Origin of the sequence: Paenibacillus prosopidis, from assembly GCF_003337375.1 — a bacterium.
Lineage (GTDB): Bacteria > Bacillota > Bacilli > Paenibacillales > Paenibacillaceae > Pristimantibacillus > Pristimantibacillus prosopidis.
Genome location: NZ_QPJD01000002.1, coordinates 460288 through 509825 on the forward strand (window position 1 = coordinate 460288; position 49538 = coordinate 509825).

Sequence of the window (49538 nt, forward strand, 5' to 3'; positions counted from 1 at the left end):
CTGGCTGCATCACAATGTTATCCGCATTTAGCGCAATATACGTACCTGCCGATACCGCCTTACCTTCGACAAACGCTGTCGTCGGTATTTTGTTTGAACGAATGAAATGGCCGATGTGCTCTGCATTTATCACCTTGCCCCCAAATGTGTTAACGACAAGGATGACATGCTCTGCCTTTGCTTCTTCAGCCTCTTTGTAGGCTCTTTCCAAAAAGGATTGAAGCCCCGACTCCACCGTCTGCTTCACGGGCACGATGTAGACGGCCGGACCTATATCGTTAGCCGCTTTCGTTTGTTCCGCCGGAATGCCGAACAATCCCGCAACCGTCACCAGCATTAACGCTGCAAGCAGCATAATGGGAGCGGCTGACAATCTTCTGCGCCATCGATTTATGTGCAAGAAGGTTCCCCCTTTTTACATGTATTATTCCCTATTACGAACAAAAGACCTAAATGTTTCAAGTTTTGCTTGCTGTATTATATCATTCGCCAATATTGCACACAAAAAAACACCCCGGTTAAGGGGTGTTTTGTGAGTCCGAATGTTTAGTTACTTAAGAAGCTGCTGTACGAACTGATTTACTAGTTTACCGTCAGCGCGTCCCTTTGTTTTAGGCAAAAGGGCACTCATAACTTTTCCCATATCGGCTTTGGAAGAAGCACCGAGTTCATGGATGGTCTGCGTTACTATCTCTTGAATCTCTTCTTCAGTCAGCTGCTCGGGAAGGTATTGACTAATAATTTCAATTTCCACAACAAGATCCGCAACTAGATCATCACGGCCGGCTTTTTTAAATTCTTGGAGGGAATCTTTACGTTGTTTGACTTCGCGACTCAATATCTCAAGCACTTCATTATCGTCCAAAGGACGCTTCAAATCAATTTCCAAGTTTTTCACTGAAGCGCGCATCATACGAATAACGCTAAGCTTAAACTTGTCCTGATTCTTCATTGCTTGTTTCATATCGTCGGTCAATCTTTCGCTCAGGTTCATTATGGAAGGATCCTCCTAAAACTTTCTCTTGCGCGCAGCCTCAGACTTCTTCTTGCGCTTCACACTTGGCTTTTCATAATGCTTGCGTTTTTTCACCTCAGCAAGAACTCCATCTTTAGCGATGGAACGTTTAAAGCGGCGAAGCGCAGCATCAATAGTTTCGTTTTTGCGAACTTTAGTTTCAGACACCAGTTTTCCCTCCCTCCGAAACAGACCGTCCAGAGCTATAACACGGTTTATCAAATTTCATTATATGTCAAACTAAAACCCAGTGTCAACTTTGGATATCTGACAATAATGGAGAAAGTTTTGTTCCTCCGAGCAAATGAATATGCAGGTGGTAAACAACCTGTCCTCCATCTTTATTTACGTTGTTGACGAGACGGTAGCCGGCCTCGGAAATCCCTTGCTCATTCGCGATTTGACGCGCAACTGCAAACAGTTCAGCAATAAGCGGAGCATCTTCATCCGAGACGTCATTCATCGTAGGGATGTGTTTTTTCGGAATGATCAATATATGTACCGGAGCAGCAGGCTGTATGTCATGAAAAGCAAGAATTCTGTCGTTTTCAAACACTTTTTTTGACGGAATCGAACCTTCGATTATTTTGCAAAAAATACAGTCCATAAAATTCACCCCCTATTCGTTCTTATTCTCTTATCATAGCGAAAATAACGATGCCCGTCCATTCGGAAAACGCCGGCTGGCAGGCATCTCCTGTTATCCAACCGGCGTTTGCGAAATACTAGTAAAAAGGCAGTAACGATAAGGCAAGAAGCGCTGCAAGCGGGAACACCCGACGAATGAACCGTCTCCGCGGAAAATATGGATACGGATAGATCGGATATCCATACGGCGGATATCCAAAAGCCGGATATGGAAGAAATGCTCTGTTATCCCATTCATTTGAGCCGCAAGGTACCGCCAGACATACGACTTCATCGTCCATATGTTCAATAAAGCCGTCACAACACCAGCCGTCATGGGTTTGCGCCAATACATAACGGTGCATGTGCTGCTCACACCATTGTTTCATTTGCTCTTTATCCAATACTGTATTTTCCATTGTTCAGCCTCCTGTCAATTCATCATATTCACAGATAGGCATTTGGCTACTTAACAATCCGAATTAAAGCATTACTAAGCAGCTGGAAGCTTAGTTGTTTGCCCGCTCATCACCTGCTGTAATTTCTCGACAAGCACGATCCATTCCAGTCCGCTGGATAATCGTATAACGGCAACACGGTTTTCTCCAATATTCGTATTGAAGCTGTCCATTATACGGGCCATTTCCTCTAAGGAGCCTTTCAAAGCGACCAAATAAGCCCGTTCCTCCTCTTTCAGAGTACCCGGGTTATTGCCAATCGCTTGTAATGCTTCCTCGACTTCATTTACATACTTTAACGCTTGCTCCGCATCCCGTTTCTCCGATTTTCCGGCAATAAGCTCCGCTTCAGTCATTAAATTAAAGTATGCCTGTCCTTTTTGCGAGGCTTTGCCAGCAAGGAATTTCGTTTCCGCTCGCGTCTCAAGCTGATTGCTTTGCAGCAAGGCGTCTAGCAGCGGGATTAGCTCCTCAAAATATTGTTTGGACTGTACTGCCGCAGCGTAAATCTTTTGCCCTGTCTCGAAATTGTTTTGCTGCTTATTCTGTAAAAATTGCGAGTACAAAAACACGTTGCCGATCAAGCTGAACACGAGCAAGACAAGTGTAATCGGCAGCGCGATGGAGCGTTTGCCCGTTTGTTGTTGCCCCATCTTCTTAGCCCCCTTCTATATGTGGTTAACTTTCTTAAGCAGCACCGATTGTCCGCCGTCAAAGAAAAAGACATGACACTCATTAACTTGGCGCCCGAGAACGGATTCTATTGCTTCCGCATACAGCTCTAACTGAAAGCGGTGCCGCTCAGCCGCTTCTTTCCATTGCTTATTAATAATTCGATCCGTTTTATAATCCAGCAGCACGATGCCTTCCGCATCCTCAAACAAGCAATCGATAACGCCTTGGATTAAAATCGGCTCTGCCGCCAGTGAATCGTCTGCTTCCGGATATACGCGGCTGGCCGGGAACATGCAGCTGAACGGCACCTCGCGCCTAACCCAATTGGAACCAAGCAGACGCTGCCCAAGCTCGCTCTTGAAGAAAGCGGCGACGGCAGGCAGATCGATAGCCTCAGATTGTTTTACTGTCAACAAACGACGTTCAATCATGCTGTCCAATGTATGTTTCAGCTTGGCTTCATCGGCAGCTTCAGTCAATATAACATGCTGCATAAGCAAATGATTGACCGAGCCTTTCTCAGCTGCAGTCAGCGACTTTTCTTCCATGAAAGCGGGACGCCGCAAACGGAATGTATAGCTCACTGAAGACGAAGATGTAGACTGTGCTGCAGCTTCCCTTTGAAACGAATCTTCCATAGGGACCGCGTCCTCAATTACTTCCGCGTGCAGTCTTTTCATTTCGGTTACAGACGTTTTTGCCGCAAGCGCTGATGCAGCCATATGCGGATACTGCCATTCGAGACGGTCACGAAGCTGCTTGTCCTGCTGGACGTCCTCAAGCAGCGAAAGCGTAGTGACCGCCTGCAAACGATCTTCCTTCGCAGCATCCAGCTGTCCCGTTCCTTCTACTGCTGCTGCAGCCTCAGAACCGAGCAGAGTAGCTGCGACAATGCCTGCCTGCCATTGCGGCGTCCTCTCTGCATCATCTGACTGCTGGTTTTTTGCCAACTGCCGCGCTGCGAGTGGTCCAAGCCAATCGAAGAAAGAACGGGCAGATGCTACGCGGAAATCCGGCATCGTCCCATGCGCATCAACTGACGCAAGCCATCGTTTCAGCTTCGCTTCCGCATTCGCTACGGTGCCGACGAGAAACATTTTTTCTTTTGGCCGCGTTAACGCAACATATAGAATGCGCATTTCCTCAGCCAGCATCTCCATGCGCATCGCCCGCCTAATCGCGAGATAAGGCAGAGTCGGATAGCTGATCCGCAATGCCGGATCGACAAAGCGGGGCCCAAAGCCGAGCTGCTTATGCTTCAGGAAGGAGCTGCGCACATCCTGCTGATTAAACAGCTTGCCGAGTCCGGCGACAAACACAACCGGAAATTCCAGCCCCTTGCTTTTGTGAATCGACATAATGCGGACGACGTCTTCCTGCTCGCCCAGCGCTCTTGCCGTTCCCAAATCTCCGCCGCTTTCCCGCATACGTTCGATGAACCTTAGAAAACGGAACAGACCGCGGAATGACGTCGCTTCGTATTGACGCGCACGGTCATGCAGTGCACGCAAATTTGCTTGCCGCTGCGTCCCTCCGGGCAGACCGCCCACGAAATCGTAATATCCGGTCTCGCGATATATTTCCCATAGCAAATTAGCAAGCGAGCCCTGCCTCGCTTCTTCGCGCCAGCGATCCAAGCTATCAAGAAACAGAGAAAGCTTCCTGCGCGAATCTTCTTCCAGAATCAAATCACCGGCCGCTCGAAGCACAGCATCGTAATAGGTTGATTTGGCCGACTGGATCCGAATACGGGCTAATTCCTCGGCGTTAAGCGAAAATAAAGGTGAACGCAAAGCAGCAGCAAGCGGTATATCCTGATACGGGTTATCGATGACACGCAGCAGCGAGAGCATCGTCTCCACTTCTATGGCGTCAAAATAACCGCTGCTCAGCTCCGCATATGCCGGAATTCCGTTCGACTGGAGCTCCTCGATAATGATCGGAGCCCACTGCTGCGTGGCACGCAGCAAAATAACGACATCCCGCCACTGCAGCTTGCGGCTTTCGCGCCGCTTCCCGTCATACACTTGATAGTCGTTATCTATAAGCGACCTCAGCTGCTGCGCAATCCAGCGGGCTTCCAGCTGCGCCGCCTTCAATTCTGACGGTGAATCTGCCGCCGAGCCGTTCTCCGCGTGCTCATCCTCATCGACATTCTCATCAGACTCTAAGGTTTCGCTTCCTTCTTCATCTCCGTCTTTCATGTCCTCTTTGTTAAGGACTGCAAATTCGACTTTACAGCCATCAGCCGGGTTTGGAAGAGGATAGCTGGCTCCGCAGACAAGCTCTGCCCGCTCATCATAGTCCATCTCCGCCACATTCTCACGCATAATAGCGCGAAAAACTGCATTAACCCCATCGACGACCTCGGAACGGCTGCGGAAATTCCTTGCCAGATCAATACGCAAGCCATTAGCCGAGTGACCGACCTGATGTTGGCCCGCATCGTGACGAGAGAGATAAGATTTATATTTTTGTAAAAACAGCTTAGGTTCTGCAAGACGGAAACGGTAAATGCTTTGCTTAACGTCGCCGACCATAAACCGGTTGCCGCTGCCGGGACGCTCGATTAAAGAAACGATCGCCTCCTGTACCATATTCGTATCCTGATATTCATCGAGCAGTATTTCATCGAATTGCTGCTGGAATTCCAGCGCAGCTACCGATGGCTTCATACTGGTCGGCGTAGATGCCGGATCTCGTAATATACGCAAGCAGTAATGCTCCAGATCGCCAAAATCAAGCAGTCCTTTCGCACGCTTGGCCGCCTCGTAGCCTTGTCCGAATTCAATGACAAGCTCTGCCAGTGCACGCATTAGCGGCGCCAGCTCCTGAAGCTCCTCCAGAAACTGCCCGGCCGTCCGGCCAAACAGCTCATCCGCCAACGTACTAATCAGCTTCTTCGCCTGATCCCGCAGCTCCTTAGCCTGCTCTTGCAGCGACTTATCGTATTCATCCCCGCGCATCGCCTTCAGCTTGCCGAATTGAACCGCTTGAAAGGACTCCATCCACATTTCCCAAGGCTGCGTATGAATGATGTCAGTGAGGCCGCTGACCAGAAGCAAGTCATCATCGAACGTTGCCGCATACGGTGCTGGTCCAGAAGGCTGACGCGTTAGCTCCAGCGCTTGGTGAAGCAGCGATACGGCCCCTTCGAGCGCAAGCTGAACGTCACTTTGCAAGCTTTGAACCCATTCGCTGCCCTGCAGCTCCGTTACATCAGTGACATTAAAGGCATCTGCCGTCTGCCGCAGCCAATGATCCGGCCAAGGATGACTTTGTGCGAAATCGTACAGCTGCTGGACCAACCGGTAAAGCGGTTCGTCCCCGCGCTCTCCGCCATATCGGTCAGCTAGACGGAGAAATGCTCCGTCATCGCCGGCACCCTCATACTTTTGTTCAAAAAGCTGATCAAGCACGTCGAGGCGCATAAGCTCGCTTTCCGTCTCATTCGCAATCCGAAAGCCCGGGTCGAGCCCGATTAGCGGATAATACCTTCTAATGACATCCAGGCAAAACGAATGCAGCGTCGTAATGGATGCACGGTTCATTAATGCAAGCTGGCGGCGCAGATGCTCGGAATCCGGCTGCCGTTCGAGCTCCTTCTCCAGTGCCAGCCGAATACGATCCTTCATCTCTGCCGCAGCGGCTTTTGTAAAGGTGGCCACGAGCAAACGGTCGACATCGGTATGCGCCGATATTTTGCGTATAATGCGTTCAACGAGAACGGCTGTTTTGCCAGAGCCTGCGGCAGCAGCTACGAGTATGTTTGAGCCGCTGGTGACGATGGCATCCCATTGATCGTCGGTCCAATTACTATTTTCCGGCTTTGGCGAATCCTTTGCAGTGTGCATCGTCCATTACTCCCTCTCCAGCTGCTGCCAAATATGTTCCTTCGACGGCTTGCTCAGCTTTCTATATTCATTTCCGTCGAACTGCGAATCGAACTGGCATACCGCTTTGTAATCGCAATGCTGACATGGTGATTTTGCGCCAATTCGATAAGGTTCAATCGAAACCTCCCCTGCTTGAACAGCGCTGCCGATGCGGCCGATTGTATTTCTAACGGAATTGCGCAGCACATCCCATTGTTCATTAGTAACGACGGAGGAGCTGCTGTAAAAACTGCCGTCGCGTTTCAACGCTACAGGCAGCAGCTCCGAATATCCCGTTTCTAATTCGTCATCCATAAGCCGCACCGTCTCGGCATCAGCCGTTACGAGACCTCGCATTTTGAACCGTTTGAGCAGCCGGCCGTTCACCTCGGAAGGACTTATTCCGTTCGTCAACGCGAGCAATGGATTATGGACGTGAAAATATAGGACTCCTGCCGGCGATGCCGGCTGCCCAAGCCATGCAGATGCATGCGTAACGAGTACATCGAGATAAGTCAGCATTTGCAAGGACAGCCCATAGGCAACCTCCTCCAGCCGCAGCTGGGTCGAGCTCGATTTGTAATCAAGTACACGCAGCAGCAAGCCTTGCTCCGTCTCCGCCGCATCGACCCGGTCGATTCTTCCGATAATCTCCATTTCCCCACCGCCCTCTAGCGGAATACGAAGGGCTGGAAGCGTACCGTCAGGTCCGAAATCGACTTCCGTGCCGACGGGATGAAATTGCGCTCTTCTGGCATGCTCGCCAAGCATAAGGGCTGCTTGTCCAACAATCTCCTTCAGCTTGCGCGCAATGTATTGGAACCTGCTGCTGCTCAGCAGGATTTGAGACTGCAGCTTCGGTGCAAGCTCATCCACCGTTTGCGCGGCTGCCGCCTTTAATTCCGACTCCGCCATCGATCCCCACCGCTGACCCAGATTGCCCGCCAAACGGCTCAAAGCGGCATGAAACAGCTGACCGACATCCGGCGCATCCAGCCGATACAGCTTGCGCTCACGAAGCTTTAAGCCATGTATCGCAAAATGTTGAAACGGGCACGAAACGAAACGTTCCATACGCGATACGCTTACTTGTAATCGTGCTCCATACAATTGTCTTGCTGTATCCTTCGACAGAAATTGCTCCTGATTCACAAAGGTCAAGGAGCCGGTCAGAAGCTGCAGCTTCGGCTGCCATTCCGGACGGGCAGCAAACCAGTTATACATATCCCACCAAAACGGAGCGATTGCAGTGCCTTGCTGCCATTTCCTAATTGCCGCTATTAAATAAGACAGCGTCCGCTGCGGGTGTGACACGAACATCCTTTGTTCCAATATTGGCAAGCCCGGAGACGGCTCAGCAGCCGCATTGCGCACCGGGATGCCTGGAAACAGCTGACGGACATGACGTATTATCTCAGATGGAAGCAGGCTTTTGCCTTCCTCATCCGCTTGAGCCCAGCTCAGCCACAGATGACGGGATGGAGTCGTTAACGCGTTATAAATCATAAATCGCTCGTCGAGCAAGCGCCGGCGAACGCCTGGAGCCATAACGATACCGTCCTCGGCCAGACGTTCCCGCTCCGGCTCGGTCAGAATGCCGTCTTCCTTGACCCTCATCGGCATGACGCCGTCATTCGCCCCGAGTACATAACAGACCCGTACATGTCCGGATCTCGTCCGATCCATGCTGCCGATCAGTACCTGATCGAGCGCCGGCGGCACTGACGCCAGCTTTAAGCTGTCGAGTCCAGCTTCAACCATTCCGGCGAACAATTCAGGCGATACCGTTTGCTGTCCTGCCAACTCCACCAATTGATCGAGCAGCTGCATTACGCTATCCCACAGCTGACGATGGCTTCTTGCACGCTGCATTTTGCCCGCTTTAATATCGTGCACGCTCCAGCGTTCAAGACGATCCGCCGCATCTGAATTCTCTAGCAAGCGATATAACGCTTCACACATCGCCTGCACATTTTCCGCCTTCTTCAGCGCTTCGCCGAAGCGGCGAAGCGGAGGTACGACCGCCTCTCTGGCCGCAAGGACAATTTCGAATTCCCGCTGCGCTTTATCGCTAATTTTGGCATCCATCTCACTATCATCATCCAGCGATACTGGTACGAGCGGATGCCAACGTTTTTTATCCAACCATTTCCAGCCATCGATGCCGGCTGCAAGGGCATAGTTTTCAAGAAGATCAAACCATTCACGCAATAAGCTGTTATCCATCGGGAAGAGCATCTCTGTTTTGACGCAACGAAATACGGCATCATACCGCCAACCGAACAATACCGTTTCCAATGCGGAACGAATGAATTCGACTAACGGATGATGAACTGCCTTTTCTTTCTGATCGACAAAAAAAGGAATGCCATAATCAGCAAACACGAGTGCAATATAATCGGTGTAATCCTCGGCGTTACGAACCATAACGGCAATATCCCGCCAGCGGAGTTCTTCTATCTGAGCTCTGCGCACGATATCGCGTGCGACGGCTTCAACCTCTGCGCGTCGAGTAGCTGCAGCATGCAGGGATACCCCGCAGCCTTCGTTCTCCAGCTCCAGCATCGACTTGTCCGTAATAAGCATCGGAACCCGCTCACCGTAATGCTTCTCCAAATGAGCAAGCATAGTACTTCCTTTGAATCGAGGGGGCTGTTCATCACCCAGCAGTAGTGGAGGGAGAACCGTTACATCATGCTTGGCTGCTTGCTCCAACAGCTTGTTATATGTCTCTGCGGTCGGATGGAAAAGCTCCAGCTCATGCGGTAATTCGCCTGCATCATATGGTCGGTTTAACGTAAGCGTGACCGTTACCTGTGCGGAGGATGCCATTAAAACGCCAAGTGCTTCATATTCGGTCGGGGTAAACCCGTAGAAGCCGTCAACCCATAGCTGTGCCCCTTGCATAGCACTGGCACCGCCGAAGCCTTTTTGCAAATAACGCAAATAATCCTCAGCGTCAATATATTGGCCCGCAAGCTCCTGTTCCATTTGACTATAAATAAGCTGAAGATCATGAAGCTTACGCTTCAATAGTGTAGAATGATTCGTTCCCGCTTCTGCTGCGCTGCGTTTGTCCTGCAACAGCCCGGCATCGATCCCATATCGTTTCCATTCCGTTAACAGCTCGGCAAGCCGGTCGATAAAACCCGGCTGCTCTGCGCCGCTTTGAAACAGCTCCAGCTGCTGCCCCAGCCGGTGTACGATTTTGTACAACAGCATGTGTTTGCCTGTATCGCCGATCGGGACGAGGGCAATCCCTCCGGTTTCCTGCATAACCCGAAATGCAAGCCTGCGGAAGCTCAGCGCCTGAGCACGGATTGTACCGTTAAGTCCGCTATTTTGGAGCAGCGCATATTCCGTTTGAAAAGTAGCTTGTTCGGGTACAAGCAGAACGAGTGGCGGCCCGTCCGGCTGCTCACGCAGCTGTTCTCTAATTTCGTTCAAGCAATAGGATGTTTTGCCGGTTCCCGAACGGCCGATTACAAAGCGGAGCGACATATGTTCCCCTCCCTACTTTACGATAAAAAACTATACACACTCGTCCATAAGCATAATGAAAAATAACGGTAATAAAGGGCACCTACCTCGCTTAAAATCAAACACTTTAAACGAGATAAGGCCATCATTTACCGCTTTTATATCATCGACATGACTATTTACTTCTTACTTCAAAAATAGCAAATTTCAAGTAATGTCCTTCATTTACACCAAGCAGCTGCGGATGATCCTTGCCTGCCGCCCTCCATTCGATCAAACGGAGCAGTTTGCCGGCATCTGAGGCTGCTTCTTGAATCGTCTCAAGAAACAATTCAGGACGCATATGGTAGGAACAGCTTGCGGTTACCAGATAACCGCCCTCATTAACAAGCTTTAGCCCTTGCAAATTGATATCCTTGTAGCCGCGGCAGGCGCCGGGCACCGCGCTCTTTGTCTTAGCAAATGCAGGAGGATCAAGAATAACAACATCCCAAGTCCGTCCCGCAGCACCTTCTAGCTTCTTCGAGGTATCAACGCCTCCTTGACCGCGCTGCTTCCGATCATCGATTCCCTTCACTTGCGCACGCAAGTAATCGAAAGCGTCGGCAACTACAAATTCAACACGGTCCGTATAACCATTTCGTTCAACGTTTCGTTTTGCCGTTTCAATCGCATGCTCAGAAACGTCCAGGCAAGTAACCTTCTTAGCACCATATTTGCAAGCATGGAGCGTAAAGCTCCCTGTATGAGCGAAGCATTCAAGCACCGTTGCGCCATCCCAATGAGGGAAGGTAACGATTTTACCATTTGGATTGACAGGCACGAGATCAGCTGAACCTATAGCTGACGGGACAGCAGTCTCTGCGGCACCAGCAGCTTCTACTTTAGAACGTTCTATTAAACGAATACCGCTGCGCCCTCCCCAGCCGGTCATTAGCGGTGCTATAGCCGCGCGATTCTCGCGTTGATCGAAGAAATAACCTGTCTTCTGGCCTTGGACGATATCAACCTCCAGCTTAAGCCCGTTTTCTTCGATTTCGATAATAGACGGACAGTCCCCATAAAGAACGCCCGACCTCTCCTCCAAGCCTTCGAGTAATCGGACGCTTACATCGCTGCGTTCATAAATGCCCCGAGGCTGGAACACATCTACCAAAGCTTCAAGCAGTGCTTCCCGATTCACATCCATCCCCAGCGTTAACAGCTGCAGAACAAGCACGTCATTGAAACGATCTACAACAAGTCCAGGCAGGAAGTCGGCCTCGCCATAAACTAATCTGCAATCGGAATCTGCGACGAAGCGGAGGCGGTGCTCCTGGCATTGACGCAATCGAGTACGGAAAAACTCGGCGCCCATGGCTTCGATCGGCTCGTAAGCGATAACGCGCACCGTAATTTGAGATTTCGGATTCCAGTATCCGGTTGCCAAATAACGCCCTTGATGATTAACGACATCGACGAGATCGCCTGGCTGAGCTTCCCCTTCCAATCGTTCAATTTCACTAGCGTAAATCCACGGATGACCTTGCTCCAATCTCTTTTTCCTTGCTTTTTGTAGCCATATTTTCGAATTGCTCATGCTTCGCTCTCTTCCTCTCTGAACTGCTTGTCATGCTTGTCTTAATAGCTGCATATGTATACTTACGTAACGAATCTTTGGCAAACAAAGAAGGAGACCATCCGATGATTCAAACGATTCTCATTCCGATGCTGCTCGGATTCGCTGTCTTTATGTGCGGTATGAAGCTGATGGAGCTTGCTCTGCACCGGCTTGCAGGCCCCCATTTGACTCGAATCTTAGAACGATCGACCGCAACGCCCGTTCATGGTCTGGCTATTGGTACTGTTACGACCGCTTTTCTCCAAAGCAGTACGGCTGTCACCGTCATTGCAATCGGAATGGTCAACGCAGGACTGCTTACTTTCCCTCGAACGTTAGGCATCATACTTGGCACAAATATCGGAACATGTATAACTACTGAGCTAATCGGTCTCAATTTAAATAAATTGGCCGTTCCCTTGCTGGTAACATCGGTCGGGCTATGGCTTATCACAGCGCTGTTAGGCGAAATCCGTTTATTTCCAGCACTTCGAAAGGTACGCTGGCTAAACCTGCTTCGCTATTCTTCTGTCGTTCTATGCGGCTTCAGTCTACTCTTGACCGGTATGACAATGATGCAGGGCGTCGGCCCGGCTGTGCAAGAAAGCGACATGTTTGGTTGGTTTCTGGCGAAAGCAGACGACAGCTTATGGTGGGGGCTTGCGGCAGGCGCTATTCTTACCGCTGCAGTACACAGCAGCGCAGCTGTTATCGGCATCATAATGGGTTTTGTATCCATCGGCGCGATGCCTATCGAGCTTGGTGTCGCTGTTGTACTTGGCGCAAATATCGGCACATGCGCCACTGCCTTGCTAGCTTCAATCGGCGGCACGAAACCAGGTCAGTACGTGGCCATTTCTCACGTTATATTAAACTTAGGCGGCGCACTGCTGTTCATGCCGTTTGTTGGAGAGCTTACCTCCTTATCCGCCTGGATTTCTGCCTCAGCTTCGGGACAAATTGCCCATGCACAAACGATATTTAACGTATTAAGCTCATTAATCGCGCTTCCATTCTGCTATTTGCGAGCTTTTCGAAATCTCGATCCGGCAACTTGAGCTTAGTCCGTTTGCAAACCAAGCAATTGAAACGCTCCAGCTACAATCCGATGATTGTTGTCATAGCCTGACTGCTTTTGACGCTTCCACGCTTCCTGAGGATCAAACCAGTCGACTCCGCGAATTTCCTCGACCTGTGCTTGTAAGGAACCGCCTACCGCTTCCACCAAATAATAATGAACCTCTTTATCTACCGTACCCCATTTATCATGCACATATTGATATTTGATCTGGTCAATCGGAGCAATGATGATCCCTTCAAGACCGGTTTCTTCGACGATTTCCCGCAAAGCGGTTTGTTCAACCGTTTCACCGGGCTCCATCTTCCCTTTCGGCAGAGACACCTTGCCGTATCGATCTTGAATGAGCTGAATTTGCAGCTTCCCTTGCTCGGTACGGCGGTATACGACACCGCCTGCTGAAATTTCCTTCATGTCCGTTTCCCCCTTGCAGCGTTTAATGATTAGTATATGCAGCAAAGGATTCCTCCATCTTTTCCGTTTAAGGAATCGAAAGCAAAGGAATCCCGGCATTCTTCTCTTTAGTTATGCTTCAACGGCTTCCGGCCGCTCCAGTATGAAAGTGTTCATATCCAAGACGCTGCCTTGTGCTTGCTTATCCTCAAGTACGCGAACTAACGTACCCCGGCATTCGTTGACGCCTGCTTCCGTAATTTTTACCCGGCACAGCTGACCAATAAGGGATTCAGAGCCATCAAACACAACTTGAATGTAGTTATCAGTGTAGCCCATAACGAGCCCGGTGCCTGGAGCTCCTTTGTAATCCCGTTCCGGAATAACATCGAGCACTTGACCGACATACTGCTTCGCATATTGCAGCTGCATTTTTTCGGACAAATCAATCAGCTTATGGACACGTTCATTCTTCACTTCTTCATCTACCTGCTCATCCATCCGCGCTGCCGGTGTTCCCGTCCGTTTGGAATAAGGGAAGACGTGCATTTCAGCAAATTGAAGCTCCTCCATAAAGCGGAAGCCGCTCTCGAACATTTCTTCCGTTTCACCCGGGAACCCGACGATGACGTCTGTTGTTATAGCGACACCCGGCATTGCTTCGTGCAATCTTCTGATTTTCGCCGCGAATTCCTCAGTCGTATATTTGCGGCGCATCCGTTTCAATACGGAATTCTCCCCCGCTTGCAGCGGGATGTGAAGGTGACGGCACATTTTGCTGGAACGATTGAGCACATCAATCATAGCATCGTCAATTTGGCTCGCTTCAATGGAGCTGATCCGGATACGCTCAAGACCTTCCACCTTGTCCAAATCCCATAACAAGCTGGTCAGATTGTAGTTTTCCATATCATCGCCATACCCGCCGGTATGAATACCGGTCAATACGATTTCCTTGTAGCCGGAAGCAACCAGCTGCTTCGCTTGCTCCAGCACGCTTTCCGGAGCACGGCTCCGGGACAGTCCGCGGGACCATGGAATAATGCAAAATGTACAAAAGTTGTTACAGCCTTCTTGTATTTTCAAGAAAGCGCGTGTCCGCTCAGAAAAGTCAGGCACGTCCAGCTCTTCAAAATCGCGTGTCTTCATAATATTGCGAACAGCGTTAACCGGCTTACGGTCGCCTTGAATTTGATTCACAAACGTCATTATCTTCTCTCGATCTTGCGTTCCGATGACAAGATCGACGCCTTCAATCGCCATAATCTCTGCCGGAGACGTTTGAGCGTAGCAGCCCGTTACCGCAATAACCGCATCCGGATTGCGGCGAACGGCGCGGCGAATGATTTGACGACTCTTCTTATCTCCCGTATTCGTTACTGTACATGTATTAATAAGATAAACGTCTGCAGTCGATTCGAAATCGACCTGCTCGTAGCCTTCGTTTTTGAATAGCTGCCAAATCGCTTCCGTATCATAGAAGTTTACTTTACAGCCTAGCGTATAAAATGCGACCGTTGGCATAGTGGTCACGCTCCCCCCATTTCACCAGATTCATATAATAAGCAGGTTAATCCGACGATACCCGCAGTTTCCGTTCGTAAAATCCTCTTGCCCAGGCCTACTAAAACGGCACCCGCCGCCTCCGCCTCGGCTGCCTCACGCTCCGTAAAGCCGCCCTCTGAACCAACAATAAGCAGCACGCTTGGCGAGCTTACGTCTTCTGATCCCTCTTGCTGCTTCATCCACTCTTGTACGGCCGAACGAATTCCCTTCCCGTGCGCAGCATAACCCTCGCGCTCATAGCAGAACAAAGCAAGATTATACGAGTCTATCGACTTCATAAGATCCCGCCAGCTATGCACCGGCTCAATTTCCGGAATACGATTTCGATGCGCTTGCTCCGCTGCTTCCTTCGCAATTTTGCCCCAGCGTTCAATCCGTTTTGCTTCCTTCTTGCTGTCGTACTGGACGATCATTCGCTCTGACTGAAAAGGAACAAACGCATAGGCACCAATTTCTGTCCCTTTCTGAATAACCAGCTCCATCTTGTCGGCTTTAGGCAAGCTTTGAGCAATCGTAACCGACCAGCTGGACTCGCTGTCCGAACTTAGCATCTGGACAATATCTGCAGTAATCTGCATAGGTGAAGCTTCACGTACGGCAACAAGCGCAGTGCGCGATTGCCCGTCGCTGACAATAAATTTATCGCCCGGCTTCGTACGCATGACACGAACAGCATGATGCGCATCCTCGCCAATTATGCGGACATGGGAGTCCCGAAACTGCTCAGCCGCTACAAAATATCGTTGCATCGTTGTTGTCCAACCACCCTTAACCAAATTCCATCCTTCATAATAGCATGTTTTACTTTGAAAAATCTATGATAAACCGTTGCCAGTCTAGACGTGTTCACTTTCGTAACGACAGCATTCTGACTGCTAGAAAAATAAATGGTTTGCTACTAAAACCGTGTTTCTAATTAATACATCCGATAAATTCAATATCGGATCTAACGTCACCCTGCGCAGCGGCGGGATAAACACGATAAGGAGGAAAATAAACATTCCCCACTGCACATTCTGATCCATTTTATACCGGATCTTAAGCGGCATCAAATCCGATATGATTCGGTATCCATCAAGTGGAGGAAGGGGTATAAGGTTAAAAACAAATAATAAAAAATTCAGTGAAATAACATAGCTGAAAAAACGTTCCACTGCCATACTTACACCGACAGAGCTTTCATTCAGCATGCCGGAAGCGCTGATCGCCACAATCATAAAAACAGCAATCATACCAATTAACAAATTACTGAGGGGTCCCACTGCTGTTACAACTATGCTCATTAACCTGGGATTTCTGAACTTGCTCGGATTAACAGGAACGGGCTTCGCCCATCCAAACCCTGCTATCAAAATTAGAATGGTCCCTAAAACGTCCAAATGGACGCGAGGATTAAGCGTTACACGTCCTGCATTATATGCGGTATCGTCACCAAACTTATACGCGCTGTAGGCATGAGCGAACTCATGCACCGTGAATGCGATAATAAGAGCGAGCACCAGAAACGGCAGATCCTCTAATGGGTACCTCAGAAAGCTCTGTATATCCATCAAACCACCTGCGGCTTTCTCGCTACGAATGCAATCCAATCCTCATCGCGGCGCTTCTCGACAATTTCGAAGCCTGAACGGATCAAACCATCTTCCACATCGGTTTCTTTATTTTTGTAAACGCCTGAAGCGATATAAATACCGTTCGGTTTCAATGCAGCGTAAACATCGTCAACGAACAGCAATATGATTTCCGCTAAAATATTCGCAACGACTAAATCAACCGGTAAAGACACATGGAGCGTACCGCTAGCCGTGCCAGCTTCGCCTTCTTTAAGCACGCCAAGCAGATCACTTAGCCTTACTTCGATTTGGTGCGAAAGATCATTCAGCTTCACGTTCTCCGTCGCGCTAGATACTGCAATCGGATCAAGATCAAGCGCAAGCACGCTCTTTGCCCCTAGGCGGCAAGCACCGATTGCCAATATCCCTGAGCCTGTGCCTACGTCAATCATTTCTTCCCCGCCGCGAACGACTGACTCAAGAGTCTGCAAGCAAAGCGCTGTCGTAGGGTGCGTTCCCGTTCCAAAAGCCATACCTGGATCCAACTCAATAATGCGCTCATTCGGGGCAGCTTCGTACTCTTCCCAAGTAGGTTTTATGGTCAACGTGTCAGACACGCGAATCGGCTTGAAATACTGCTTCCACGCGGTAGCCCAATCCTCGTCGTCTACGGCAGCGGCCGAATATACGACATCTCCAGGATCAATGTCAAATTCACGCAGCTCTTCGATACGGGGCTTCAATACTTCAATCAATGCGTCGGTATCCGTGTCTTCCGTAAAATACCCTTTTATAATCGCCTGACCTTCGGGTATATCGTTAAGCGGCAGCTCATACCATTGTCCCAGCGACGTATCACGCGTCTTGTTAAGCGTTCCTGATTCTTCAATGGATACGCCGCCGGCTCCCATTTCATGCAAAAAGTTCGAAATCATCTCCTGTGCCTCTTCGGTCGTAGAGATGGTTAGCTCATGCCATTTCATATGTATTATCCTCCAATGCTAAAAACCTAACATCTATTGTACACTAGAGTAGTGCCTTTGCACAAAAAAATCAGAGTGTAAAATATTCGAACCGCCGATGCCATGACATCTCCCGAAACCGACTCAAGCGTATTGCAAAAAAAAGCCTGCAAGCAAACGCCTGCAGACTCTCTTACTTACATACCCCTCGTATCCGTATATCCGCCAATTTGATGGATGAGATGCAGCGCCCGCTCGGCAACCTCTTCATCCACGGTTGCTGTTAAAATGCCGCTCTCGAATAATCCGTTTACTTCGAATGCGCGCAGCGCTTGCAGCTTGTGCAAGGCTTCCTGAGCAGCGCTCTCGCCTTCGAACATTGCACGTATTTCAATCTGACTCATGGCTAATCTCGTTACGTTGATCTGCAGCAGCGGCACGCCGGGCAGCCTGACGATCTGCTTCATCGGCAAGCTCCTCGGAAAACTCTACATCCTCGTTTTTTGCTATAGGCAACTGAGCAAAGTTTATTTTTTCCAAATTGTTTTTATCAGTCATTTTATGTCCCCTCCGGAAGTTTGTTGTAGTATGGTTTTGCTACCCGAATAGGATTTGTTTGTCCCTAACAAACTATACTGTCATTAGACGAAAAAAGACGTTCCGGGTTATTCACCGCGGAACGCCTTTTTCATACGCTCGAAAATAGACTCATGATGCTCTTGTTCATTAGATGTATCGCTGCTCAGTCCGCCGAATTGACGCAGAAGCTCCTTCTGTTCATCGGTCAGGTTAGTCGGCGTAACAATGGTTACCTTCACATGCTGATCGCCTTGACCGTAGCCTCGCAGCTTAGGTACGCCTTTTCCTTTAAGACGGAAGTACGTTCCTGTCTGCGTACCGGCCGGAACTTTCAGCTTTACCTTCTCCGTAAGCGTTGGAATCTCAATCTCGTCACCAAGCGTTGCCTGAACGAACGTGAGTGGAACCTCGCAATAAATGTCGTCTCCCTCGCGTTCGAAAAACTCATGCGATTTCACGCGAATGACAATATACAGATCGCCTGCAGGTCCGCCGCGAAGACCACCTTCGCCTTCACCGGACATGCGGATTTGAGCGCCGTCATCAACACCTGCTGGAATGCGAATATTTATTTTGCGTTGACGCTTCACTTTACCTGCGCCATGGCAAGTTCCGCATTTTTCTTTAATTACACGGCCGGTGCCGCTGCAGTTTGTACATGCCCGGCGATTAACCATGCGTCCAAATGGCGTATTTTGAACAACCTCTTGCTGCCCGCTGCCTTTACATACCGAACAGGATTCCGGTTTCGTACCCGGCTTCGCTCCATTACCATGACAAGTATCGCAAGTTTCCGTACGGGGAATCGTAATTTCCGTCTCTTTACCGAAAACAGCTTCCTTAAACTCAACGGTCATCGTATATTGCAGATCGTTACCGCGCTGAGGCGCATTCGGATCGCGGCGTCCGCCGCCTCCGCCAAAAAACATATCGAATATATCGCCGAAGCCGCCAAAGTCTTGAGCGCCGCCTCCGCCGCCCATACCCTGATTCGGATCCACATGTCCGAACCGGTCATAGGTGGAGCGCTTGCCGTCATCGCTCAGCACATCATAAGCTTCCTTCACTTCTTTGAACTTGGATTCAGCATCTGCCTCCTTATTCACGTCAGGGTGATACTGCCGTGCGAGCTTTCGGTAGGACTTCTTAATATCATCTGCCGAGGCGTCCTTACCAAGACCGAGCACCTCATAATAATCACGTTTTGCCACCTGATCTCACCTCCGCTATTATCATATGATTCCATGTGCATAAACGCACGAAAGGAGGTCAAAGCCAGGTAGCGCCTGTCTTTGACCTCTCGCCCGCTACACTTTATTTCTTATCGTCAACCACTTCGTAATCAGCATCGACTACGTTGTCTCTACCCTTTGCCGCGCCTGCTTCAGGCTCTGCGCCTTCAGCAGCTTGCGCTGCTTGAGCTGCTTGCTCATACAGCTTAACGGATAATTGTTGTACGATTTGCGTCAGCTCTTCAGTAGCTGCATTAATTTGCTCGAGATCGTCAGTCGCTAGTGCCGCAACAACCTTCTCTTTCGCCGCATTTGCTTTTTCGATTTCGGAAGGATCTACTTTATCGCCAAGATCTTTAATTGTTTTGTCAACGGAGTAGATCAATTGGTCTGCGCTGTTTTTCGCTTCTACAAGATCACGGCGTTTGCGGTCTTCTTCCGCGTTCAGCTCAGCATCCTTCATCATTTTCTCAATTTCCTCATCGCTCAAGCCGCTCGACGAAGTGATCGTAATTTTTTGGCTCTTGCCTGTTCCTTTATCAAGGGCAGATACGTTAACGATACCGTTGGCATCGATATCGAAAGTAACTTCGATTTGCGGTACGCCGCGCGGTGCAAGAGGAATATCGTTCAATGTGAAACGGCCAAGCGTTTTGTTTCCGTTCGCCATAGAGCGTTCACCTTGCAGGACGTGAATTTCTACGCCTGGCTGATTATCCGCATATGTCGAGAATACTTGCGATTTGCTGGTAGGAATCGTTGTGTTACGGTCGATCATTTTTGTAAATACGCCGCCTGCAGTCTCGATACCAAGGGACAACGGAGTAACGTCGAGCAATACAACGTCTTTCACATCGCCAGTCAGAACGCCCGCTTGAACAGCTGCGCCGAGAGCAACAACCTCATCCGGGTTTACGCCTTTGTGCGGCTCTTTGCCGATCAATTTTTTAACGGCATCTTGAACGGCAGGAATTCGAGTCGATCCGCCAACAAGAACCACTTTATCGATGTCGCTAGGGGACATGCCTGCATCGCTAAGCGCTTGACGAGTAGGTCCAAGCGTACGCTCAACAAGTCCGGCAGCAAGCTCTTCGAATTTCGCGCGTGTAAGGCTCATTTCCAAGTGCTGAGGAACGCCGTCTACCATTGTAATAAATGGAAGGGAGATCGCAGAAGTCAACACGCCGGAAAGCTCTTTTTTCGCTTTTTCAGCAGCATCCTTCAAACGTTGTACAGCCGCTTTATCTTTGGAAAGATCAATTCCTTGATCCTTCTTGAATTCATTTACAAGGTGGTCGATGATCACTTGGTCAAAGTCATCGCCGCCAAGCTTGTTGTCGCCGCTTGTTGCTTTAACTTCAAAGAAACCGTCGCCCAGCTCAAGGATCGATACGTCAAACGTACCGCCGCCAAGGTCATATACAAGGATCGTTTGATCTTCTGTTTTCTCAAGACCGTATGCAAGTGCAGCCGCTGTTGGCTCATTGACGATACGAAGTACTTCAAGACCGGCGATTTTACCTGCATCCTTCGTTGCTTGACGCTGGCTGTCGTTGAAGTAAGCAGGAACGGTAATAACCGCTTGCGTTACGGTTTGGCCCAAGTAAGCTTCTGCGTCGGCTTTCAGCTTTTGCAGGATAATTGCGGAAATCTCTTGCGGTGTATATTCTTTATCATCGATTTTTTCTTTGTGATTCGTACCGATGTGACGCTTAATCGAGCTGATCGTACGGTCAGGGTTTGTGATCGCTTGACGCTTTGCCGTTTCGCCGACTACGCGCTCGCCATCCTTCTTAAAACCGACAACCGAAGGAGTTGTGCGGTTACCTTCCGGGTTTGGAATTACGACGGCTTCGCCGCCCTCCATTACTGCTACGCAAGAGTTAGTTGTACCAAGGTCAATACCAATTACTTTACTCATCGCTTAGTTCCTCCTAGATTATTTAGTTTGAAGCAAAGCCTACATCGTAAGCTTTAATTTTTTCTGATTTATTAAAAATGAAGTCATTGCGCTTAGCCGCTTACTTTGACCATTGCAGGACGCAGAACCTTCTCTTTTAAGATGTAGCCCTTCTGCACTTCCTCTACGACAATGCCTTCCTCATGCTCATCGGATTCGACTTGCATAATCGCTTGATGGAACTCAGGGTTAAACGGCTCTCCGACGACGTTCATCGCCTTAAGGCCCTCCTGTTCCAATGTTTGCTCCAGCTGACGGAAAATCATATCCACGCCCTTGGCGAGCGATTCAAAATCACCGTTAACCGATGCTGCAGCAACAGCGCGTTCAAAATTATCTACAACCGGAAGCAGTTGGCTAATCAGCTTCATGGAAGCATACTGTCCGAGTTCTTCTTTTTCCTTCACAGTACGGCGGCGGAAATTATCAAAGTCCGCTTGCGCGCGTAAGTACCGCTGCTGGTTTTCTTCAGCCAGCTTCAAAAGCTCCGCATATCGCGCATCTTCTGCCTCTTCTGCGACTGCTTCTTCAGGAGCTTGATCCATTTGCTCAGCAGTTACTACTTCTTCTGCTTCAACTGCTTCATTTTGTTGTTCCTTCGTACTCACCATATCACCTCCTTAAAAGTTTGCGAATGCAAACTTACTTCGTAAGCATTACTTAAGTTTTGCGAATGCAAAACTGCTTCGTAAGCATTGGCTTAGAAATCATTTATACCAGCGGCTCAAGAGAACCGCCATATCTTTGGATATAAGATCCAAGAGACTAATGACTTTGCCATATTCCATCCGTGTCGGTCCCAATATGCCGATCGTTCCAAGAGACTGACCATCAATCGCATACGTTGCAGTTATAAGACTGCAATCACTTATTGCCTTGTGGTCATTTTCTGTTCCGATACGCACTTGTATACCTGACGGCAGGCCGGAAAACATTTTCATGATCGTTGGTGTTTCATCGAGCAAATCCAATATCGTTTTTACTTTGTCAACGTCTTTGAACTCTGGCTGCGTCAGCATATTCGTCGTACCGCTCAAGAAAATACGATGCTCATCTTCATTCTGAAGCGCATGATCGAGTACCTGCAGCAGCTGCTCATAATGGTCAACATGTCTTTCAAGCTCTTGCCCTACCTCGGTGTAAAGCTTTGATCTCAATCGAATTAAAGGAACGCCCACTAGCTTCGAGTTCAAAATGTTGACAACCTTTTCCATGTCCTCCATCTTGATGCCCGCCGGTATCGAAATCGTTCTGTTCTCGACATGTCCGGTATTGGTCACGATTATGGCAACCGCCGACGTCTGGTCAAGCGGTACAAGTCCAAAATGCTTGAGTGACGTACTAAACATTTCCGGTCCGAGCAAAATGGACGTGTAATTCGTCAGATTGGACAAAATCATCGCTGTATGCTGGATGACCTGCTCCATTTGATTCATCTTGTCCGTCACGAACGAGCGAACCATTCCGATGTCATTCTCATCCACTTCACTAAGCTTCACTAAATGGTCAACATAATAACGGTAGCCTTTCGTTGATGGAACACGTCCTGCTGACGTGTGCGGCTGCTCCAGAAAACCAAGCTCCTCCAAATCCGCCATTTCATTACGGATCGTCGCCGGGCTGAAACCGACATCGCCGCGCTTCGAAATACTTCGTGAACCGACCGGTTCAGCCGAGCGAATATAATCATCCACAATCGCGTGCAAAATCATCCGTTGTCGTTCAGTCAGCATTCGAATTCCCCCTACGTAAAATATATGTACCGCTAATTCTGTTTCCCATCGTTAGCACTCAATCGATTCGAGTGCTAATCATTAATACAAAAATACCAAACCAGCTTGACGATTGTCAAGTCAGTTCAGCATTTTTAGTACAGCTATTTCATCGTGGACGAGCTGATTTGGGCAGTTGCCACCATTTTTATATACTTTAATTAGAAGAAGTCGATAAATAACTTATCATTTATTCAGCTTACTCAAACATCCACTTCTCTCCAAAACCACCTCCATTCGGTGATGGGCTGTGGCTATGTATGTTATTTACTATATTGATCCCCCTGTACCAAGCATATTTATTTATGTTATCTATTTCGTAAGTTATTTTATATATGACATTGTACTTTGCACTTTCATCTGAAAAGGGACTTTTTTCTCTTTCAACTTTTTTAACAGAAATAATGTTGCCACTTCGTGATGCTATTTGTTTTTTTATTTCATCCATATGTGCATTGTTAAGTATTATTGAAGAACTAATAAAAGCAATTAACCAAATTACTACGAAGCAAATTACTATTGTTGCAATAATTTTATTTTTCCTCTTCATATTCAACCACCTATAATGGACATCAAAACCATGATTAATCTAATCATTCTTGTGAAGAATACTTTCTGCAATTTGATACACCCTTTTAAGCGAAATCCCCTCTTTTTGCTCAATAGCTAAAGAATGATTTGTTGGCTCAAGTTCAATAAATGGTCTAGTGCCAACTTTTCTTGTGTGTATCCGTGTTTTAAGGTTAAACGTAGAGTGCGTATAACAGGGTAAGTCGTTAAACAGCCTACCAAACATCGGTTCAAGAATAACGTCCCTATCATTTTCCAAAAATCCATTGTTCTTTCAAAGTTCCCTTTACTAATGGATACCCACACATCCCATAATCGGGTTCTAGCCGTTTACATCTTTAAACATCGCTTTTCAGTTGCAATACCATCCTAATCATTTTCACTTTGTTGCCTGCCAAATCTTCATCATACTCATTTATTATTTTAAATCCTTTTGCAGTGTAAAAGTTCTTACCAGAAGTAGTTAGACGTTCAACATTAACAAATATGTTTGATACACCGTTTAGGACATCAATTCCCGCATTTAATAGTTTCGAACCAATCCCTTGTCCATGCTGTTCAGGATAGATATAAATGGAGCCTAACTCAGCATCATTTCTATTCTTAAGTTGAAAAAAGTTAATAAATCCCACAACTTTGTTTTCAACTTCAGCAACAAGGAGTAAAGAACGCTCTATCCTTCTTTTCATAGCTTCATTTGAATAATTTTGTGACAAGAACTGATGTTGTATTCCCTCTGGTATTAAACCTTCGTATGTATGATTCCAAGTCACTCGGGCTACTTTCTGTATTCCAGCAATATCTGCGTAAGTTGCTTTCCGAACTTGAACCATGTATATACTCCTTCCAATATAGGGTAATATATATCATTCTTTCATTAAATCATAATGCCTAGGAGAATTATATATTTTATTCAATTTGGAAAAGATCATAAGAAAGGACCCTGAAAAGGAGCGAACAATTTGGAAATGTGGTATGTATGGGAATGTAATCAATGCGGTTCAACAATGACATTAAACTACGATGCAACTGAAGAAGATTATCACAGGATTAAAAATTGCGGTTGTAAGCTAGATGGGTTATATGAGTGGAAATATAACTATGATGAGGTGCACAACAATTAAGAAGCGCTTGATCAAATGACTGTGAGGACTTCCTGACCTAAATAAGCCTGCGGCGTCTGTTCGCCGCAGGCTTATTTAGGTTACTTATCGTACAAAACTTCCGTTCCTGCGATAAAATCGTGGATGGCCCGTTTATCCTCCCGCAATCCAACCATAAATGCGCTGACAATTGCCGCTATTCCCAAGGTCAAGGCATAGATGAGGCCTCCTACTACATTTCGCAATATCATTGTGCCTAGTCTAGGCGCCGATCCATCCAGCTTTCGAATTTGAATCCCGCAAATCCGTTTCCCAATAGTATAACCGTTCCAAAATACTGGAAGCAGCAACGAATAGAGAAACGAAATCACATCTGTGAAATACTCTTCTCCGCCTGGACCTCCTGAAATAAGCAAAGATAATAAATATAGCGGTAATCCCACTATTAAACCGTCCAACAAAGAAGCCCCTAATCTGATCCAAAAACCTGCATTCATATGTAAATCCCTCCCATTAAAGCTTGATTGTATTATGTATGTTTGATACGGGAGGTTGATACCTTCTTTAACTTAAGGGGTATCTTCTTTTGTTAGCCTATTCACAAATCATTTATTGCCGCAAGAACCGTATTATTAAAGTAATCGACGTACATATTTTTAAACGGCCTCTGGTGATCGAGCTCCACGGAAAAATGAACCGTTACCGTCTCGTATACCGGATCAACGCAGATAAAAGGACCTCCAGCACCCCAGTGCGAATACGCCTCCGGCGAGAACAGGTCGCCGCCGTCACGCTTCGTCCCGTTTATCGCCCAGCCGTAACCCCAGTACGCTTCAGGAAATACTTCGTCTCTATACTGTGAGGACACCCCAGGAATTTGATTGCGCGTCATTTCTTTCACAGCTATCGGACTAAGAATTCGTGTTTCATTAAAAATTCCGCCATTTAGAAACATTTGACCGAACACAGCTAAATCAATGGCCGTTGAGTAGGCGCCGCCTCCCGCAGATACGGAATTTAATTGTTCTTCGGTTTCTATCCATTCGGCGCAAGGCGCCTCCGGCGAACGCCTGACGACTTTTCTCCGAGCTTCCTCTAGAACACAATAAAACGTATTTTCCATTCCAAGCGGTTTAAACAGCTTTTCCGTTACGAACTCGTCATACGGCTGTCCGCTGACGCGCCGTATGATCTCACCCAACAACCCATACCCGTACCCGGAATAAGACATAACAGAGCCCGGCTCGAACAGAATAATCTCGCCGTCAAATCCTGACGTATGCGTCAATAAGTGGTGAACGCAAACCTTTGATTTTCCTTCTCCCGTAAACTCGGAAACATAATCGGAGACAGGTCTACTCAGCCCCAGCTTCCCTTGCTCAACTAGCATCATAACGGCTGTCGCCGTAAACAGTTTTGTAATGGAACAAATCGGAAACAAAGCGTCGGTGGTTAAGTCGTCAGCACCCGGTTCAGGTCCGAACTTACCATCGGCTTGATGGACGATCATAGCCCCCCTTCTTGCAGCAAAAATGACCTGTGCAGGCGTAATTCCGTCGGCAACCATTTGAGCAGCAGCCGTTCGAATGCGTTGAACACCGAAAGCCGACACGCCTGCTTGTTCTAATGTACTAAATGACAGCTGTTTCATGTGTATACCCCCTGTATCATAATTGTTAATATACACATTAATATTATACAAATTTATTAATAATCCTGCTTTTCGGAGTTTTCCATTTCAGTTCATTCTTTTATCGAAATTTTCACAACAAAAAAACCACTTCCCCATTAGTCCATTAACGACCTAATGCAATAGTGGTTCTAACCCAATTCTTATGCGGAAAATACGATAATGTACGAAAAATGCTTTACCAATAAGAAATCAATTCAGCAATTTTAGTACAGCGATTTCATCGCAGGCTAGCTGCTTCGGACAGTTCACGCAATCCTTCCACACTTTCTCGGGGAAGATTTCCTTCTCTACAACCTTGAAGCCATTTTTCTCGAAAAAGGATACCGCATACGTCAATGCCATTATTTTCGGAATTTGCTGTTCTCTCGCCTGTTCAATCAACGCGTCGACAAGCTTGCTTCCGATCCCAAGACCCTTATAGCCCTCGGTCATGCCGAGCGAGCGAATTTCGACCAAGTCCTTGCCCAGTCTCGTCAGTGAGCCGCATCCTACTACCTCTTCGCCAATTTCCGCGACCACGAACGAATCGATCATATATTCAAGCGCTTCCCGGGTGCGAGGCAGCATAATGCCTTTCTCGGCATAACCCTTTATTAAATGAAACAATGTCTCGACATCGTCTGATGTCGCTTTTCTGCATGCAACCTGTAATGCCTGCATTTATGCCTTCGCCTCCACCCGTGCAAGATCCAAATCAATATGAATAAATATACAACACAACGAATTTTTTCTCAAGAGATTTTTAAGCGGTATATCCGATAAAAGCTCCAAAAACTTCATTTCCAAGCAATACGCCTTTATCTGTCAGCCGATAGATAGTATCTTCATCCGTCTTCACGGATTCCAACAGTCCATCCTCCATCAGTTTATTAATAACGGGACCAAATTTGCTCTCCAGCGTTTGACCGCCGAATTGAGCTGAAAAACGTGAAGCCGGCACTCCTTCGAGCAGCCGGAGCCCTACCATCATGAGATCCTCCATCGCTTCATCCTCCGGCACCTCGAGCTCCTCAAGGCGTGGAAGTCTTTCCGAAGCAGCATCAATATACGGTGTAATGCCCTTCAAGTTAACGTGGCGGATCCGATTCGCATAACCATGCGCGCCTGCACCCAAGCCGTAATATGGCTCATTACGCCAATAGGTGGAGTTGTGGCGGCTTTCGAAGCCTGGCTTCGCAAAGTTGCTTATTTCGTAATGCGCGTAGCCGTTCGATTTCAACATATCCATCAGCAGCATAAACATATTGAACTCCTCCTCCTCAGGAGGCAATGGCAGCTCATTCCGTTCATAAAGCTTATGAAACAGCGTATTTTCTTCAACCTTCAAGCTGTAAATCGAGTAATGCGGCAGTCCCAGCTCCATCGCACGGTTAACACTGTCAGCCAAATGCTGCACGGTTTGACCAGGCAAACCAAACATTAAATCAATCGACAAATTCGTAAAGCCGACTGAGCGCGCATTTTCTAAACTGCGATAAACATCATCCACATTATGAATCCGGCCGATCCGCTCCAGCAGGCCATTATCGAATGACTGAACCCCGAAGCTGATCCGGTTAACGCCTCCTGCTTTCATCGCGCACAGCTTATCGATATCCGTCGTACCCGGATTCGCTTCCATCGTAAATTCCACATCCGGCGCGAGCGGAAAATAAGTCCTGACCGCCTTTAGAAACCGCTCCATTTGCGGCGGCGTTAGCACCGTTGGCGTACCTCCGCCGACAAATACGGTATCGATTTGCACGGGCGGCAGTTCGGCGACTGTCCGCTGCATCTCCTGTTCAAGCGCATCCAAATATTGATCGACAGGCTGTCCTTTGAGCACATAGGAGGTAAAGTCGCAATAATGACATTTGTTTGTGCAAAATGGTATGTGTATATATATAGCGCGCGGCGATTGAAGCACACTCATCGTAATTTCCTCCTTCAATAGAAAAGAGGGAGAGCTGCGCCCTCCCTCATCCTCGTACGGTTTAATCCTCGTCGATTTTGAGCACCGCCATGAACGCTTCCTGCGGTACCTCTACGCTACCAACCTGCTTCATCCGTTTCTTACCTTCCTTCTGCTTCTCAAGCAGCTTCCGCTTCCGGCTAATGTCACCGCCGTAGCATTTGGCAAGAACGTTTTTGCGCATCGCTTTAACTGTCTCGCGAGCTATAACCTTCGTTCCGATCGAAGCCTGAACGGGCACCTCGAACATTTGACGGGGGATAAGCTCTTTCATTTTCTGGCAAATGATCCGGCCGCGGTGGTATGCGCGGTCGCGATGCACGATAACGGATAAAGCATCGACCTGCTCATTGTTGAGCATGATGTCCATTTTGACCAAGTTGGATCTGCGATAGCCGGATACCTCGTAGTCAAACGACGCATAGCCCTTCGTGCTCGACTTCAACTGATCGAAGAAATCATAGACGATTTCGGACAATGGCACTTGATACGTAATCGTAACACGGTTCGTATCCAAATATTCCATATTAACGAATTCACCGCGTTTGTTCTGGCAAAGCTCCATTATAGCTCCAACATAGTCGTTAGGAACGATTATAGCTGCCTTAACAAACGGCTCCTCGACATAATCAAGCTTGCCTGCCTCCGGATAGTTCGACGGGTTGTCGATCTCCATCGTATCACCATTGGTTAATGTAACTTTATAAATAACGCTCGGTGCAGTCGTAATGAGAGGAATGTTAAATTCACGCTCAATACGCTCTTGAATAATTTCCATATGCAGCAGGCCAAGGAAACCGCAGCGGAAACCGAAGCCAAGCGCTGTCGACGATTCCGGTTCGTATCTTAGCGATGCATCATTTAGTTCCAGCTTTTCAAGCGCTTCGCGCAAATCGTTATAGTCCTGGGTCTCGATAGGATATAGACCGCAGAAAACCATCGGGTTGATCTGACGGTAACCAGGAAGCCGCTCTGGAGCTGGTCTCTTCGCTTCCGTAACCGTATCTCCGACACGCGTATCCTTCACGTTCTTGATACCTGCTACGATAAAACCTACATCGCCTACAGCAAGCTCATTAACGATCGACATTCGCGGCATGAAAGCACCGACCTCAATAACTTCAAATTCCGCTCCTGTTGCCATGAAGCGAATTTTTTTGCCTGCTTTAATGCTGCCGTCCATAACCCGAACGTAGACGATAACGCCTTTGTACGGATCATAATGGGAGTCGAAAATAAGCGCTTTTAAAGGCTCATCAGGATCACCCGTCGGTGCCGGCATTTTCGCGACAACCTGCTCCAAAATCTCTTTTATGCCGATACCCGCTTTAGCCGATGCAAGCACCGCGTCACTGGCATCAAGTCCGATAACATCTTCAATTTCCTGCTTTACCCGTTCAGGCTCTGCGCTCGGCAGATCAATCTTATTAATAACTGGAACGATTTCAAGATTGTTATCTAGTGCCAAATACACGTTAGCGAGCGTTTGCGCCTCAATGCCTTGGGCAGCATCGACTACGAGCAGCGCGCCTTCGCAAGCCGCCAAACTGCGTGAAACCTCGTATGTGAAATCGACGTGTCCAGGCGTATCAATGAGGTTCAGTATATATTCCTCGCCATCATCTGCACGGTAAGCTAAACGTACAGCTTGCAGCTTAATCGTTATACCCCGTTCCCGCTCCAAATCCATTTGGTCAAGAACCTGCTCCTGCATCTCGCGAGATGACAAGGCGCCGGTAAATTCTAAGATCCGGTCAGCAAGAGTAGACTTTCCGTGGTCTATATGCGCGATAATGGAAAAATTTCTAATTTTCTTTTGTCGGTCACGTACGTCAGTCATGCCTAACCCCCACAATTTCCAATAATACTGATCATTCCTCCTATTATATCAGTTAAGGGTTCACCCAGCAATGTGCATTATCACTTGGTCAATCCATCGAATATCGATACGACAAATCGAATTCCCTCGCTTGACATGCTTTGCAGAAGCCCGGACGTTGAATCGGCAATCCGATTTACCGCCGGCTGGTCAACTTCGAGCGGAACCCCCGGCAGCCGCTCATTTTCTTCGGGCAAGCTTCCAGACTGTTCAGGAGGCAAGTCCGAACCTCCGGCAAGCGCAGTAAGCCGCTTTACTTCCGCCAGCTCCTTCTCGAGCTGCGCAATTTTTTGCTGCTGAGCACGGACGAAATCGGTCGGAGCATCCGCGGACGGTTCAGGCTCCACTGTCTCGGCATATTCATCCACGCCCTCCATCGGGCCGTATATACGCTCAATGCCTGCCGAAGACATATCGATTCCATACAATATAATAACCGCAAGCGCCCCGCCGATCACCGTCCATTTCAGCGCATTCCGTTTCATCTGCTCATCGTTCCTCTCTTATACAAGGTTATTCCCGTCAGCTCTCGTTCCCTTTAGGTGCTGACACCTTCTCCTCTGCCCAATAAATCTCGGAAATGACTTCCGCGAGCGCATCTGTAGTACGATACGACTCCTCAAGCGTATTATCTACCCCGCCGATCTCAATAAGCACACTGTCGGACGCGAGTGACTGATTGTACTCCGCATTGCCGCTTGCAGCCGTTTTGCCCCATATGCCTCGTGAAATACCAGGATATTTCTTATCTAAAGCTTCATGGATTTTCGTTGCGAATGCTTCGTTTTCTTCCCAGTTCGGATTTCTGTGGCCGATAATGAAATACAATTGCGCATAGCTCGTGCCATTAATATCGATCGTCGTATATTTACGTTTTTGCGAATCGCGGTGAATATCGAAAAAGAACTTTAAATCTTTATTGCTCGCGATTGCTTCCTTGACAGTTTTCATCGAATATTTATACGATAATTCCCATCTGTAATTTTTGATCGCTGTCGGGTAATCCGTATTGGAATGCTGAGCGCCGATGCCTTCTTCCTCCAGCTTTTGCGCCAGCCGCTTGCCTAATAGTGTAATGTTTTTCGTGCTGGAGTTTGGATCCTTGCTCTTATCCGTTAGCACCGGGTACCAGGATTCGCGATTATGAGAGTGATAGATGAAGACGACCTTCGAGTCACCTGTCGTCGGCTTTTCGGCCGATCCGTTATCCCCGCCGGCGTTACCGTTTCCGCTATTTCCGGCTGTCGGTTCCTCCTCTTTACCCGGAAGCGGAACCGGTTCAGTTCCTTCTCCCGCTGCATTCGTACCTTCTCCCTCATGAGGCCCGCCGGTCGGGTCATCGGAAATCGGAGCATTGTCCTCCGGACCGACCGCTGTATCTGTTCCTACCCCTTTGCGAATGAGAAAAGCATCGTTTACACTCATGCCAGGCAGCTCGCCCGCCAGCAAGCTCTTCGGATCACTCGGGTTAATATCCGTTAATGCACGCATTAGAAAGGCGCTTATTTGTTTGCTTGTAAAGGAATCGGTTTCGATGCTGCTATGAAAAGAAGGCATTTCCATCTCTAGCATATCCCCAAAAAATCCGCTGGATACAGCAGCAGCGAATCCTTTCATCGAATTAACCGGCGAAGCCGTCGACTGCTGATGCGCCATTCCTGCAATGCCGAGTAAAATAAAAAACAACGTTGAACTAAAGGAGAGCAGCGCAAACGTCCGCCCGGTTACTAGAAATTGTCTCATTCGCTTGCTTTGTCTTGCGATATCAAGCAGCAAAATCTTTCGCTTCATCGGCTAACTACCTCCCGCTTCTCTGTGCCTGTGGCTGAGTTACTACTAAACTATGAGAGTGAGAGAGTTCATAGAACCGGACGAAGGTGAAAGATTCGAATTTAATAGACTTCTTATTTGAGAGAAGGATTTTTTCCTCATACAAATAAAAGAAAAACTGATATTCAAACCGTTGGCTGTTTGAATATCAGTTTATGATGTCAGTGCGTATAAGCGGCTACATTATTCGTATCCACCGCTTCATGCAGCGAAGCATTAAGTCCACTCGCAATAATGTTGGCGATATCCTCAATGAATTCATCGATCTCCTTCGGTGTGACAAGCAGATCGTGACCGAGAGGGCTGAGCACTTCCTTCACGAGCTGCAGTCGTTCGTTTTCCTCCATCTGATTCATTAAGCCCATAATTTGATCGGTGTTGCCGCTATGATTTTTAAAGTGGCTTTGCATCATTTCAAGTGTATTGTTCACAATGGTTGAAGCGTAAACAACGGTCGGAACGCCGATCGCGATGACGGGAACGCCGATTATTTCTTTCGTCAGCCCTTTACGTTTGTTGCCGATGCCCGAGCCGGGATGAATACCGGTATCTGCGATTTGAATGGTCGTATTGACGCGCTCAACCGACTTAGAAGCAAGCGCATCAATCGCTATAACCACATCAGGATGCGTTTTTTCAACGATACCCTGTACAATCTCGCTCGATTCAATACCCGTTATGCCAAGAACGCCTGGCGCTACGGCACTGACTGCCCGGTAGCCTGGAGCTACCTGATCGGGCATAAGCTCAAAAAAATGGCGGGTAACCATAACGTTCTCAACGACAAGCGGACCGAGTGCGTCCGGTGTGACATTCCAGTTGCCCAGACCAACGATCAGCACACGTGCCATTTTATTTATGGACAAACGCTCTAAAAACGATTCAAAATGTTTTGCGAATTGGGTCGCTACACGATCCTGTAAACCGGTGTCGCCGTTTCGCAAGTCTGGAACCTCTATCGTTACATAATGGCCTTGCATTTTGCCGATCGCTTGAGAGCCTTCTTCATTTTGCACATGAAGCTGTGTAATGGTAATGCCGTTATCCTCCGTTGTTTCGGATTGAATACCAGGAATTGGCCCGCCCCGGGGTGCCTCAGCCATTTCCTTTGCTTCTAACGCCAAGTCGGTTCTGACATTGTATAACTGCAAATCAAGCTCTTTCTCCACTGCTCATTCTCCTTTCGCGCATATGTACTTTTGTTATTGTTTGCAGACGAGTTAATTTCATACACTTTTAAAAACGATGGAATCCAAGTATGGATGGTTTAATGAAGCGTTGGCGCTATTGCTTTTTGGGCAGGGGCATGATAATATATTTTAAGTTGTGTTGTCTAGGTTTCTAATGAATTTGTACCGCTGTAAACAGTTTAGGAGGTGAATTCCATGCCAAACATTAAATCCGCGATTAAACGCGTTAAAACAAGTGAAAAGCGTCGTGCTTTGAATGCTTCCCAAAAATCCGCACTTCGTTCGGCCGTTAAATCTGCTGACCAAGCTATCGGTGGCACTGATGTAGAGGCTGCTAAAGCAGCTTTAATCACTGCAACGAAAAAATTGGACAAAGCAGCAACTAAAGGCCTGATTCATAAAAATGCGGCTTCCCGCAAAAAATCTCGTCTTGCTAAAAGGCTGAATGCCCTTTCGGCACAAGCTTAAGCAGCATGCAAAACGGCTTCACCGCTCTTAACCGAGTAGTGAAGCCGTTTTTTTGTTTGTATATAACAGGAATCGAGTTCCTGCTAAGCGCCTTTCTCCATTCCGAGAGACAATAAATAAAGCTCTAATCCAAGCGTTTTGTCGATTGCCCCGGTTTTCATCTGATAATCGAGCTCAGCAAGCGAGGCAAGAAGTTTACCTAATCTTACTGTCTGAAATTTACGGCTTTTGTCCGCTGCTAGCTTGACCGCATAAGGATGCAAGCCTAGCTGTCCAGCCATCTGCTGCGGTGAATAATGATGCTGCTCCAGCTCTTTGATCTGCAGCATAATGCGTAATTGCCTTGCAATAAGCGCCGCAATTTTTATCGGCTCCTCCCGTCTAATTAGGAGCTCCCTATATAATCGGATCGCACGGTCAATACGAAGCTCAGCTATTGCATCCACTAATGCGAATACATCCTCTTCAACGGTCGCTGCTGTAAGCAGAGATGCTTGTTCCACATCAATTGAGCCGCCTGATCCCGCATGCAGACAAAGCTTGTCCACCTCTTGGGCCAGCTGCTGCATGCCCGCGCCCGCACGAACGAGCAGCAGTTCCGCGGCTTCTGCCGTCATCGTTCGATTTTGCTCAGCTGCCCGCTTAATCATCCACTGCTTAAGCTGAGCGGCATCAAGCTCCGGAAAAGCAACCAGTGAGTTACGATCCTTTAAGGTCTTAACTAGCTTACGCCGTTCATCTAGCTTCTCCGCATGTACCGCAAATACGATGACCGACGTTTCTGACGGATATTCCATATATTGAAGCAGCTTTTCAGGTTTATGCTCTACCTTGCTGTTTTCCTTGGCGCCTGAAGCTAGAACAGCCGCATCTCTAATAACAATGAGCTTTCGCTGCACGAAAAATGGCAGCGTCTCCGCTTCCAAAACCGCTTCTTCAATCGAAGTCTCGGCCGTATCGAATTTAACGATGCCGAGCTCTCTTTCTTCGGCTGTAAACATAGCTTCCGTCAGCGCTTCGATAAATTGCTGCAGACGAAAACGGTCTTTTCCGTACAACACATAAATAGGGCGGAATCTGCCGCCTTTTAATTCCTTCAACGCTTCCTTTGCGTCCATTCTTTCACCCCGTCACCATAACTGTAAATATACGGCAACAAAGGGATGAGCCATAAAATTGGCCTCATCCCTTTGCCGAACATCTATATAAACATCAGCAGGCAGGTCCATGGTACCGCCCTGCTGATGGTCATACGACGTTAAGGCTTCGTCGCAGACACTCTCGTTACTAATACTATACGCTGAAGCGGACGAAAGTGTGCGAATACCTGTAAATTAATGTGCACCCTTTTTCTCTTGGCGGCTTACCAGGTCAATTACATAGGTCTCGATTGAACCTTTCTGGGCATGCACCTCATAGGTCAGTTGACTGCTGTCCTCCGACCAGACGAGGTTTGCCAGCTTGCCATTTTTGCGGGGTGACTCAAGCAGAAGTGTTTGGTCAGCCATCGTATAAATTTGGATCGAGTAGTCCTCAGCATGAGCGCTAAGCTTGCCATCTGGAGAAAGCAGTCCCTGCTCAGCAGCTTTATTTTCCGAATCAGACTCATCTTTTTGAACCATTACTTCTGAATCGCCAAACGATCCCGTAGAGCCTTCGGATGAGTTTGAGCCTCCGCCGGAAGCAATCCCATTGGCCTCGCCTTCAGATGCCTCAGAAGCCGGAGCTTCCGGATCCATGTTTTTATCTGAATTGCTGGTGGTCGATTCCGACTCATCGGACGAACCTGAACGACTCTCCATTTGGGAAGCACCATCATTGGTCGCCTTTTCATCCATTGCTTCCGTTCCAACCTCGGATGCAGCTGCGCCGTCTTCAACAGTGATTTTCATCGCAAGCTCTTGTGGAGCATCTGCTGCAGTGTCCATCGCACCAGCGGATTCATTAGCCGCGGAATTCGAAGTTGCGAAGTCAGGAGATAAACCCGGCTTATATGTGACAAGGAATAGCCCGGCGACGATTCCGGCTGCGATGACCCCGCCCATCACGCGCATGGACGGCCAGCGGCGGTCCCGCTTCACGCGGCGAGGCGTGACTTCGCTTGATTCATCGATGGTTGAAGAGGGAGTCTCCGCTGCCGCTTCAGGCTGTCCGAACAGCTCGATCCGCTCCAATTGCGGCATGATTGCGTCAACTAAGCTGTAGCTTGGAACTACTTTCGGCAAACTTGTAAGCTCGGCGGATAACAGCTTTAACCGCTCGAACATGGCTGCGCAGTCCGGACAATGTCTAGTATGATTCATCAAGACTTCTCTCTCGCTTTCATCGAGATCGTCGTCAAGCTGTCTTTGCATTAATTCCATCACCTCTTGACAATTCATCCCCGGACACCACCTTTCTGATAATCATGGAGTAACGTTTGCAGCTGCTGCCTAGCTCTGAATAAATAGGATTTTACTGTGTTGAGCGGCAAATCAAGTGAATCGGCAATTTCGTTATACGAGAAATCTTGTAAATACCGAAGGACGACAACCGCGCGGTGATGCTCAGGCAGCTTATCGATTGCAGTTCGAATGTCTTGAACAGCATAAGCGGACATCACCTCGTCCTCCACGTTTTGCTTCTCATGGAAAACCATGTCATGCTCATCTATCGAGACGGTCGGCTTATTTCTCCGAAACTTGTCAATGCAAATGTTTGTTACAATACGTTGAATCCATGTTTTGAATTGCGCTTTTTCCTCGTATGAGCCTATTTTTGTATAGATGCGGATAAGCGCTTCCTGCGCCGCATCAAGTGCATCTTGTTCGTTATTTAGTATATAATAGGCTGTCCGATAAACATGTGTTTCAATCTCTCGCAATAGAGTAATTAAAGCGTCGCGATCTCCCGACTGGGCGGCTCTAATAAGGCCCGGCTCCACCACGAAGGATCCCCCTCTCTTGCAACCTTTCTGACGAATTGGTTGCGATAAATGTTGCAGATAAATGAAAAGTTGTACTTTATTTTTTTTAGTGACAAGCTTATAAGACTAAAAGTACAGTGAAAAATGAAACGCTTTTATCCCCTTCTATTTTGAAAAAACGAAATAAACTCCACATTAAAGGATACCAAATTTCTGGTACCCCGTATATAGATATCGGTTTATTATTGCATAAACAAGCCGCTCTCCGTCACCATAAAACGCACCTCTCCATCCCTGTCCGTTCGCCAAACTCCTGTCTCTGCTTGAGCAAGCCTGGACAAGACGTCCGGATGAGGGTGTCCATAGCTGTTCGACGCACCTGCTGAAGCCACTGCGCTAAGCGGATTCCAATATTTCAGCCATTCCTCGCCTGTCGAATAACGGCTGCCATGATGAGAAATCTTCATAACGGAAATAGATCCGGACGACGGCAAGGAGTTGCCGCCTTTTTGCTGTTCGTGATTCATAATCGATTGTTCGGTTTTCGAATTAATGTCACCTGTAAACAGAAAAGTCGACTCATATAGCTGGACAGTCAGGACAACGCTGCTCTCATTCTGATTCTCCAAAACGGGAACAGCTTCAGTAGTTGCGGGAACCGGCCATAACACCTTAAGCACGGTTTCTTGATCCAGCCGGTGCTCCATGCCTGCTTTTGCCGCATACAACTGTATATCTAAATCAACCGCTCGCGCTAAAAGCTTCCGGGCATCTTCTGCATCCTTGATGGTGCCGTTCCACCATATGCTCCGTACCGGAATCGTATCCAGCACGGCCTGCAGTCCACGGATATGATCGCTGTCCAAATGCGAAATAACGAGCAGATCAATTTCACGCACACCTCGTTTCATTAATAAAGGGACAACGACCTTCTGACCGACTTCAAATGGATCGCTGCGTTCCCTCCACTCCTCGCCCGGCTTGCGAAAAGACAGCGTCCCGCCGCCGTCGATTAAAATGTGCTTGCCCTGCGGCGTACGAATATGGATGGAATCTCCTTGACCGACGTCCAGTATGCTTACGGCTGCACGCCTATCCAGCAAGTCCGGCTTATAAGCATATACGAGCAGCATAACCGCAATAAAACCAAGAGACAGAAGGCTGATGCGAAGCCCTCTGCTTCTCGGAAGAGAGACTGCATCATCGGCAGCTGCTCCGAGCGGTGTCAATAATAAAGACTCCGTTCCGAGCGGTACCGTTTCATCCGCAGCAGAAGCTGCTTTCAGTTGCCATGCGTTTGCTTGCTCCGTCAAGCAGCCTATTAAATAGAAGCTTATGCCCAGCAATGTGAGCCAAGCAGCCACCCACCATAATGGCGGAGAAGCCCAAATTGTTCGAAGCGAATCCACCTTCGACAGCCGCTCGACAAATACGAACGTCCAATCATTCGCATAATGCGACGCATAGGCAAGGATTTTGCCTCCGGCTTCCCAAGGGATAGCAATGACTAACGAGATTGCGCCAAGCGGCATTACGACAAAGCTGATAAACGGGACAAGCACGAAATTTGCAAGCAGCGATAACGCATGAAACTGGTTAAAATAATAGATCGTCACTGGAAACGAGACGAGCTGCGCTACGATTGTGACGGCCGCTAAGTCGAGCAGCGCTTTGCCCCTGCGCCATTGCGGCATTGCTTTGCGTATCGGAGGAACTCCGGTGATTAAGCCGATCGTGACGATAAACGATAGCTGGAAGCTGACATTTTCGATAAAGAACGGGTCAAACGCCAGCATCAGTACAGCTGCCGCTGCGAGCAGATGCAAGCCGTCCTTGAGCTTCCCTATGCGCGCGGCAAACAGTCCGAGAACAGCCATTAGCCCCGCGCGCATAACCGAAGGCGAAGCGCCGGAGAGCAGGACATACAGCGGAACGGACAGGATGAGGATGAGCAGTATACGCTCGCGGGTCAGACGGACGAATCGAAGCAGGCCGCCGAGCGCATAGATGAACACAGCGACGTGCAAGCCAGAGATAGCCAATATATGCGTTAAGCCCAGCCGCGAAAATTGCTGGAACTGCCCGGGGTCGAGGTCCTCGCGGATACCGAGGACGAGACCCTTCATGTACCCGGACTGCGTGGACGGGTACAGGATGTCCATGCGCGCGCCAAGCCACGCGCGCGCGCTGTCGACGCGGCCGAGCAAAGCGGCCGCGGACCATATAGGGCCCGGCGCCGGGGAGACGGCGGCGGTGCCCTTAGCTTTGAGCAGCCAGTGGATTCTCTGGCTGCTGAGGTAGCGGCGGTAGTCGAAGCCGCCGCTATTGGTTGCGCCAGCCGGCAGCGTCAGCTCGCCGGCCACGCGCACGCGATCGCCGCGCCGCCACTGCGCGGCGACAGCCTGCTCCGGCTGCTCCGCAAGCCGGATATGTACCAGTAGCCGCTCGCGCAGCTCGCGCGGCGCCGCCTCACCCTCCACGTGCACGCGATCCGCTGCCACGCGAAACATGACGCGGTCGCCGTCGACCTCCATCGCGGACACAATAGTGCCGACCGCTTCCGCCGCATACGCCGCTCGCGGTCCATCCGCCTCTGCGGCGGCCAGCAGGGCCGGCAGCGCTGTCACGTTGCGGGCATCCGCCCACATTCGTTCCCCAGCGGCAAGGCCCACAGCCACAACGCAGGCTGCCGCCAGCTGCCATGACGCCTGCCTGCACAGCACAGCGGCCAGCGCCAGCAGCGCTGCTGCGCCTGCCGCAAGCATAACGCCGCGGCTGCTCAGACCCGCGGCCGCGGCGCTGCCGCCTACATAACAAATCGCAAACCAAATCAACGGCCTCCGGTTCATCCTCATTTATGTTCTCCCTTCTTCCGGTTCATCGTCATTTATGTGCTCCCTTCCTCCGGTTCATCCTCATTTTTCTACTCGATTCCTAGGAATTCATCATCCAAACAAAAAAAAGAACCTCCAGCTGCATCTCCCGATGCAGTCAGAGGTTCCTCCCCGGACTTCATAATTACTTTTCACAAATGGAAAGGTCACTACGAAGTAACTTCCATATGCGCCTGAGCAGGCGGTTCGAAATGATCCAAACAGCGGAAAATGATACCCTTAAGCTCCATAAGCCGCTCGACTTTTTCGTTGTCCTTCGGGTAGCTGCGATGGTACACGATTTCCATGATGCCGCTATTAGCCAGCATGTTGGCGCAGGTCCAACACGGCTGATCCGTCACATAGACGATGGAACCTTCACGATCGGCACGATCCGTGAACAAGAGCAGGTTTTGCTCCGCATGAATCGTTCGGATACAGCGCTGCTTCTTAAAAGGCTGCTCCCTGCCGTCTACCAGCTTCATCTCGACCTCCTCCGCGATCATGCAGCCTGCCTCCAGACAGTCCTGCACCCCCATCGGAGCGCCATTATACGCAGTACCCAGCAGCTTCTTGCCCTGCACAAGCACGGCTCCAACATGTCTGCGCGAACAGCGCGAGCGCGTCGATACCATATAGGCGATATCCATGAAATACGTGTCCCAATCTTTGCGCGCGGCATCCTGCGTTTGGATGTTCATCACTCAACTTCCTCTCCTGCTTCTGTTTTTCTGGATGTCCTTCATTATGAATAGATCAGCTCATTGTCTAGCCGTCAAAGCTTGCTCCAAGTCCGCTACCTTAGCTATTCTTTTCCCGAATACATCCGTTATCTATGTTTTGCAGCAAAAAATTAGCATTTTGAGCGTAGTCTATTAGAAGAGCACACCCTTCCATTCTCGCACAATTATGGGCGGGCCACAATGCTCTCTTGAATGCCTGAAAGCAATTTTTCTCCAATTCCATTGACTCGGAGCAAATCATCTATTGTCGTAAATCTGCCGTTCTTCTCGCGATCCTCGATAATGGCTTGCGCCTTCGACGGTCCAATTCCTTTTAGCGTATCCAGCTCAGCAGCCGTTGCACGGTTAATATCAAGCTTCGCATCCGAAGTATGCTGTTCTTCTTCCTTCGCATCAACTTTTCCGGCATCTACTGCTGCTGCTTCCTGAACGCTGTTCTGTTCCGCTGGACTGCCTTCGACGGTATTCATTTTTCCCTCATCTATATCCCGCTTCTCCATCTCACTTAGGGCAGCCTCCACCGCTTCGTTAAGCGGAACCCACTCTTCCTTAATGGGACGCTTCGGTTCAAAGAGCGCAGCCGCAAGCAGCGTTGCCGCGACTACAATACAAACGGCTGCCAGCAACAGCTGCTTATTGGAAAACCCGTAAGATTGATGCTTCATATATTTAGCAACTCCTCTCCAAACGACAAAATCATTCGTAATTAGAGACATATAGAACAAGTCATCCTGAATATGGTAAGAGAGCAAACAAAACACAAGCTTACGCTTTCGAAATTGGTTTTGCTTACTGTAAAACCTTTAGGAGGGTTCAGCATGAATGTCGGATTTATCGGGACGGGCACGATGGGAAGCCTGCTCATTGAAGCTTTTATTGCATCGGGGGCACTTACGCCTGCTCAAATCGCAATTAGCAACCGCACCTTTGCAAAAGCGCAAGCTTTAGCCGACCGTTATTCCGGCATAAGAGCCGAAAAAACGAACGCTGGCGCCGCTTGCGGCTGCGATATCATTTTTTTATGCATCAAGCCGCATGAATTCAAAACTGCGGTCGATGATTTGAAGCCGGTTATCCGGCCGCATCAAATTATCGTTTCCATTACTAGCCCTGTTCTCATCTCTCATCTGGAGGGAGAATTAGATTGCAAGATTGCAAAGGTTATTCCGAGCATCACGAACTATGTATGGAGCGGGGCATCGCTCTGCATATACGGACAAACGATGCAAGAGGAAGACAAAACGAAGCTGGAATCGCTGCTTTCCCATATTAGCGAACCGCTTCGAATAGACGAGAGCTATACCCGTATCGTCTCGGATTTATCGAGCTGCGGCCCAGCCTTTATTTCCTTCCTGCTGGAGCAGTTTGTCGATGCGGCAGTTGATGAAACGGGCATTGGCCGTGATGAAGCGCTTCGTGTTGCGAGCGCTATGCTGCTTGGCACCGGTCTTTTGCTAACCGAAGGCGGATTGACGCCGGCAGAGGTTCAGGAAAGAGTTGCAGTACCAGGCGGCATTACGGCAAAAGCGCTTAGCTTGCTTCGACGGGAAACGGATGGCGTGTTCAATCAGCTCGTTCGCACAACCCACTCCAAATTCAACGAAGATTTAAAGAAGGTTTCTATCTCCTTTATAGGCGAAGAGGTGAACGGACAATAGCTGTTCTTCAGCTAGAGCCCGCTCACCTCTCTGGACTTACATTAATTCGCTACTATGTTGACAAGCTTGCCTTTTACCGCAACCACTTTACGAATGGTTTTACCGGCAATAAGCTCTTGTACCTTCTCGAGTTCCTTCGCAAGGCTCTCCATCTCCGCCACGTCCATATCGGCCGCTATCGAAACGCGGTCCGCGATTTTTCCGTTGACTTGAACGACAATTTCAACTTCCTGATCAACTGTCCAAGCCTCTTCATACGTTGGCCATGCAGCATACGTAAGCGAGTCTGTACGGCCCAGCTTCTCCCAGAGCTCTTCGGCAATATGCGGTGCAATCGGCGACAGCATTTGAACGAATTGCTCCATCGCTTCGCTTGGCAGCACATCCGTTTTGTAAGCTTCGTTGACGAATATCATCAGCTGGCTAATAACGGTGTTGAAACGCAGAGCTTCATAATCCTCTGTAATTTTTTTAATAGAACGGTGCCATGTGCGTTTAAAAGCATCGCTGGTTTCGTCCTTTCCGATTTTGGCGCTCAAGCTGCCATCCTCGTTAACGAATAAACGCCAAACGCGGCTCAGGAATCGGTACGTACCCTCTACGCCGTTCGTATTCCAAGGCTTCGTTGCTTCAAGCGGTCCCATAAACATTTCGTACATGCGCAGTGTATCCGCTCCGAACTCGTTTACGATGTCATCCGGATTAATGACGTTGCCGCGCGACTTGGACATTTTCTCGTTGTTATTGCCAAGAATCATGCCTTGATTCACGAGCTTATGGAACGGCTCCTTCGTTTGCACGACACCGATATCGTATAGCACCTTATGCCAGAAACGGGCGTACAGCAGGTGAAGCACGGCATGCTCGGCTCCGCCGATATACAAGTCGACAGGCAGCCATTCCTTCTGCTTCTCCGGCGAGCAAATTTCTTGGTCGTTTTTTGGATCGATGAAGCGCAAGTAATACCAGCAGCTTCCTGCCCATTGCGGCATCGTATTCGTCTCGCGGCGCGCTTTCATGCCTGTCTCCGGATCGATCGTGTTCACCCATTCCGTTACGTTAGCAAGCGGCGACTCTCCTGTTCCCGATGGCGTAATGGCATCCACATCCGGCAGCAGCAGCGGCAGCTGATCCTCAGGAACCGGCTTCATCGAGCCGTCCTCCAGGTGAAGAATCGGAATCGGCTCGCCCCAGTAGCGTTGACGGCTGAACAGCCAATCGCGCAGCCGGTACGTAACTTTGCCTTTGCCTTTGCCCGAAGCGTCCAAATGCTCGATCATCGCCGCAATCGCACCCTCGTTCGATAAGCCGTTCAAGAAACCGGAATTTACGTGCGCTCCGTCTCCCGCATAGGCTTCCTTCGTCACGTCTCCGCCTTGGACAACCTCAATGATCGGCAGGTCAAACTGCTTTGCGAATTCCCAGTCGCGTGCGTCGTGGCCCGGTACCGCCATAATAGCGCCCGTTCCATAGCCGGCGAGCACGTAATCCGCTATCCAGATTGGAGTCTTCACGCCGTTTACCGGATTAATCGCATAGGCTCCGGTAAAAACACCTGTTTTGTCCTTTGCAAGGTCGGTACGCTCCAGGTCGCTCTTGCGCGCCGCAGCATCCTGATACGCTTCGACTGCTGCTTTTTGCCCGGCAGTCGTGATTTGAGCAACAAGCTCATGCTCGGGTGCCAATACGCAGTATGTAGCACCAAACAGCGTATCCGGACGAGTCGTGAACACGACTAATGCTCCGTCATGACCGTCAATTTCGAATGTGACTTCAGCGCCCTTCGATTTACCGATCCAGTTGCGCTGCATGTCTTTGATGCTCTCCGACCAATCCAGCTCTTCCAAATCATCTAACAAACGGTCTGCATACTCCGTAATTCTAAGTATCCATTGACGCATCGGCTTACGGATAACCGGGTGGCCGCCTCGTTCACTCTTGCCGTCGATGACCTCTTCATTTGCAAGCACCGTTCCAAGAGCAGGACACCAGTTAACCGGCACTTCGGCAACATATGCAAGGCCTCTATTGTATAGCTGGATGAAAATCCATTGCGTCCATTTATAGTAATCTGGATCTGTTGTACTGAATTCACGGTCCCAATCATACGAGAAGCCGAGGGATTTAATTTGTCTGCGGAAATTATCGATGTTTTTGAACGTAATGTCACGCGGATGCTGACCGGTATCGAGTGCATGCTGCTCGGCAGGCAAACCAAACGCGTCCCAGCCCATTGGGTGAAGCACGTTGTAGCCTTGCATTCTTTTGTAACGGGAAACGATGTCCGTAGCGGTATAGCCTTCCGGGTGACCAACGTGCAAGCCCGCTCCCGATGGATACGGAAACATATCTAACGCATAAAATTTCGGTTTGCCCGCTTCCTCCGTCGTTTGAAAGGTTTTGTTCTTATCCCAATATTGCTGCCACTTCGGCTCGACAACAAGCGGATTATAGCCGTGAAACTGCTGCTCTTGACTCATGTGTGCACATCCTCCTAAAAATTTTGCTCCCAGTTTGCTCGATAACCATTCTAAAAAAACATAAAACCTCTCGCCCCCAGCGATTAACGCTAGGGACGAGAGGTTGTTCTCCCGTGGTACCACCCTAGTTAGCGGCAGGCATTCTTTGCCCATCGCTCACTTGTCGCCTTTATCGCAGGCCAGTCGGTACGTTTCATTATTAATGTCCGGCATCAATAAGTTATCGTACAGCTCCAAGGCGAGATTCATTCCGCAGCAGGTCCGGCTTGCACCCATAAACGCCGGCTCTCTAGGCCTTACTTACGAAACTACTGTTCCTCTTCAACGCTCCATATGCATAAAAATGGTTAGTTCCGATTATAAAGATCACGCGGTTCGGTGTCAAGAGAACATGCCTATCTGGAAAAGTGACCAAACACTTTTATATCCCCCACTATCCAGACCTCCTAAGATTAGTCACCTGTAACATTCGACAATCCGCTTAGAAACACCCTAAAGGCGAAATAAAGAAATAGTACAGCTGAGAGCAGCGATAGTACTCGAATGAACGTTGGACCAAGCGCTTTGCCGGTTCTGCTGCTAATGACCGCCATCATGAGCGACCATAACAAGCCTGCTGCAAAAAAACCGGCCACGAACAAAGCAATAACAGCTTGTCCGTCTCCATTTAGCTCCGCAACGATTGGACCTGCCGAAGCCACGAACCAAAGCATGACCGTTGGCGAGGACAGCGCCGCTCCGAGACCAAACCAAAAGTCAGCGCTGCTTGTTCTCGTCACGGAACCGCCTCCGTTCCAATCGATCATTTTCGGACGGATGGATTCTTTAATCATTTTATAGGACAGGAATAAAAGCACAATTGTACCCGCGATCCAAAGTGACCATTTTACAGCCTCAATGTTCAAAATATAGCTAAAACCAAAAAGCGCCAATGCCAAATAGGCCATATCGCCGAAGCACGATCCAAAACCGATCATAAACGAAGGCTTAAAGCCCCTTTCAACCCCTGCTTTTACAATGGCTACATTCACCATTCCTAAATCAAAGCACAGCGAAAGCGAGAACAAGAAGCCCTGCAAAAACGATAAAAATAAAACCATAACTTCCTCCGTAACCGCTTGGCCTAGTTCTCATCCGCTTGAACTCTGTACCAATACTCGTATTGCTGCAAGTAACCGATTTTATCGTAAAGCCGGTTGGCCGGCGCATTATTTTTGACAACCAGCAGGTAGCCATGCGTTGCTCCCTCTCGTCTGCCCCACTGCAATAGATGTAAAATAAGCTGCTCTCCGAATCCGCGTTTCCGGTTGCCCGGATCCGTAATGATATCATACAGCCCTATCCATCCATCCTCCATCACAGCCAAGCCGCATGCAACAGGCAGTCCGTTATCGTGTAAGACAGCAAAGCATTTAGGAAGCGGCGATTGCTCCATCATCATGCGGGTTACCGTTCTCTGCTCCTCGCTCAGCCCGCTGAACATGGCGAGGGCATTCACCCAAGACTCTGAAGGAGCATTTCCCAGCCATATTTCAGTATGAGAAGGCTCTCTCACCTCTTCTAGATGGATGGTTTTTACAAGCGTGTGATCGATGAGTTCATATCCGAGAGAGGCTAGCTTATCATCTAAAGAAGCTGGCTGAATGAATGGCGTTATTTTGAAAACGGGACGCATTCCGCGCTGTGCATAAGACGTTTCGCATGTACGAATTTTAGAGTCTATCTCGAGTGTGTGCCCATATAGCGGACTAATCGAATTTGACCGTTTCGTGTACCCATTCGCAAATCGGAGCAGCCAACCGTCATAGACGACCGTCTGCAAAGCAGGCCAGCCGTTTAAGCTCATTTCCTCAATCCGAAAATGGATTCGTTGCTTTATTTGGTCTATATGATGCTGATCATGCCAAATAAAATCTTTCATATATTGTTTTGCTTCAAAAGGTTGTCCGTCAGCATCTCGATAGGTTGCTGTATATTGTTCCTCCGTTAAACCGGAAAGGACCGCAATAATCCGTTGGCGGCTTTGTACCGCTTGATGAACGAGATCTGCTATTGCAGCCGTTTTCCCGTTTGTCCTGGCACTCAAGTTAAAAACATCATAATCGAGATGCTTAACTGTCAAAGGCAAACCCGCTCTTACCTTAGCAATCGCTTCCTCATAAAAATAATCATCCCACCGCAAAATATGTATGACGACCTCTCGCACAGTCCATTTGTCTGCAGCAATCCGCTGATCCCAAATTTGTTCGTTATATTTGCCTAAATCAGTAACAAACGATATCCATTCGCCAAACTTTCGCAGCAGCTGCTCTTTATCTGTCTCCATGTACATTTCCCTTCCCCAAAACATTTCCAATCTTCTTATCATACTAGAAGCCACGGATATTTTCGAGATGATTTTAGTGTTGGAATAACACAAAAAAAGAGCCACTTCATGAGCATGAAGTGGTTCAGTTCATTATTTCATACCAAATCGCTCTAGCTGCTCCAATTGGTTTGTTCGAAGCAGCACCTCCCGCTGTTTCGCTCCAATCAGGTCAAAGTGCGGAAACTGTGATCTGGCATGAATATACCGCGGATTAAGGCCATTGTCGAGGCACCACCGGGATAGCTTCTCCATATCGGCACAACCGACTTTTGTCACTGTACGCATATCGGGAAAACGGGGATCGATCCAATAATGCGTCAAAAAAGCGATCTCACCGCGCGCAACGACCGTCTTCCATTGCTCCATCTCTTGTCTGGTGATGCCGAATGCCATAGCACCGCTCCTTAAAGTTTTGCGAAGCAAAACTCACTTCGTAAGCTTAGACCTAAGTTTTGCGTAGCAAAACTCGCTTCGTAAGCATAATCTTATTACTGCACGATAATATTTTTCACTCGTCCAACCTGCCCATCGGTTAGCCTAACTTTAATGCCATGAGGATGCTTCGGCGAATTGGTCAAAATATCCTTGACAACACCACGCGTAAGCTTTCCCGATCGCTGATCCTGCTTCAAAACAATATCTACTTCAAGCCCCGGTCTAATTGCGGAGCGCTCTGTTCCGTTCATGAATGACCCTTCCTCTGCCTCATTGATGTCAGCTTTAGCATAGCATAAGGATCGTAAAGATGCACATTATAGGTACAACTGTTATACTTAACGTCAAACGATTTAAACGAAAAGAGGAAATGTACTAATGTCTACCGCATTCAGCGCTTTGGGTATAACTCCCAAGTTAAGCGAATTGCTTCATCAGGAAGGAATTACCGAACCAACCCCCGTTCAAAAGCAAGCCATCCCCCTCCTCCTAAACGGGCAGGATGTTATAGCGCAAGCACAAACGGGTACAGGAAAAACGATCGCGTTCGCCCTGCCTATTTTACAACGGATTAATGTAGAGAAAGAGCAAGTTCAAGCACTTATTTTAACGCCGACACGGGAGCTTGCCATTCAAATAACGAGCGAGCTTAAAAAGCTCGTACCAGCAGTAGGAGCAAGTGTACTTGCTGCTTATGGCGGACAAGATGTCGAAGCGCAAATTCGCAAGCTGCAGCGTTCGCCGCACATCGTAGTTGCCACACCGGGTCGTCTGATCGATCACATGAAACGGGAAACCGTCAACTTGGGCAAGCTGCAAATGCTTGTTCTCGATGAGGCGGACCAAATGCTGCACATGGGCTTCCTTCCGGAGGTAGAGAGCATTATCACCCAAACGCCTAAAGCGCGTCAAACGATGCTTTTCTCCGCAACGATGCCCGACGCGATTCGCCGTTTGGCTGCAGACTACATGAAAACCCCTGCCGATATCCGCATTCGCAGCACGAATGTAACGCTCGATAGCATCAAACAGGTTGTTTATGAAACGACAGACAGAGGCAAGCAGCAGGCGCTTGTACATTTGCTCGAACGGCATCAGCCTTATTTGGCGGTTATTTTTTGCCGGACAAAGGTTCGCGCCAAAAAGTTAAATGAAGCACTGCAGGAACTCGGCATTGAATCCGATGAACTGCACGGCGATTTAACGCAAGCGAAGCGCGAGCAGGTCATGAAACGATTTAGAGATGCGCGCCTTCAAGTGCTCGTAGCAACCGATGTCGCTGCACGCGGCTTAGACGTTGAAGGCGTTACCCACGTATATAACTACGACGTTCCGCAGGACGGTGAGCTGTATATCCATCGTATCGGAAGAACTGGTCGCGCTGGACAACAAGGCACAGCGATTACACTCGCAACGCCATATGACAAAAATAATCTTCTGCTTATTGAACAGAGCATCAACGCGAAGCTTGAACGACGTGCGATCGACAGCGAAGGCGCGGAGTCGGCGGTTCGTGCGAAGCCTGGTGAACTCAAAGAAAAAGGACGCGGCGCAGGCGCCAAAGGCGGTGCTCGCAGTGTCAGAGGCGACGGCCTGAAACGGTCTGACGATCGTCGCGGCAGGGACAGAGCAACTCAGCAGGATCGTAATGCGAAGCCCGGCGGACGCAGAGGGCAACGTGAAAACGTGCGTCCAGCTTCAGGGAAACGAAACGACCGGGACGCTGACGCCTTCGCGCAAGCAGCCGATAATGCCAGTGAAAGCACTGGCTGGAGCGGCCGACGCGGTGAACGTCTGGATAGCGGCAGCAGTAAGGGACGCGGTGGAGAGCGCACAGAAAAACGCGGCGGCGCAGCTCGGGGAGGTAACCGCACCGAAATCCGCAGCAGCGGGGGACGTGGCGGAGAACGCTCTGAAAGCCGCGTAAGTACGGGGCAGGGCGCTGAGCGTCGTAATAATACCGGACGTACCGGGAGCTTTGGCAGCCCTCGCGGTGATGAGCATGTGGCGGGACGCGCCAGCGCTTCCGTTGACAGCCCATGGACTGCTGCACGCGGAGAGTCCAAAGCAAGCAATCGCGGGGGCCAGCGCGGTGCAGTTCGCGGCAATGCCCAAGCAGGCGGCCGCGGTGGTCAGCGCGGCAATTCTCCGGCCGGAGGACGCAGCAGCTCTCGCGGCGGCAGCTCGCCAAGCAAGCCACGGGGACGTAATCGCTAATAGGCATACAGAAACGGCACATGCTCCTCTGCATGTGCCTTTTTTTTCACCAATCAGCTTTCACAAAATAACGGTAAATAAGGGCGTTAAAATTCATATAATGAGCTAATTTTTGAAAATAACAGTAATCTATGGAGCTATCTTTCCATTTAAAGTCGTTATACATCCCTTTTTCTAAATTACATTTCATGTAACGTCCATATTTACCACTATTTTTCATAAAATCTTCGATTTCGACTACAGTAACGCCATAAATGGACCTCAGTCAAGAAAGTGGACACTAAATAAGAGCAATTAGCTAATACTTTTTTTGTACAGAGCTTCAAACTGCTCTGGAGATAGGTAACCCA

46 protein-coding genes and 1 other annotated feature (1 of these 47 running past the window's edge) are annotated in these 49538 nt (G+C 48.8%); of the genes, 4 read left to right on the forward strand and 42 right to left on the reverse strand.

From position 1 onward, the window contains the following. From DFP97_RS04550 to DFP97_RS04590, 9 genes are all read right to left on the reverse strand, one after another. On the reverse strand, window positions 1-400 hold the 5' portion of the coding sequence (locus DFP97_RS04550; RefSeq protein ID WP_245975897.1) for an NfeD family protein. 980 nt of this gene lie to the left of the window's left edge; 400 of the gene's 1380 nt are visible here — the first part of the coding sequence; the start codon lies at window positions 398-400; its stop codon lies off the left edge, out of view. A gap of 150 nt (window positions 401-550) precedes the next feature. Beyond that, entirely contained in the window at window positions 551-994 is a 444-nt protein-coding gene (locus tag DFP97_RS04555) for a GatB/YqeY domain-containing protein (RefSeq protein ID WP_114378780.1), read from the reverse strand. Window positions 995-1009: 15 nt separating this feature from the next. Beyond that, window positions 1010-1183, reverse strand: a complete 174-nt coding sequence (gene rpsU / locus DFP97_RS04560; protein WP_005547957.1) for a 30S ribosomal protein S21 — start codon at window positions 1181-1183, stop codon at window positions 1010-1012. Between the two features lie 85 nt (window positions 1184-1268). Further along, window positions 1269-1622, reverse strand: a complete 354-nt coding sequence (locus tag DFP97_RS04565) for a histidine triad nucleotide-binding protein (RefSeq protein ID WP_114378781.1) — start codon at window positions 1620-1622, stop codon at window positions 1269-1271. 118 nt (window positions 1623-1740) lie between these two features. Then, window positions 1741-2061: a hypothetical protein gene (locus DFP97_RS04570; RefSeq protein WP_114378782.1), complete on the reverse strand. Its 321-nt coding sequence runs from the start codon at window positions 2059-2061 to the stop codon at window positions 1741-1743. A 74-nt stretch (window positions 2062-2135) separates the two neighbouring features. Next, window positions 2136-2753 (reverse strand): hypothetical protein, encoded by a 618-nt coding sequence (locus tag DFP97_RS04575; RefSeq protein ID WP_114378783.1) that lies wholly within the window; start codon window positions 2751-2753, stop codon window positions 2136-2138. Window positions 2754-2768: 15 nt separating this feature from the next. Next, a complete protein-coding gene (gene addA, locus DFP97_RS04580; protein WP_114378784.1) occupies window positions 2769-6629 on the reverse strand; it encodes a helicase-exonuclease AddAB subunit AddA in 3861 nt (1286 codons plus the stop codon). Window positions 6630-6635: 6 nt separating this feature from the next. Next, on the reverse strand, window positions 6636-10151 hold the full coding sequence (gene addB, locus DFP97_RS04585; RefSeq protein WP_114378785.1) for a helicase-exonuclease AddAB subunit AddB: 3516 nt from the start codon (window positions 10149-10151) through the stop codon (window positions 6636-6638). Between the two features lie 154 nt (window positions 10152-10305). Beyond that, window positions 10306-11709: a class I SAM-dependent rRNA methyltransferase gene (locus DFP97_RS04590; RefSeq protein ID WP_114378786.1), complete on the reverse strand. Its 1404-nt coding sequence runs from the start codon at window positions 11707-11709 to the stop codon at window positions 10306-10308. A 104-nt stretch (window positions 11710-11813) separates the two neighbouring features. Between DFP97_RS04590 and DFP97_RS04595 the strand changes: the two genes are divergently transcribed. Then, entirely contained in the window at window positions 11814-12788 is a 975-nt protein-coding gene (locus tag DFP97_RS04595; RefSeq protein ID WP_114378787.1) for a Na/Pi cotransporter family protein, read from the forward strand. Between the two features lie 2 nt (window positions 12789-12790). Here the strand turns inward: DFP97_RS04595 and DFP97_RS04600 are convergent, their stop codons facing one another. From DFP97_RS04600 to gpr, 22 genes are all read right to left on the reverse strand, one after another. Further along, window positions 12791-13222, reverse strand: a complete 432-nt coding sequence (locus DFP97_RS04600; protein ID WP_114378788.1) for an NUDIX hydrolase — start codon at window positions 13220-13222, stop codon at window positions 12791-12793. A 111-nt stretch (window positions 13223-13333) separates the two neighbouring features. Then, window positions 13334-14725, reverse strand: a complete 1392-nt coding sequence (gene mtaB / locus DFP97_RS04605; protein WP_114378789.1) for a tRNA (N(6)-L-threonylcarbamoyladenosine(37)-C(2))-methylthiotransferase MtaB — start codon at window positions 14723-14725, stop codon at window positions 13334-13336. A gap of 5 nt (window positions 14726-14730) precedes the next feature. Then, window positions 14731-15516 carry an RsmE family RNA methyltransferase gene (locus DFP97_RS04610; RefSeq protein WP_114378862.1) on the reverse strand — a complete coding sequence of 262 codons (786 nt, stop codon included), beginning with the start codon at window positions 15514-15516 and terminating at the stop codon, window positions 14731-14733. A gap of 126 nt (window positions 15517-15642) precedes the next feature. After that, window positions 15643-16317 (reverse strand): site-2 protease family protein, encoded by a 675-nt coding sequence (locus DFP97_RS04615; RefSeq protein WP_114378790.1) that lies wholly within the window; start codon window positions 16315-16317, stop codon window positions 15643-15645. Next, a complete protein-coding gene (prmA, locus tag DFP97_RS04620; protein WP_114378791.1) occupies window positions 16317-17303 on the reverse strand; it encodes a 50S ribosomal protein L11 methyltransferase in 987 nt (328 codons plus the stop codon). The genes DFP97_RS04615 and prmA overlap by 1 nt, the downstream gene beginning before the upstream one ends. 176 nt (window positions 17304-17479) lie before the next feature. Beyond that, window positions 17480-17749, reverse strand: coding sequence for a hypothetical protein (locus DFP97_RS04625; protein WP_181873355.1), 270 nt, complete (start codon window positions 17747-17749; stop codon window positions 17480-17482). Beyond that, complete coding sequence (locus tag DFP97_RS04630; RefSeq protein WP_114378793.1) at window positions 17673-17840, reverse strand: YfhD family protein; 168 nt, start codon at window positions 17838-17840, stop codon at window positions 17673-17675. The genes DFP97_RS04625 and DFP97_RS04630 overlap by 77 nt, the downstream gene beginning before the upstream one ends. 107 nt (window positions 17841-17947) lie before the next feature. Continuing rightward, window positions 17948-19072: a molecular chaperone DnaJ gene (dnaJ, locus tag DFP97_RS04635; RefSeq protein ID WP_114378794.1), complete on the reverse strand. Its 1125-nt coding sequence runs from the start codon at window positions 19070-19072 to the stop codon at window positions 17948-17950. A 103-nt stretch (window positions 19073-19175) separates the two neighbouring features. Further along, the gene (gene dnaK, locus DFP97_RS04640; RefSeq protein ID WP_114378795.1) at window positions 19176-21014 is read right to left on the reverse strand and encodes a molecular chaperone DnaK; all 1839 of its coding nucleotides are present in this window, start codon (window positions 21012-21014) and stop codon (window positions 19176-19178) included. A gap of 92 nt (window positions 21015-21106) precedes the next feature. Further along, window positions 21107-21664, reverse strand: coding sequence for a nucleotide exchange factor GrpE (gene grpE, locus DFP97_RS04645; RefSeq protein ID WP_114378796.1), 558 nt, complete (start codon window positions 21662-21664; stop codon window positions 21107-21109). Window positions 21665-21760: 96 nt separating this feature from the next. Then, window positions 21761-22786: a heat-inducible transcriptional repressor HrcA gene (gene hrcA / locus DFP97_RS04650; protein ID WP_114378797.1), complete on the reverse strand. Its 1026-nt coding sequence runs from the start codon at window positions 22784-22786 to the stop codon at window positions 21761-21763. Window positions 22787-23024: 238 nt separating this feature from the next. Then, on the reverse strand, window positions 23025-23375 hold the full coding sequence (locus DFP97_RS04655; protein WP_114378798.1) for a hypothetical protein: 351 nt from the start codon (window positions 23373-23375) through the stop codon (window positions 23025-23027). A 39-nt stretch (window positions 23376-23414) separates the two neighbouring features. Next, entirely contained in the window at window positions 23415-23654 is a 240-nt protein-coding gene (locus DFP97_RS32215; RefSeq protein WP_114378799.1) for a DUF2199 domain-containing protein, read from the reverse strand. A gap of 79 nt (window positions 23655-23733) precedes the next feature. Next, the gene (locus tag DFP97_RS04665; RefSeq protein WP_114378800.1) at window positions 23734-24228 is read right to left on the reverse strand and encodes a GNAT family N-acetyltransferase; all 495 of its coding nucleotides are present in this window, start codon (window positions 24226-24228) and stop codon (window positions 23734-23736) included. Window positions 24229-24599: 371 nt separating this feature from the next. Continuing rightward, entirely contained in the window at window positions 24600-24995 is a 396-nt protein-coding gene (locus DFP97_RS04670; RefSeq protein ID WP_114378801.1) for an RDD family protein, read from the reverse strand. 101 nt (window positions 24996-25096) lie between these two features. Next, window positions 25097-26149 carry a serine hydrolase domain-containing protein gene (locus tag DFP97_RS04675; protein ID WP_114378802.1) on the reverse strand — a complete coding sequence of 351 codons (1053 nt, stop codon included), beginning with the start codon at window positions 26147-26149 and terminating at the stop codon, window positions 25097-25099. 231 nt (window positions 26150-26380) lie between these two features. Continuing rightward, window positions 26381-26851: an N-acetyltransferase gene (locus DFP97_RS04680; RefSeq protein ID WP_114378803.1), complete on the reverse strand. Its 471-nt coding sequence runs from the start codon at window positions 26849-26851 to the stop codon at window positions 26381-26383. A gap of 82 nt (window positions 26852-26933) precedes the next feature. Beyond that, window positions 26934-28103, reverse strand: a complete 1170-nt coding sequence (gene hemW / locus DFP97_RS04685; protein ID WP_114378804.1) for a radical SAM family heme chaperone HemW — start codon at window positions 28101-28103, stop codon at window positions 26934-26936. A gap of 61 nt (window positions 28104-28164) precedes the next feature. Continuing rightward, window positions 28165-29982 (reverse strand): translation elongation factor 4, encoded by a 1818-nt coding sequence (lepA, locus tag DFP97_RS04690; RefSeq protein ID WP_114378805.1) that lies wholly within the window; start codon window positions 29980-29982, stop codon window positions 28165-28167. Window positions 29983-30062: 80 nt separating this feature from the next. Further along, window positions 30063-30506 (reverse strand): hypothetical protein, encoded by a 444-nt coding sequence (locus DFP97_RS04695; RefSeq protein WP_114378806.1) that lies wholly within the window; start codon window positions 30504-30506, stop codon window positions 30063-30065. Window positions 30507-30543: 37 nt separating this feature from the next. After that, window positions 30544-31812, reverse strand: a complete 1269-nt coding sequence (gene spoIIP / locus DFP97_RS04700; RefSeq protein WP_114378807.1) for a stage II sporulation protein P — start codon at window positions 31810-31812, stop codon at window positions 30544-30546. Window positions 31813-32012: 200 nt separating this feature from the next. Then, complete coding sequence (gene gpr, locus DFP97_RS04705; protein ID WP_114378808.1) at window positions 32013-33020, reverse strand: GPR endopeptidase; 1008 nt, start codon at window positions 33018-33020, stop codon at window positions 32013-32015. 216 nt (window positions 33021-33236) lie between these two features. Between gpr and rpsT the strand changes: the two genes are divergently transcribed. Then, window positions 33237-33509, forward strand: coding sequence for a 30S ribosomal protein S20 (gene rpsT / locus DFP97_RS04710; RefSeq protein WP_114378809.1), 273 nt, complete (start codon window positions 33237-33239; stop codon window positions 33507-33509). Window positions 33510-33592: 83 nt separating this feature from the next. Here the strand turns inward: rpsT and holA are convergent, their stop codons facing one another. The 6 genes from holA to DFP97_RS04740 form a co-directional block, all read right to left on the reverse strand. Further along, window positions 33593-34627 carry a DNA polymerase III subunit delta gene (gene holA, locus DFP97_RS04715; RefSeq protein WP_114378810.1) on the reverse strand — a complete coding sequence of 345 codons (1035 nt, stop codon included), beginning with the start codon at window positions 34625-34627 and terminating at the stop codon, window positions 33593-33595. A gap of 216 nt (window positions 34628-34843) precedes the next feature. After that, window positions 34844-35890, reverse strand: a complete 1047-nt coding sequence (locus DFP97_RS04720) for an anti-sigma factor (protein WP_114378811.1) — start codon at window positions 35888-35890, stop codon at window positions 34844-34846. Further along, a complete protein-coding gene (locus tag DFP97_RS04725) occupies window positions 35887-36435 on the reverse strand; it encodes an RNA polymerase sigma factor (protein WP_114378812.1) in 549 nt (182 codons plus the stop codon). The genes DFP97_RS04720 and DFP97_RS04725 overlap by 4 nt, the downstream gene beginning before the upstream one ends. A 221-nt stretch (window positions 36436-36656) precedes the next feature. Beyond that, window positions 36657-39269, reverse strand: a complete 2613-nt coding sequence (locus DFP97_RS04730; RefSeq protein WP_114378813.1) for a DNA internalization-related competence protein ComEC/Rec2 — start codon at window positions 39267-39269, stop codon at window positions 36657-36659. Between the two features lie 188 nt (window positions 39270-39457). Next, window positions 39458-39988: a deoxycytidylate deaminase gene (locus DFP97_RS04735; protein ID WP_114378814.1), complete on the reverse strand. Its 531-nt coding sequence runs from the start codon at window positions 39986-39988 to the stop codon at window positions 39458-39460. A 206-nt stretch (window positions 39989-40194) separates the two neighbouring features. Next, window positions 40195-40695, reverse strand: a complete 501-nt coding sequence (locus tag DFP97_RS04740) for a ComEA family DNA-binding protein (RefSeq protein WP_245975899.1) — start codon at window positions 40693-40695, stop codon at window positions 40195-40197. Window positions 40696-40848: 153 nt separating this feature from the next. On the opposite strand from DFP97_RS04740, the gene comER reads away from it, so the two are divergent. Beyond that, window positions 40849-41688 carry a late competence protein ComER gene (gene comER, locus DFP97_RS04745; RefSeq protein WP_114378816.1) on the forward strand — a complete coding sequence of 280 codons (840 nt, stop codon included), beginning with the start codon at window positions 40849-40851 and terminating at the stop codon, window positions 41686-41688. Between the two features lie 41 nt (window positions 41689-41729). Here the strand turns inward: comER and leuS are convergent, their stop codons facing one another. From leuS to DFP97_RS04770, 5 genes are all read right to left on the reverse strand, one after another. Beyond that, a complete protein-coding gene (gene leuS / locus DFP97_RS04750) occupies window positions 41730-44168 on the reverse strand; it encodes a leucine--tRNA ligase (RefSeq protein WP_114378817.1) in 2439 nt (812 codons plus the stop codon). An 88-nt stretch (window positions 44169-44256) separates the two neighbouring features. Beyond that, window positions 44257-44502, reverse strand: a binding site (T-box leader). Window positions 44503-44620: 118 nt separating this feature from the next. Next, entirely contained in the window at window positions 44621-45268 is a 648-nt protein-coding gene (locus DFP97_RS04755) for a LysE family translocator (protein WP_114378818.1), read from the reverse strand. A gap of 23 nt (window positions 45269-45291) precedes the next feature. Further along, window positions 45292-46494: a GNAT family N-acetyltransferase gene (locus tag DFP97_RS04760; RefSeq protein WP_181873356.1), complete on the reverse strand. Its 1203-nt coding sequence runs from the start codon at window positions 46492-46494 to the stop codon at window positions 45292-45294. Window positions 46495-46626: 132 nt separating this feature from the next. After that, entirely contained in the window at window positions 46627-46929 is a 303-nt protein-coding gene (locus DFP97_RS04765) for a hypothetical protein (protein ID WP_114378820.1), read from the reverse strand. 95 nt (window positions 46930-47024) lie between these two features. Beyond that, window positions 47025-47222, reverse strand: a complete 198-nt coding sequence (locus DFP97_RS04770) for a YwbE family protein (RefSeq protein WP_114378821.1) — start codon at window positions 47220-47222, stop codon at window positions 47025-47027. A gap of 127 nt (window positions 47223-47349) precedes the next feature. Between DFP97_RS04770 and DFP97_RS04775 the strand changes: the two genes are divergently transcribed. Continuing rightward, the gene (locus DFP97_RS04775) at window positions 47350-49188 is read left to right on the forward strand and encodes a DEAD/DEAH box helicase (protein WP_114378822.1); all 1839 of its coding nucleotides are present in this window, start codon (window positions 47350-47352) and stop codon (window positions 49186-49188) included. The last annotated feature ends 350 nt before the right edge of the window (window positions 49189-49538 follow it).

Excerpts from the sequence above, each read along its gene's own strand:
- DFP97_RS04555 (WP_114378780.1), bottom strand. The coding sequence starts at position 994 with ATGAACCTGAGCGAAAGATTGACCGACGATATGAAACAAGCAATGAAG.
- DFP97_RS04565 (WP_114378781.1), bottom strand. The coding sequence starts at position 1,622 with ATGGACTGTATTTTTTGCAAAATAATCGAAGGTTCGATTCCGTCAAAA.
- DFP97_RS04570 (WP_114378782.1), bottom strand. The coding sequence starts at position 2,061 with ATGGAAAATACAGTATTGGATAAAGAGCAAATGAAACAATGGTGTGAG.
- DFP97_RS04575 (WP_114378783.1), bottom strand. The coding sequence starts at position 2,753 with ATGGGGCAACAACAAACGGGCAAACGCTCCATCGCGCTGCCGATTACA.
- addA (WP_114378784.1), bottom strand. The coding sequence starts at position 6,629 with ATGCACACTGCAAAGGATTCGCCAAAGCCGGAAAATAGTAATTGGACC.
- addB (WP_114378785.1), bottom strand. The coding sequence starts at position 10,151 with ATGTCGCTCCGCTTTGTAATCGGCCGTTCGGGAACCGGCAAAACATCC.
- DFP97_RS04590 (WP_114378786.1), bottom strand. The coding sequence starts at position 11,709 with ATGAGCAATTCGAAAATATGGCTACAAAAAGCAAGGAAAAAGAGATTG.
- DFP97_RS04595 (WP_114378787.1), top strand. The coding sequence starts at position 11,814 with ATGATTCAAACGATTCTCATTCCGATGCTGCTCGGATTCGCTGTCTTT.
- DFP97_RS04600 (WP_114378788.1), bottom strand. The coding sequence starts at position 13,222 with ATGAAGGAAATTTCAGCAGGCGGTGTCGTATACCGCCGTACCGAGCAA.
- mtaB (WP_114378789.1), bottom strand. The coding sequence starts at position 14,725 with ATGCCAACGGTCGCATTTTATACGCTAGGCTGTAAAGTAAACTTCTAT.
- DFP97_RS04610 (WP_114378862.1), bottom strand. The coding sequence starts at position 15,516 with ATGCAACGATATTTTGTAGCGGCTGAGCAGTTTCGGGACTCCCATGTC.
- DFP97_RS04615 (WP_114378790.1), bottom strand. The coding sequence starts at position 16,317 with ATGGATATACAGAGCTTTCTGAGGTACCCATTAGAGGATCTGCCGTTT.
- prmA (WP_114378791.1), bottom strand. The coding sequence starts at position 17,303 with ATGAAATGGCATGAGCTAACCATCTCTACGACCGAAGAGGCACAGGAG.
- DFP97_RS04625 (WP_181873355.1), bottom strand. The coding sequence starts at position 17,749 with ATGAAGCAGATCGTCAGGCTGCCCGGCGTGCCGCTGCTGCAGATCAAC.
- DFP97_RS04630 (WP_114378793.1), bottom strand. The coding sequence starts at position 17,840 with ATGACTGATAAAAACAATTTGGAAAAAATAAACTTTGCTCAGTTGCCT.
- dnaK (WP_114378795.1), bottom strand. The coding sequence starts at position 21,014 with ATGAGTAAAGTAATTGGTATTGACCTTGGTACAACTAACTCTTGCGTA.
- grpE (WP_114378796.1), bottom strand. The coding sequence starts at position 21,664 with ATGGTGAGTACGAAGGAACAACAAAATGAAGCAGTTGAAGCAGAAGAA.
- hrcA (WP_114378797.1), bottom strand. The coding sequence starts at position 22,786 with ATGCTGACTGAACGACAACGGATGATTTTGCACGCGATTGTGGATGAT.
- DFP97_RS04655 (WP_114378798.1), bottom strand. The coding sequence starts at position 23,375 with ATGAAGAGGAAAAATAAAATTATTGCAACAATAGTAATTTGCTTCGTA.
- DFP97_RS04665 (WP_114378800.1), bottom strand. The coding sequence starts at position 24,228 with ATGGTTCAAGTTCGGAAAGCAACTTACGCAGATATTGCTGGAATACAG.
- DFP97_RS04670 (WP_114378801.1), bottom strand. The coding sequence starts at position 24,995 with ATGAATGCAGGTTTTTGGATCAGATTAGGGGCTTCTTTGTTGGACGGT.
- DFP97_RS04675 (WP_114378802.1), bottom strand. The coding sequence starts at position 26,149 with ATGAAACAGCTGTCATTTAGTACATTAGAACAAGCAGGCGTGTCGGCT.
- DFP97_RS04680 (WP_114378803.1), bottom strand. The coding sequence starts at position 26,851 with ATGCAGGCATTACAGGTTGCATGCAGAAAAGCGACATCAGACGATGTC.
- hemW (WP_114378804.1), bottom strand. The coding sequence starts at position 28,103 with ATGAGTGTGCTTCAATCGCCGCGCGCTATATATATACACATACCATTT.
- lepA (WP_114378805.1), bottom strand. The coding sequence starts at position 29,982 with ATGACTGACGTACGTGACCGACAAAAGAAAATTAGAAATTTTTCCATT.
- DFP97_RS04695 (WP_114378806.1), bottom strand. The coding sequence starts at position 30,506 with ATGAAACGGAATGCGCTGAAATGGACGGTGATCGGCGGGGCGCTTGCG.
- spoIIP (WP_114378807.1), bottom strand. The coding sequence starts at position 31,812 with ATGAAGCGAAAGATTTTGCTGCTTGATATCGCAAGACAAAGCAAGCGA.
- rpsT (WP_114378809.1), top strand. The coding sequence starts at position 33,237 with ATGCCAAACATTAAATCCGCGATTAAACGCGTTAAAACAAGTGAAAAG.
- holA (WP_114378810.1), bottom strand. The coding sequence starts at position 34,627 with ATGGACGCAAAGGAAGCGTTGAAGGAATTAAAAGGCGGCAGATTCCGC.
- DFP97_RS04720 (WP_114378811.1), bottom strand. The coding sequence starts at position 35,890 with ATGAATTGTCAAGAGGTGATGGAATTAATGCAAAGACAGCTTGACGAC.
- DFP97_RS04730 (WP_114378813.1), bottom strand. The coding sequence starts at position 39,269 with ATGAGGATGAACCGGAGGCCGTTGATTTGGTTTGCGATTTGTTATGTA.
- DFP97_RS04735 (WP_114378814.1), bottom strand. The coding sequence starts at position 39,988 with ATGAACATCCAAACGCAGGATGCCGCGCGCAAAGATTGGGACACGTAT.
- DFP97_RS04740 (WP_245975899.1), bottom strand. The coding sequence starts at position 40,695 with ATGAAGCATCAATCTTACGGGTTTTCCAATAAGCAGCTGTTGCTGGCA.
- comER (WP_114378816.1), top strand. The coding sequence starts at position 40,849 with ATGAATGTCGGATTTATCGGGACGGGCACGATGGGAAGCCTGCTCATT.
- leuS (WP_114378817.1), bottom strand. The coding sequence starts at position 44,168 with ATGAGTCAAGAGCAGCAGTTTCACGGCTATAATCCGCTTGTTGTCGAG.
- DFP97_RS04755 (WP_114378818.1), bottom strand. The coding sequence starts at position 45,268 with ATGGTTTTATTTTTATCGTTTTTGCAGGGCTTCTTGTTCTCGCTTTCG.
- DFP97_RS04760 (WP_181873356.1), bottom strand. The coding sequence starts at position 46,494 with ATGGAGACAGATAAAGAGCAGCTGCTGCGAAAGTTTGGCGAATGGATA.
- DFP97_RS04765 (WP_114378820.1), bottom strand. The coding sequence starts at position 46,929 with ATGGCATTCGGCATCACCAGACAAGAGATGGAGCAATGGAAGACGGTC.
- DFP97_RS04770 (WP_114378821.1), bottom strand. The coding sequence starts at position 47,222 with ATGAACGGAACAGAGCGCTCCGCAATTAGACCGGGGCTTGAAGTAGAT.
- DFP97_RS04775 (WP_114378822.1), top strand. The coding sequence starts at position 47,350 with ATGTCTACCGCATTCAGCGCTTTGGGTATAACTCCCAAGTTAAGCGAA.